At 67.4% G+C, this 54,963-nt stretch carries 51 protein-coding genes (1 of these 51 only partly in view); 23 read left to right on the top strand and 28 right to left on the bottom strand.

Annotation, left to right across the window (positions count from 1 at the left end; translation table 11 throughout):
- On the top strand, positions 1-133 hold the 3' end of the coding sequence (locus tag RQP53_RS16600; RefSeq protein ID WP_315651789.1) for a CAP domain-containing protein. It extends 449 nt beyond the left edge of the window; the window shows 133 of its 582 coding nt (coding positions 450-582); its start codon lies off the left edge, out of view; its stop codon occupies positions 131-133.
- Here the strand turns inward: RQP53_RS16600 and RQP53_RS16595 are convergent.
- From RQP53_RS16595 to RQP53_RS16580, 4 genes are all read right to left on the bottom strand, one after another.
- Entirely contained in the window at positions 130-783 is a 654-nt protein-coding gene (locus RQP53_RS16595; RefSeq protein WP_315651788.1) for a response regulator transcription factor, read from the bottom strand. The genes RQP53_RS16600 and RQP53_RS16595 overlap by 4 nt on opposite strands.
- Before the next feature lie 27 nt (positions 784-810).
- Entirely contained in the window at positions 811-2,061 is a 1,251-nt protein-coding gene (locus tag RQP53_RS16590) for a sensor histidine kinase (RefSeq protein ID WP_315651787.1), read from the bottom strand.
- Positions 2,062-2,154: 93 nt separating this feature from the next.
- Complete coding sequence (mnmA, locus tag RQP53_RS16585; protein ID WP_315651786.1) at positions 2,155-3,315, bottom strand: tRNA 2-thiouridine(34) synthase MnmA; 1,161 nt, start codon at positions 3,313-3,315, stop codon at positions 2,155-2,157.
- A gap of 782 nt (positions 3,316-4,097) precedes the next feature.
- Complete coding sequence (locus tag RQP53_RS16580) at positions 4,098-4,607, bottom strand: NUDIX hydrolase (RefSeq protein WP_315651785.1); 510 nt, start codon at positions 4,605-4,607, stop codon at positions 4,098-4,100.
- A 132-nt stretch (positions 4,608-4,739) separates the two neighbouring features.
- On the opposite strand from RQP53_RS16580, the gene RQP53_RS16575 reads away from it, so the two are divergent.
- The 7 genes from RQP53_RS16575 (at position 4,740) to RQP53_RS16545 (ending at position 12,794) form a co-directional block, all read left to right on the top strand.
- Positions 4,740-5,870: a Re/Si-specific NAD(P)(+) transhydrogenase subunit alpha gene (locus RQP53_RS16575; protein WP_315651784.1), complete on the top strand. Its 1,131-nt coding sequence runs from the start codon at positions 4,740-4,742 to the stop codon at positions 5,868-5,870.
- Between the two features lie 2 nt (positions 5,871-5,872).
- Positions 5,873-6,193, top strand: coding sequence for an NAD(P) transhydrogenase subunit alpha part 2 (locus tag RQP53_RS16570; protein ID WP_315651783.1), 321 nt, complete (start codon positions 5,873-5,875; stop codon positions 6,191-6,193).
- Complete coding sequence (locus RQP53_RS16565; protein ID WP_315651782.1) at positions 6,190-7,614, top strand: NAD(P)(+) transhydrogenase (Re/Si-specific) subunit beta; 1,425 nt, start codon at positions 6,190-6,192, stop codon at positions 7,612-7,614. Before RQP53_RS16570 ends, RQP53_RS16565 begins: the two co-directional genes overlap by 4 nt.
- 16 nt (positions 7,615-7,630) lie before the next feature.
- On the top strand, positions 7,631-9,574 hold the full coding sequence (locus RQP53_RS16560; RefSeq protein WP_315651781.1) for a sensor histidine kinase: 1,944 nt from the start codon (positions 7,631-7,633) through the stop codon (positions 9,572-9,574).
- Between the two features lie 83 nt (positions 9,575-9,657).
- Positions 9,658-11,331 carry a long-chain-fatty-acid--CoA ligase gene (locus RQP53_RS16555; protein ID WP_315651780.1) on the top strand — a complete coding sequence of 558 codons (1,674 nt, stop codon included), beginning with the start codon at positions 9,658-9,660 and terminating at the stop codon, positions 11,329-11,331.
- Positions 11,332-11,453: 122 nt separating this feature from the next.
- Complete coding sequence (locus tag RQP53_RS16550) at positions 11,454-12,011, top strand: hypothetical protein (protein WP_315651779.1); 558 nt, start codon at positions 11,454-11,456, stop codon at positions 12,009-12,011.
- A gap of 57 nt (positions 12,012-12,068) precedes the next feature.
- The gene (locus RQP53_RS16545; RefSeq protein WP_315651778.1) at positions 12,069-12,794 is read left to right on the top strand and encodes a 16S rRNA (uracil(1498)-N(3))-methyltransferase; all 726 of its coding nucleotides are present in this window, start codon (positions 12,069-12,071) and stop codon (positions 12,792-12,794) included.
- Between the two features lie 44 nt (positions 12,795-12,838).
- Here the strand turns inward: RQP53_RS16545 and RQP53_RS16540 are convergent, their stop codons facing one another.
- The 3 genes from RQP53_RS16540 to RQP53_RS16530 are packed head-to-tail and all read right to left on the bottom strand — an operon-like array spanning position 12,839 to position 17,670.
- Positions 12,839-13,564 carry a GNAT family N-acetyltransferase gene (locus tag RQP53_RS16540; protein WP_315651777.1) on the bottom strand — a complete coding sequence of 242 codons (726 nt, stop codon included), beginning with the start codon at positions 13,562-13,564 and terminating at the stop codon, positions 12,839-12,841.
- A 51-nt stretch (positions 13,565-13,615) separates the two neighbouring features.
- Positions 13,616-14,896, bottom strand: coding sequence for a THUMP domain-containing class I SAM-dependent RNA methyltransferase (locus RQP53_RS16535; protein ID WP_315651776.1), 1,281 nt, complete (start codon positions 14,894-14,896; stop codon positions 13,616-13,618).
- A gap of 32 nt (positions 14,897-14,928) precedes the next feature.
- On the bottom strand, positions 14,929-17,670 hold the full coding sequence (locus RQP53_RS16530; protein ID WP_315651775.1) for a bifunctional diguanylate cyclase/phosphodiesterase: 2,742 nt from the start codon (positions 17,668-17,670) through the stop codon (positions 14,929-14,931).
- A 230-nt stretch (positions 17,671-17,900) separates the two neighbouring features.
- On the opposite strand from RQP53_RS16530, the gene RQP53_RS16525 reads away from it, so the two are divergent.
- From RQP53_RS16525 to RQP53_RS16510, 4 genes are read left to right on the top strand one after another with little or no spacing between them, the layout of a single operon-like run.
- Positions 17,901-18,137 (top strand): acyl carrier protein, encoded by a 237-nt coding sequence (locus RQP53_RS16525; protein ID WP_315651774.1) that lies wholly within the window; start codon positions 17,901-17,903, stop codon positions 18,135-18,137.
- Between the two features lie 58 nt (positions 18,138-18,195).
- Positions 18,196-20,094, top strand: coding sequence for an HAD-IIIC family phosphatase (locus RQP53_RS16520; RefSeq protein ID WP_315651773.1), 1,899 nt, complete (start codon positions 18,196-18,198; stop codon positions 20,092-20,094).
- 21 nt (positions 20,095-20,115) lie between these two features.
- Positions 20,116-21,807: an MBOAT family O-acyltransferase gene (locus RQP53_RS16515; RefSeq protein ID WP_315651772.1), complete on the top strand. Its 1,692-nt coding sequence runs from the start codon at positions 20,116-20,118 to the stop codon at positions 21,805-21,807.
- Between the two features lie 2 nt (positions 21,808-21,809).
- Complete coding sequence (locus tag RQP53_RS16510) at positions 21,810-23,084, top strand: hypothetical protein (RefSeq protein WP_315651771.1); 1,275 nt, start codon at positions 21,810-21,812, stop codon at positions 23,082-23,084.
- 51 nt (positions 23,085-23,135) lie between these two features.
- On the opposite strand, the gene RQP53_RS16505 is transcribed toward RQP53_RS16510, so the two are convergent.
- Positions 23,136-24,611: a M20 family metallopeptidase gene (locus tag RQP53_RS16505; protein ID WP_315651770.1), complete on the bottom strand. Its 1,476-nt coding sequence runs from the start codon at positions 24,609-24,611 to the stop codon at positions 23,136-23,138.
- Between the two features lie 75 nt (positions 24,612-24,686).
- Positions 24,687-25,547, bottom strand: coding sequence for an alpha/beta hydrolase (locus RQP53_RS16500; protein ID WP_315651769.1), 861 nt, complete (start codon positions 25,545-25,547; stop codon positions 24,687-24,689).
- A 167-nt stretch (positions 25,548-25,714) separates the two neighbouring features.
- Between RQP53_RS16500 and RQP53_RS16495 the strand changes: the two genes are divergently transcribed.
- A complete protein-coding gene (locus RQP53_RS16495; protein ID WP_315651768.1) occupies positions 25,715-26,557 on the top strand; it encodes an enoyl-CoA hydratase-related protein in 843 nt (280 codons plus the stop codon).
- A 5-nt stretch (positions 26,558-26,562) separates the two neighbouring features.
- On the opposite strand, the gene RQP53_RS16490 is transcribed toward RQP53_RS16495, so the two are convergent.
- Complete coding sequence (locus RQP53_RS16490) at positions 26,563-26,970, bottom strand: hypothetical protein (RefSeq protein ID WP_315651767.1); 408 nt, start codon at positions 26,968-26,970, stop codon at positions 26,563-26,565.
- A gap of 73 nt (positions 26,971-27,043) precedes the next feature.
- Between RQP53_RS16490 and RQP53_RS16485 the strand changes: the two genes are divergently transcribed.
- On the top strand, positions 27,044-28,006 hold the full coding sequence (locus RQP53_RS16485; protein WP_315651766.1) for a M14 family metallopeptidase: 963 nt from the start codon (positions 27,044-27,046) through the stop codon (positions 28,004-28,006).
- 21 nt (positions 28,007-28,027) lie between these two features.
- Here the strand turns inward: RQP53_RS16485 and RQP53_RS16480 are convergent, their stop codons facing one another.
- From RQP53_RS16480 to RQP53_RS16470, 3 genes are all read right to left on the bottom strand, one after another.
- The gene (locus RQP53_RS16480; RefSeq protein ID WP_315651765.1) at positions 28,028-28,792 is read right to left on the bottom strand and encodes a hypothetical protein; all 765 of its coding nucleotides are present in this window, start codon (positions 28,790-28,792) and stop codon (positions 28,028-28,030) included.
- An 81-nt stretch (positions 28,793-28,873) separates the two neighbouring features.
- A complete protein-coding gene (locus RQP53_RS16475) occupies positions 28,874-29,680 on the bottom strand; it encodes a substrate-binding periplasmic protein (protein WP_315651764.1) in 807 nt (268 codons plus the stop codon).
- A gap of 126 nt (positions 29,681-29,806) precedes the next feature.
- Entirely contained in the window at positions 29,807-30,175 is a 369-nt protein-coding gene (locus tag RQP53_RS16470) for a VOC family protein (RefSeq protein WP_315651763.1), read from the bottom strand.
- Between the two features lie 193 nt (positions 30,176-30,368).
- On the opposite strand from RQP53_RS16470, the gene RQP53_RS16465 reads away from it, so the two are divergent.
- Entirely contained in the window at positions 30,369-31,760 is a 1,392-nt protein-coding gene (locus RQP53_RS16465; protein WP_315651762.1) for an acyl-CoA thioesterase/bile acid-CoA:amino acid N-acyltransferase family protein, read from the top strand.
- A 32-nt stretch (positions 31,761-31,792) separates the two neighbouring features.
- Here RQP53_RS16465 and metW read toward each other — a convergent pair whose 3' ends face one another.
- The 9 genes from metW to sppA form a co-directional block, all read right to left on the bottom strand.
- Complete coding sequence (gene metW, locus RQP53_RS16460; RefSeq protein ID WP_315651761.1) at positions 31,793-32,380, bottom strand: methionine biosynthesis protein MetW; 588 nt, start codon at positions 32,378-32,380, stop codon at positions 31,793-31,795.
- Positions 32,377-33,552 carry a homoserine O-succinyltransferase MetX gene (gene metX, locus RQP53_RS16455; RefSeq protein WP_315651760.1) on the bottom strand — a complete coding sequence of 392 codons (1,176 nt, stop codon included), beginning with the start codon at positions 33,550-33,552 and terminating at the stop codon, positions 32,377-32,379. The genes metW and metX overlap by 4 nt, the downstream gene beginning before the upstream one ends.
- Positions 33,553-33,709: 157 nt before the next feature.
- Complete coding sequence (locus RQP53_RS16450) at positions 33,710-34,459, bottom strand: substrate-binding periplasmic protein (protein ID WP_315651759.1); 750 nt, start codon at positions 34,457-34,459, stop codon at positions 33,710-33,712.
- Between the two features lie 97 nt (positions 34,460-34,556).
- A complete protein-coding gene (locus tag RQP53_RS16445; RefSeq protein ID WP_315651758.1) occupies positions 34,557-35,759 on the bottom strand; it encodes a serine hydrolase domain-containing protein in 1,203 nt (400 codons plus the stop codon).
- A gap of 43 nt (positions 35,760-35,802) precedes the next feature.
- Entirely contained in the window at positions 35,803-37,206 is a 1,404-nt protein-coding gene (locus RQP53_RS16440; RefSeq protein WP_315651757.1) for a sensor histidine kinase, read from the bottom strand.
- A complete protein-coding gene (locus RQP53_RS16435) occupies positions 37,203-37,862 on the bottom strand; it encodes a response regulator transcription factor (protein ID WP_315651756.1) in 660 nt (219 codons plus the stop codon). The genes RQP53_RS16440 and RQP53_RS16435 overlap by 4 nt, the downstream gene beginning before the upstream one ends.
- Positions 37,862-38,212 (bottom strand): DUF3147 family protein, encoded by a 351-nt coding sequence (locus RQP53_RS16430; protein ID WP_315651755.1) that lies wholly within the window; start codon positions 38,210-38,212, stop codon positions 37,862-37,864. Before RQP53_RS16430 ends, RQP53_RS16435 begins: the two co-directional genes overlap by 1 nt.
- Before the next feature lie 36 nt (positions 38,213-38,248).
- Complete coding sequence (locus tag RQP53_RS16425; protein WP_315651754.1) at positions 38,249-38,812, bottom strand: GNAT family N-acetyltransferase; 564 nt, start codon at positions 38,810-38,812, stop codon at positions 38,249-38,251.
- Positions 38,809-40,668, bottom strand: a complete 1,860-nt coding sequence (gene sppA, locus RQP53_RS16420; RefSeq protein WP_315651753.1) for a signal peptide peptidase SppA — start codon at positions 40,666-40,668, stop codon at positions 38,809-38,811. The genes RQP53_RS16425 and sppA overlap by 4 nt, the downstream gene beginning before the upstream one ends.
- A gap of 185 nt (positions 40,669-40,853) precedes the next feature.
- Between sppA and RQP53_RS16415 the strand changes: the two genes are divergently transcribed.
- Positions 40,854-42,500, top strand: a complete 1,647-nt coding sequence (locus RQP53_RS16415) for an FMN-binding glutamate synthase family protein (protein ID WP_315651752.1) — start codon at positions 40,854-40,856, stop codon at positions 42,498-42,500.
- 5 nt (positions 42,501-42,505) lie between these two features.
- On the opposite strand, the gene RQP53_RS16410 is transcribed toward RQP53_RS16415, so the two are convergent.
- A complete protein-coding gene (locus RQP53_RS16410; protein ID WP_315651751.1) occupies positions 42,506-43,117 on the bottom strand; it encodes a glutathione S-transferase in 612 nt (203 codons plus the stop codon).
- A 178-nt stretch (positions 43,118-43,295) separates the two neighbouring features.
- On the opposite strand from RQP53_RS16410, the gene RQP53_RS16405 reads away from it, so the two are divergent.
- Positions 43,296-44,003 carry a hypothetical protein gene (locus RQP53_RS16405; RefSeq protein ID WP_315651750.1) on the top strand — a complete coding sequence of 236 codons (708 nt, stop codon included), beginning with the start codon at positions 43,296-43,298 and terminating at the stop codon, positions 44,001-44,003.
- 68 nt (positions 44,004-44,071) lie between these two features.
- Here the strand turns inward: RQP53_RS16405 and RQP53_RS16400 are convergent, their stop codons facing one another.
- Positions 44,072-44,701, bottom strand: coding sequence for a glutathione S-transferase family protein (locus tag RQP53_RS16400; RefSeq protein WP_315651749.1), 630 nt, complete (start codon positions 44,699-44,701; stop codon positions 44,072-44,074).
- Between the two features lie 189 nt (positions 44,702-44,890).
- Between RQP53_RS16400 and RQP53_RS16395 the strand changes: the two genes are divergently transcribed.
- Positions 44,891-46,105 carry a YjgN family protein gene (locus RQP53_RS16395; RefSeq protein WP_315651748.1) on the top strand — a complete coding sequence of 405 codons (1,215 nt, stop codon included), beginning with the start codon at positions 44,891-44,893 and terminating at the stop codon, positions 46,103-46,105.
- Positions 46,106-47,137 carry a M48 family metallopeptidase gene (locus RQP53_RS16390; RefSeq protein WP_315651747.1) on the top strand — a complete coding sequence of 344 codons (1,032 nt, stop codon included), beginning with the start codon at positions 46,106-46,108 and terminating at the stop codon, positions 47,135-47,137.
- A gap of 156 nt (positions 47,138-47,293) precedes the next feature.
- Here the strand turns inward: RQP53_RS16390 and RQP53_RS16385 are convergent, their stop codons facing one another.
- Both RQP53_RS16385 and RQP53_RS16380 read right to left on the bottom strand, forming a co-directional pair.
- Positions 47,294-48,559, bottom strand: a complete 1,266-nt coding sequence (locus tag RQP53_RS16385; RefSeq protein WP_434064108.1) for an amidohydrolase family protein — start codon at positions 48,557-48,559, stop codon at positions 47,294-47,296.
- Entirely contained in the window at positions 48,553-49,698 is a 1,146-nt protein-coding gene (locus RQP53_RS16380) for a diguanylate cyclase domain-containing protein (RefSeq protein WP_315651745.1), read from the bottom strand. Before RQP53_RS16380 ends, RQP53_RS16385 begins: the two co-directional genes overlap by 7 nt.
- 143 nt (positions 49,699-49,841) lie before the next feature.
- Here RQP53_RS16380 and RQP53_RS16375 point away from each other — a divergent pair, with 143 nt between their 5' ends.
- The 4 genes from RQP53_RS16375 (at position 49,842) to RQP53_RS16360 (ending at position 53,819) form a co-directional block, all read left to right on the top strand.
- Complete coding sequence (locus RQP53_RS16375) at positions 49,842-50,252, top strand: BlaI/MecI/CopY family transcriptional regulator (protein ID WP_315651744.1); 411 nt, start codon at positions 49,842-49,844, stop codon at positions 50,250-50,252.
- Positions 50,249-52,114 carry a M56 family metallopeptidase gene (locus RQP53_RS16370; RefSeq protein ID WP_315651743.1) on the top strand — a complete coding sequence of 622 codons (1,866 nt, stop codon included), beginning with the start codon at positions 50,249-50,251 and terminating at the stop codon, positions 52,112-52,114. The genes RQP53_RS16375 and RQP53_RS16370 overlap by 4 nt, the downstream gene beginning before the upstream one ends.
- A gap of 172 nt (positions 52,115-52,286) precedes the next feature.
- Positions 52,287-53,186 carry an alpha/beta hydrolase gene (locus tag RQP53_RS16365; protein WP_315651742.1) on the top strand — a complete coding sequence of 300 codons (900 nt, stop codon included), beginning with the start codon at positions 52,287-52,289 and terminating at the stop codon, positions 53,184-53,186.
- An 81-nt stretch (positions 53,187-53,267) separates the two neighbouring features.
- Entirely contained in the window at positions 53,268-53,819 is a 552-nt protein-coding gene (locus tag RQP53_RS16360; protein ID WP_315651741.1) for a GNAT family N-acetyltransferase, read from the top strand.
- Positions 53,820-53,865: 46 nt separating this feature from the next.
- On the opposite strand, the gene RQP53_RS16355 is transcribed toward RQP53_RS16360, so the two are convergent.
- On the bottom strand, positions 53,866-54,252 hold the full coding sequence (locus RQP53_RS16355; RefSeq protein WP_315651740.1) for a hypothetical protein: 387 nt from the start codon (positions 54,250-54,252) through the stop codon (positions 53,866-53,868).
- A gap of 72 nt (positions 54,253-54,324) precedes the next feature.
- Positions 54,325-54,642, bottom strand: coding sequence for a hypothetical protein (locus RQP53_RS16350; RefSeq protein ID WP_315651739.1), 318 nt, complete (start codon positions 54,640-54,642; stop codon positions 54,325-54,327).
- Between the last annotated feature and the right edge of the window lie 321 nt (positions 54,643-54,963).

The raw sequence follows: 54,963 nt of genomic DNA, 5'->3' as shown, positions 1-54,963 counted from the left end.
CAGCCCCGAGCACTGCGCCAATCTGATGGCGCCCGCCTATGAGGAAGCGGCGCTGGCCTGCGCCGCCAACAACGGCGAATACGGCCGCTTCTGGGTGCTGCACCTGGGCGCGGCGCTGCCGGCGCTGCCTTAGATCCAGCCCAGATCGATGGCGCGCAGCACGGCCTGGGTGCGGTCGCGAACGCCCATCTTGGAGAACACCGCCGAACAGTGGTTCTTGATCACGCCCTCGCTATTGCCCAGCAGGGCGGCGATCTCGGTGTTGCTGCGGCCGCTGGCCACCAGGCGCAGCACCTGCAGCTCCTTGGGCGAGAGCGGGTCGGGCTGCGGCGTGGCGCTGAAGGCGCGTTCGACATTGCTGCTCTGGCGCTCCATCCGCTCGGTCAGCGAGGGGCGCAGCGCGGTGCCGCCGGCGGCCACATCCTTCAGGGCCTGCACCAGGGTCTCGGGGCTGATGGCCTTGAGCAGAAAACCCTTGGCACCGGCACGCGCGGCCTCGTCGAAGGCGGCGGCGTCGTCAAAGGTGGTCAGCAGCACGACCGGGATCTTCAGCGCCCGCGCGGCCAGTGCGCGGATCAGGCCCAGGCCGTCCAGGCGCGGCATGCGCATGTCGGAGAGGATCACATCGGGCTGCTCGGCGGCGATCAGCTCCAGCGCCTCGGCGCCGTCGGACGCTTCGCCGATGATGCGCAATTCCTCGTGCAGCGAGAGCAGGCCCTTGAGACCTTCACGCACCAGTTGCTGGTCTTCCACCAGCAGCACCTTGATAGCCTCGTTGCTCATCTTCGTTCCTCCAGTGATGCCTGCCGCTCAGGCGTGCCGCGGCAAGCGCAATTCGATCATGAATCCGGGGCTGTAGCGCAGCACCTTCATGCTGCCGCCCAGTTCGGCCATGCGCTCCTGCATGCCCTTCAGGCCATTGCCCTCGCGCAGCCGGGGGGCGCCGAGGCCATCGTCGTCGACCCGGACGCAGACTTCGCGCGCCTCGGCCTCGCCCTCGACGCTCAGCTGCACCCGCACATTCATCGCGCGGGCGTGGCGCACGCTGTTGGTCACCGCCTCCTGCACGCAGCGCAGCAGCGCATGGGCGGCGCGGGGCGAGAGGTCGCGGGCGGCTTCGTCCAGGTCCAGCGTGATCTGCGTGCTGGCAATGCCCTCGGCCAGCGCCTTCAGCGCGGCCGACAGGTCGATTCTTTGCGACGCGCGCTCGGCCGACACGGCGGCGCGCACATCGGCCAGCAGCCGCGCGGCGCCCTCGCGGGCCTTCTCGACCGCCTGGCGCGCCCCCTCGGTATCGGCGCGTTGCAGCAGCGCGCCACTGAGCTGCAGATGCAGGTTCAGCGCCGTCAGGTGGTGGCCCATCACATCGTGCAGCTCGCGCGCCATCACCATCCGCTCGGCGTAGCGCAGCTGCTCGGCCTGCAGGCGCTCGCCGCTGGTCTTCTCGGCCAGGATGGCCTGCAGCCAGCGGCGCTTCTCGGCCTCGGCGGCGGCCATGCGACCAAGGCCGAAGGCCATGCCATGCAGGGCCAGCATGGACATTGCCAGGCTCAGGAGCCCCGACCACAGCGCCGACTCGTTGCGCGTCTGCTCCAGCAGCTGGCTTTCGCTGGGCAGCAGCCAGTAGAGCAGCAGGCCCAGGCCGATCTGCGCCAGTGCGAAGAAGAAGGCCACGCGCAGGCGCAGCACCAGCGAGCTGATCAGCGTGACCAGAAAGGCCAGGCCCGGCGTCACCGCGATGGCGATCAGGTCCAAGAGCAGCAGGCGGCGCAGCGCGTCGGTGGGCGGCTGGTCCATGCTGTTCTCGCGGGCCAACTGCCAGAAGCGCCAGGCGAACAGGCAGATCAGCGCGAAGCAGGACAGCACCAGCAGCGGGTCGGTCGGCGCGCCGCCCATGCGGCTGTACAGCGCGGCCAGCACGCCGTCGTAAGCATCGGATTTCTCACCACGCAGCGCGGCAAAGACCGACCAGGTTTCCAGCAGGCAGACCGCCAGTGCCGCGACGCGCAGCACCACACCGGGCTGGGCGATGCGGGCGAGGATGCGGTCGAGCAGGTTCAAACGGGTGGTCTCAGCAAAGTCGGCAGGGTGCCACAGTGCGGCCCTGCGCTGACGTGCCCGAGGTCATGCCACCCCTCAGCCGCGGGGCCAGCATCATGTCGGCACCTCGGCCATCGCCGCGGCGATCACGCCACCGCCCAGGCAGACCTCGCCGTCGTAGAGCACGGCGCTCTGGCCCGGCGTCACCGCCCACTGCGGCTGGGCAAAGTCGAGCCGGATCTGGCCGGCGGCCGGCGTGTCGGGATGGCAGGCGCAGGCGGCATCGGCCTGGCGGTAGCGGGTCTTGGCGCCAAAGCCGCCGAAGCTGGGCGTGCTGCCGGTCCAGGACAGATCGTCGGCAATCAGGCTGTGGCTTTGCAGCCAGGGGTGATCGTGGCCCTGCACGACGTAGAGCGTGTTGGCCTGCATGTCTTTTCTGGCGACGAACCAGGGCGCGTGATAGCCACCGCCCGGCGACGCGCGGTCGCGTGTCGCCTCCTTGGATGGTGAGCCTTTCTCCTTGACCCCGCCGATGCCCAGGCCCTGGCGCTGCCCCAGCGTGTAGAAGGACAGGCCGACATGCTCGCCCAGCTTGCGGCCGCGCTCGTCCTTGATCGGCCCGGGCTGGTGGGCCAGGTAGCGGTTCAGGAACTCGCGGAAGGGCCGCTCGCCGATGAAGCAGATGCCGGTCGAATCCTTTTTCTTCGCATTGGGCAGGCCGATTTCCTCGGCCAGGCGGCGCACCTCGGTCTTGGGCAGATCGCCAACCGGGAACAGCGTCTTGGCCAGCTGGGCCTGGTTGAGACGGTGCAGGAAGTAGCTCTGGTCCTTCAGCGGGTCCAGCCCCTTGAGCAGCTGGAACTGCCCATCGAGTTCACGGACTCTGGCGTAATGCCCGGTGGCGATCTTTTCGGCGCCCAGGCGCATCGCATGGTCGAGAAAGGCCTTGAACTTGATCTCGGCATTGCACAGCACATCGGGGTTGGGCGTGCGGCCGGCCTGGTATTCCTTCAGGAAGGCGGCGAAGACGCGGTCTTTGTAGTCGGCCGCGAAGTTGACGTGTTCGATCTCGATGCCGATGACATCGGCGACCGCCGCGGCGTCGACAAAGTCGATGTTGGACGAGCAGTACTCGCTGTCGTCATCGTCTTCCCAGTTCTTCATGAAGATGCCGACGACCTCATGCCCTTGCTGCTTGAGCAGCCACGCGGTCACAGCAGAATCGACGCCGCCGGACAGGCCGACGACGACACGGTGTTTCTTCTCGGGGTTCATGGGGTGGGATTGTCTCGCAGGGCGGGATGGCTTGTTTTTGGGCTGGCTTTGGGTGGGTTTTGGCTGGTTGTGGGTGCCGCTACTCGCTGGTGGTCTTGTGGTTTGCGTGAGAGCCCGCCGGGTTGTCGCCCCGGCAGGGCGAGTAACTTTCTTCTGCTGGCTCAGAAGAAAGTCACCAAAGAAGAGAGCCCAAATGCAAACGTGCGACTTAACCGAGCGGCACGCTCGCTAGCGCTCGAGGCAAGCACAGGCACGAAGGGGCAGCTGATCACCGCTAGACGGCTCAACGGTCGGTTCGGCATGCTGGTCTCTGGCAGAACAGCCAACAGCCAACAGCCAACAGCCAACAGCCAACAGCCAACAGCCAACAGCCAACAGCCAACAGCCAACAGCCCTGGCGTCGGGCCATCAGATGTCTTCGGCTGTTTGGTATTCGGTCTTTTTCCAGAGCCCAGCATGCCGAACCAGCGGTGTAGCCGTTTGGCGGTGATCAGCTGCCCCCTGTGTCGCTACCTCGGTTCGAGCGCGAGCGAGCAACATGCTCAGTAAAGTCGCACGTTCAGGCGTTCTTCTTTGGTGACTTTCTTCTGTCGCCGGACAGAAGAAAGTTACTCGCCCTGCCGGGGCGACTACCCGGCGGGCTCTCATCACAGAAACACCCCCGCCAGCGAGTAGCGGCACAAGCGATGGCAGCGGCGGAATCCCGGCGGGCTCTCACGCAAACCGCAAGACCACCAGCGGATAGCTGCTCAATCAACAATGCGACGAAGCCAGCAGACGACTCAAGCCCCCTTGACCCAAGGCTCATACAAAGAGCCATCGATCACCAGCGCTTCCAATGGCAGCCGCCGCCCCGCCAGATAGTCCTCCACACAACGCATCACCAAAGGACTGCGATGCCGATCAGCGCAAGCGCGCAGCTCCTCAACCGACATCCACAACGTGCGCACAATGCCCTGGTCCAACGCCAGCCCCGGCACCGGCTCACCGACCGAGCCGCAAAAAGCAAGGCGCAGATAGGTGACATCCTCTAGATCGCGACCCTGCCGCGCTGGCCGCTGAAAGCGTGCCATGTACAGGCCCAGCAGCGCCTCGGGCACGAAATGCCGGGCGGTTTCTTCCAGCGCTTCGCGGACGACACCCTGCTGCGGCGACTCGCCCGGGTCCAGATGGCCGGCGGGCTGGTTGAACATCAGGCCCTCGCTGGTCTCCTCCTCGACCATCAGAAAGCGGCCCTCGTGCTCGATCACCGCGGCCACCGTGACGCTAGGCTTCCACCGTTCTTGCTTCATCAATTGTCTCTTTCGCGCTTGTACGGGTGTCGATTGACACATCTATTGTGTAAGCTGGGCTTCAGCTTTGTCATACAAGCCTTTTCACACAAGCCTTATTCATTCCATCGCCCGACGGGCCAGGAGGGATTCATGCTGATAGGTGTCCCGCGCGAAAGCGCGGCCGGAGAAACGCGGGTGGCCATGACCCCCGAGACGGCCAAGAAGCTGAAAAGCCAGGGCCATGTCTTGCGCGTCGAGCAGGGGGCAGGTCTTGCCGCCAGCGTCACCGACGCGGCCTACGAGGCCGCCGGCGCCGAGATCGTCAACCGCGCCGCGGCCTTTGCGGCCGAGCTGGTGCTCAAGGTGCGCAGCCCCGATGCCGGCGAACTGGCGCTGATGAAGCCGGGCACGGTGCTGGTCGGCATGCTCAACCCCTTTGATCGCGACGGCCTGCAGGCGCTGGCCAGCGCCGGGCTGCTCAGCTTCGCGCTGGAGGCGGCGCCGCGCACGACGCGGGCGCAAAGCATGGACGTGCTGTCCTCGCAGGCCAATATCGCCGGCTACAAGGCGGTGATGATCGCGGCGGACCGCTATCAGCGCTTCTTCCCGATGCTGATGACCGCCGCCGGTACCGTGAAGGCGGCCCGGGTCGTCGTGCTGGGTGTGGGTGTGGCGGGCCTGCAGGCCATCGCCACGGCCAAGCGCCTCGGCGCGGTGATCGAGGCCTCGGATGTGCGGCCTTCGGTCAAGGAACAGGTCGAATCGCTGGGCGCCAAGTTCATCGATGTGCCCTACGAGACCGCGGAAGAGAAGGAGGCCGCCGAGGGCGTGGGCGGCTATGCGCGGCCGATGCCGCAGAGCTGGCTGGACCGCCAGAAGGCCGAGGTGGCCAAGCGCGTGGCGCAGGCCGATGTGGTGATCACCACCGCGCTGATCCCCGGCCGTGCGGCGCCGGTGCTGGTGACCGAGGAGATGGTCAAGAGCATGAAGCCGGGCTCGGTGATCGTCGACATCGCTGCCGGCAAGGGCGCGGATGGGGTTGGCGGCAACTGCCCGCTGACCGAGGCCGGCCGCACCGTCGTCAAACATGGCGTCACCCTGGTCGGCGAGACCAATCTGGCCGCGCTGGTGGCGGCCGATGCCTCGGCCCTCTATGCACGCAATGTGCTGGACTTTCTCAAGCTGGTCACGACCAAGGAAGGCGGCTTCACGCTGCCCGCCGATGACGACATCGTCACGGCCTGCCGCGTGACCCAAGACGGCGCGATCACCAGGAGCTAACGATGGAAGTCGTTGACCATACCCTCATCAATCTGATCATCTTCGTGCTGGCCATCTATGTCGGCTACCACGTGGTCTGGAACGTGACGCCGGCGCTGCACACGCCGCTGATGGCCGTCACCAACGCGATCTCGGCCATCGTCATCGTCGGCGCCATGCTGGCCGCGGCGCTGACCGAAACCGACCTCGGCAAGTTCATGGGCACGCTGGCGGTGGCGCTGGCGGCGGTGAATGTGTTCGGCGGCTTCCTGGTGACGCGGCGGATGCTGGAGATGTTCCGCAAAAAGGAAAAGAAGCAGTCGACCGGGGAGGCCGCGAAATGAGTTTGAACCTCGTTACCTTCCTCTACCTCGTTGCGAGCATCTGCTTCATCCAGGCCTTGAAGGGCCTGTCGCACCCGACCACCTCGATACGCGGCAATCTCTTTGGCATGGCCGGCATGACGATTGCCGTGCTGACGACGGCGGCGCTGATCGTCAAGCTGGCCCATGGCAACGCCTTTGGCCTGAGCTATGTGCTGGCCGGCCTGGTGCTGGGCGGCGGCATGGGCACCTATATGGCCAAGAAGGTCGAGATGACCAAGATGCCGGAGCTGGTCGCCTTCATGCACAGCATGATCGGCCTGGCGGCGGTGTTCATCGCGATTGCCGCCGTGGCCGAGCCCTATGCCTTTGGCATCACGGCCAAGGGCGCGCCGATTCCGGTTGGCAACCGCATCGAGCTCTTCCTCGGCGCGGCCATCGGCGCCATCACCTTCAGCGGGTCAGTGATCGCCTTTGGCAAGCTCAGTGGCAAGTACAAGTTCCGCCTGTTCCAAGGCGCACCGGTCAGCTTTGCCGGCCAGCATGTGCTGAACCTGGCGCTGGGCGTGATGACGCTGGGCCTGGGCGGCTTCTTTGCCGCCACCGAGAGCTGGGGCGCGTTCCTGATCCTGCTGGCGCTGGCCTTTGTGCTGGGGGTGCTGATCATCATCCCGATCGGCGGCGCCGACATGCCGGTGGTCGTGTCCATGCTGAACAGCTATTCCGGCTGGGCGGCGGCCGGCATCGGCTTTTCGCTGAACAACTCGATGCTGATCATCGCCGGCTCGCTGGTCGGCAGCTCGGGCGCCATCCTCTCGTACATCATGTGCAAGGCGATGAACCGCTCCTTCTTCAACGTCATCCTCGGCGGCTTTGGTGGCGACGCCGGCACGGCTGCGCAAGGTGCGCAGCAGCAGCGCAACGTCAAGAGTGGCAGCGCCGACGATGCGGCCTTCATCATGGGCAATGCCGAGAGTGTGATCATCGTGCCGGGCTATGGCCTGGCAGTGGCGCGGGCGCAGCATGCGGTCAAGGAACTGGCGGCCAAGCTCACCGAGAAGGGCGTCAACGTCAAGTACGCCATCCATCCGGTGGCCGGCCGCATGCCGGGGCATATGAACGTCTTGCTGGCCGAGGCCGAGGTGCCTTACGACCAGGTCTTCGAGATGGAAGACATCAACAACGAGTTCGGCCAGGCCGATGTGGCCATCATTCTGGGCGCCAATGACGTGGTCAATCCGGCCGCCCATGTGAAGGGCAGCGCGATCTACGGCATGCCCATCCTGGAGGCCTACAAGGCCAAGACCATCATCGTCAACAAGCGCTCGATGGCCGCCGGCTATGCTGGCCTGGACAATGAGCTGTTCTATATGGACAAGACGATGATGGTGTTCGGCGACGCCAAGAAGGTCGTCGAGGACATGCTCAAGGCGATCGAATAGTTCGCCCGGTCTCGCGATGAGCGCTGCCGCCGCCAGTCCCGTGCTGCCACGCTGGCTGCGCTGGCGGCAGTTTCTGCTGGCGCTGCTGGGGCCGTGGCTGCTGCTGCTTGCGGTGCATGGGCTGTCGCAGCGCTTCAGCACGGCGGCGCCGGCCGATGTGCTGCGTCTGGCCAGTGCGCGGCAGGTGCTCGGTGCGATGAGCCTGCCGCCTGACGGTGCCGCCGCCAGCGCGGTGGCGCTGCCCCTGGGCCTGGATGCCGATGAGCTCAGCGGCCCGAGCTGGTACCTGCTCGATTTCAGCCTCAAGGCGGCGGCCAGCGAGCCCTTTCTGATCAGCCTGCAGCACCGGCCCAGCGTCAGCATCTTTCTCGATGGCCAGCTGCTGGCCCAGGCCAGTACCGGCGACGACACCGACATGCTGCAACGCGGCCTCTTGCTGGGCAGCAGCGATGTGCTGGTCAATGTGCCGCCGGCCCTGCTCGGTGCCGGGCCGCACCGCCTGGCGCTGCGGCTGGCGCCGCCGAGCTTCGAGGGCGCCACGCTGTCGGCGGTGCTCATGGGGCCGGGCAGCAGCATGCGCAAGCTGCACGACGGCCGCCGGCTCTGGCAGGCGGCGCGGGCGCTGACGGCGATCAGCGGCGCGGTGCTGGGCATCTTCATGCTGCTGCTGTGGCTGGCGCTGCGCCAGGAATGGCTGAACGGCGTGACCGGCATCTACTGCCTCCTGGCCGCACTGCTGCTCTCGCCCTATCTGTTTGGCACGGCGCCGCTGCCGGCCCCCTGGTGGCGCATGCTGCTCGACGCCGCCGATGTGATCGCCAAGGCGCTGATGCTCTTTCTGGTCGCCAAGTTGCTGGGCTGGCGCCATCTGTGGCCGCAGCGGCTGGCGCTGGGCTTTGCCGTGTTGGCCTTGCCCATCGATCTGATTGCCGCCCAGCGCGGCCTGGCCTGGACCGATTTTGACCAGCCCTGGCCCTGGTGGGCCTTGGGCAGCCGCGCCATCGTGCTGCTGACGGCCTGGGGCCTGGCCATCTACGCGGCCTGGCGGCGGGCGCGCTGTGTCAATGGCGTCGGTGCCTGCGCGGTCGGTCTGGCCGTGCTGGCCTGGTGCTACGTCAGCTACTTTGTGCTGGTCGACGCCAAGCGGGTTGCGGTGATGGACGTGAATGTGGCGGGTTATGCCGCGCTGATCGTGATGGCCGCCTGGGTGTTGCAGCGGCGCTTTGTGTTTTCGCTGCGCGCACAGGCGCAGGCCCGCGAGCAGCTGGAGCTGGCGCTGGCACAACGCACGGCCGAGCTGGAGCGGCGCTTTGCCGAGCTGCAGCGCAGCGAGCAGCTGCGCAATGCGGCCGAGGCGCGCGAGCGTCTGCTGCAGGAAATGCATGATGGCCTGGGATCGCAGCTCTTGATGGCACGGCTGAGCGTGGCCCAGGGCCTGGACGCCGTGGCCATGGCCACGGTGCTGGACGACTGCATCGACGAGATGCGGCTCAGTGTCGATGCACTCTCGGTAGATGATGGCGATCTGAGCTTGTTGCTGGCCAATATCCGCCATCGCATCGGCCCGCGCCTGGTGGCGGCTGGCCTGCAACTGGACTGGCAGGTGGGCGACACGCCGCTGCTGCCCTGCTTGCTCGGCGCGCAGGGCCGCGAACTGGTGCGCATCGTGCAGGAAGCGCTGAGCAATGTGCTGCGCCACGCCAAGGCCAGCCGGGTGCGTGTGGCGACCCGCTGCGAAGCCGACGGCCGTGCCGTGCGCTTGACGATTGCCGATAACGGCCAGGGCCTGCCCGCATCCGGCAGCGAGGGTCAGGGCTTGCGCAATATGCGCAAACGCGCCGAGCGCCTGGGCGCGAGCATCAGCTGGTGCCGCGGCGAGGATGGTGGCACCGAGCTGCATTTGCTGCTGCCGCTGCAGGCGCAGGCCGTAGCACCGGAGGGCCTGGAGAGCCCTCTCTAGAAGCGCTTGTCGATCGCTATCGAATCCCCTGATGCTGGCCCCGTCGGCGTCGGGGAGAATGGGAGCAGCGCATTGGAGACATCATGGAGAAAATCTGGCTGAAGAACTATCCCGCCGGCGTGCCCGCCGAGATCAACGCGGATCAATATCCGTCGCTGGTCGATCTGATGGATTCAGCGTTCAAGAAGTTTCCTCAGCGTCCGGCCTACAAGATCATGGGCCGCTCGATCAGCTTCGCGCAGATCGATGAAGCGTCGCGGGCCCTGGCCGCCTACTTCCAGAGCCTGGGCCTGGACAAGGGCGATCGCATCGCGCTGATGATGCCCAATGTGCCGCAGTACCCGGTCGCCGTGGCGGCGGTGCTGCGTGCCGGCTATGTGGTCGTCAACGTCAATCCGCTCTATACCCCGCGTGAGCTGGAGCATCAGCTGAAGGACGCTGGCGCACGCGCCATCGTCATCATCGAGAACTTCGCGGCCACGCTGCAGCAGGTCATTGGCCAGGTGCCGACCAAGCATGTGGTGCTGGCCTCGATGGGCGATATGTTGGGCTTCCCCAAGGGCCTGCTGGTCAACTATGTGGTGCGCAAGGTCAAGAAGCTGGTGCCGGCCTTCGAGCTGCCTGGTGCTGTGCGCTTCAACGAGGCACTGAGCCGCGGCCGCGGCATGAGCTACAAGGCGCCCAAGGTTGCGCCTAGCGATATCGCCGTGCTGCAGTACACCGGCGGCACGACGGGCGTCAGCAAGGGCGCGGTGCTATTGCATCGCAATCTGGTCGCCAATGTGATGCAGGCCGAGGCCTGGTACCAGCCGGCCCTGAAGAAGGTGCCGGCCGGCGAGCAGGTGGTGTCGATCTGCGCGCTGCCGCTCTATCACATCTTCGGCTTCACCACGAACATGATGCTGTCCATGCACATGGGCGGCTGCAATGTGCTGATTCCCAATCCGCGCGATCTGCCCGGCGTGTTCAAGGAGCTGGCCCAGCACCGCTTCCACAGCCTGCCGGCGGTCAACACCTTGTTCATGGCCATGGCCAATCACAAGGAGTTCAGCAGCGTCGACTGGAGTCATCTGGTCATCTCGGTGGGCGGAGGCATGGCGGTGCAGCAGGCCACGGCCAAGCTCTGGCTGGAGAAGACCGGCTGCCCCATCGTCGAGGGCTATGGCCTGTCGGAAACTTCGCCGGTGGCCACCTGCAACCCGACCGACAGCACCGCCTACAGCGGCACCATCGGTCTGCCGATGTCCAGCACCGAGCTGAAGCTGCTGGATGATGAAGGCCAGGAAGTGCCCATGGGCGTGGCCGGCGAGATTGCCATCAAGGGCCCGCAGGTGATGGCCGGCTACTGGCAGCGGCCCGACGAAACTGCCAAGGTGATGACGGCCGATGGCTTCTTCCGCACCGGCGATGTCGGCATCGTCGATGAGCGCGGCTACTTCAAGATCGTCGACCGCAAGAAGGACATGATTCTGGTCAGCGGCTTCAACGTCTATCCGAACGAGGTCGAGGATGTGCTCACGCAGATGGACGGCGTGCTCGAAGCGGCGGCCGTCGGTGTGCCCGACGACAAGGCCGGCGAGGCCGTCAAGGTCGTCATCGTCAAGAAGAACCCGGCGCTGACCGAAGCCGATGTGCGCGCCTATTGCGAGGCCAATCTGACCGGCTACAAGCGGCCCAAGATCGTCGAGTTCCGCGACGAGCTGCCCAAGACCCCGGTCGGAAAAATCCTGCGCCGTGAATTGCGCGACAAGAAATAACAAAGCTGCAACAACTTGCTCAAGCGCGCCGGCACAGAGCAGCGTAAATTGAGCCCCGGTGCACGGCCGCGCCGCAGCTGCGCTGCGCCCTGCCGTCCTGTGGGCAAGAGGGATTTTTTGCAGTGTTGGATCAGCGATATCAAAAGACCGATGCCGGGCGCGCCGAAATCAAGTCGCGCGCGCTGGTGTCCTCGCGCGTGGCGCGCAACCTCTTGCTGGTGATCGATGCCGGCAAGACCGCGCGTGAATGGCTGGGTCTGGTGCAAGGCGCCAGCGAGGCTGATTTCGCGCTGCTGTTCCAGCATGGGCTGATCTCGCTGCATGGTGGCATTGCTGCCGTGCCGGTGCCGGCGCCTGCCGCGGTGGCAGCATCGTCGTCGGTTTTCACGACCGTCGCTGCAGCGGCCGCGCCTACCCCTGTCACGAGCACGGAAGGCGCTGGCGCTGGCGCCGGCTCGGCGCCGCAGCTCGACTATGCCGAGCTCTATGCCTACCTGACCCGCCACGCCAAGCAGTACCTGGGCCTGATCAAGGGCTACAAGGTGGTGCTGGAGGTCGAGCGCTGCGGCAGTCTGGCCGAGCTGCAGGCCTATGCGCTGCGCTTCGTCGAGATGGTTCGCGAGGCCCAGGGCGACGAGCTGGCGCGCCAGGTGCAGCGCGCGATGGGCATCAAGGCTTGACGAGGACTGTCTGAGCGCTGGGACTGCTGGCACACTGTTGCCCCAGGAGTTCTTGCCATGCCCCCGCGTTTCTTTGTTGATTGCCCGCTGCATGCCAGCGGTGAACTGAGCCTGCCGCCGGCGGCGGCCCGCCATGTCCAGGTCTTGCGCCTGCAGCCAGGCAGCGCCATCACGCTGTTCGACGGCAGCGGCGCCGACTGGCAGGCCGAGGTGCTGGCCATGGGCCGCAGCGAGGTGCGCGTGCAGCTGCATGCGCGCCAGATCGTCCAACGTGAGCTGGCTCAGCAGGTGACCCTGGCCCTGGCCATGCCGGCCAATGACCGCATGGACGGGCTGGTCGAGAAGGCCACCGAGCTGGGCGTGGCGGCCATCCAGCCCTTGATGAGCGAGCGCTCGGTGCTGCGCCTGGCCGGCGAGCGGGCCGAGAAAAAACAGGCGCACTGGCAGGGCGTGGCGGTGGCCGCCTGCGAGCAAAGCGGTCGCAGCGTCGTGCCAACCATTGCCCCGGTGCAGACGCTGGCTGCTTGGTTGGCCGCGTTGCCACCGCTGGGCGCCGGCCAGCGCCGCTGGCTGCTCAGCCCCACGGCCGCCCAGCCGCTGCAGCAGCTGGCTGCGGTTGAAGCCACACAAACCCTGGTGCTCAGCGGCCCCGAGGGGGGCTTGAGCCCGGCCGAGGAACAGGCGGCGCGTGGACAGGGCTTTCTGGCCGCGCAGCTCGGCCCGCGCATCCTGCGTGCCGATACGGCGCCGCTGGCTGTGCTGGCTTGCTTGGCCTTGAGCTGAGGCTCAAGGCGGCGGCAGGCGCAGCCTGGCCGCTGCGCGCGGTTTCACTCCGCCTCGAGCACGTCCCATTGCCCGTAGGCCTGCAGGCCGGCAGCCCGGGCCAGGGCCAGCGAGGCGGCGTTGTCCAGCTGGCAGCGGTATTGCGGCACCAGGCCTTGTTCCCAGGCATGGGCGGCCAGGGCGCGCAGCACGCTGCGGGCCAGGCCACGGCCGCGCGCGGCGGGCAGGCTGAGCACGCCGAGGTCGGCCAACGGCGCATCGTCCCAGCTGTAGGCGCTGGCGGCGCAGCGCAGCCGGCCTTGATCGTCGAAGGCGCCAAACACGGCCCTGTGATCAAGCTCGACAAAGGCGGCATCGAGGTCCTCGTCCGAGGCTTCTGCCTGGAAATCGGCAAAGGCGTCGCTGTCGGCCTCGCTGAGCTGGCGAATGCCGGACTGCGCCGCGCTGGCGGCGCTCAGGCGCAATGCCTCGCGGGCCGCTTCGGGCCAGTAGAAGAGCTGGTCGGCGCCATGCAGCTGCAGCCCCAAGGCCTGGAGTCGGGCGCGCAGGTCCGCTTCGCTGCGGCAGCTGGCGAGGTCGTCGCCCAGCGCGCTGGCCAGGGCCTGATCGAGCACCACGCGGCAGCGGCCGTCGATGCCACTCAGCAGGATCAGCCGGCGGTTCTCGGGCAGCGTGTGGCTGAGGGCCAGGCGCAGCGTGGCGGAGTCGGCCAACAGCTTGTCGCCGCTCAGCTGGCTGTCCCAATAGCGTTGAACGACGGACGGCAACATCGAGGGTCCTTCAGGCCACGTCTTGGCGTGTTATTGATGCTGGGTCGCTTTTTACTCAGCGCTGGGCTTGTCGTCGCGCGGCGTACGCGCCGAGCCCTTGATCAGGTCGAAGCGGAACAGCCGGCATTCGATCGGGCCGTTCCACATCGGCACGCGGCGTGATTCCTTCAGCCGCATCTTGGTCGGCAGCTTCATCTCGGGGCAGAGCAGCCAGGCGGTCCAGCCGGCCGGGTTCTCGGTGTAGGCGCGCTTCCAGTGCGCGGCCAGGCGCGGGAAGAAGTCGTCCGCGGCGTCGCGCTGTTCCGAGCCGCTGGCGTCGCGGCTCATGAACTGGCTGGCGCCGGCCTTGCCGCGCACCTCGATCCGTTCGCCATAGGGCGGGTTCATCATGATGGTGCCGGGCAGGCCCTCGGCCAGCTTGGGCGCCGGGCGCTCCAGCGCATCGCCGCCGTTGAACTGGATGTACTGCGCGACGCCGGCGCGCTCGGCATTGCGGCGGGCGAAGTCGACCATGCGGAAGGCCACATCGCTGGCGTAGATGGGCACGGCGGGCGGATGGACGCGGGCCTGGGCCTCGCGCTTCATCTCCGCCCAGCGGCTTTGCAGCGTCTGGAAGGGGCGCTGGCGCTCGAAGGCGAAGCGCCGCAGGATGCCGGGCGCGGCGCCGCAGGCGATCAAGGCGGCCTCGATGGGAATCGTGCCGGAGCCGCAGCAGGGGTCGTGCAGCGCACCGCCGGTCTCCGGCGTGCCGCGCCAGCCGGCGGCGGCCAGCATGGCGGCGGCCAGGGTTTCCTTCAGCGGCGCGTCGCCCTTGTCGACCCGCCAACCGCGCTTGAACAGCGGCTCGCCCGAGGTGTCGACGTAGAGCGCCGCGCGTTCCTCGCCGACATGCAGCACCACCGGCAGATCGGGCTCGCGGGTGTCGACGCTGGGGCGTTCGCCGGTCGACTCGCGCAGCACGTCGCAGATCGCGTCCTTGATGCGCAGCGTGGCGAAGTTCAGGCTCTTCAGCGGCGAGCGATTGGCCGTGGTGTCGACGCGTATCGTGTGGCGCGGCGTGATCCAGGCTTCCCAGTCGACCCGGCGGGCCAGCGCGTAGAGGTCGTCCTCATGGCGGTAGGGGCCTTCGATCAGCTCGACCAGCACGCGCTGCGCCAGGCGGCTCTCCAGGTTGATCGTCATCACGTCTTCGGCCGCGCCCTGCAGCGCGCAGCCGCCGCGCAGCGCCTCGATCTTGCGCTTGGGGCAGATGCGGCGCAGCTCCTCGTCCAGCAGCGGCTCGACGCCGCCGGGGCAGGAGACAAACAGGTACAGCAGTTCTTGACGCGACATCGGTGGGCAGGGCAAAAGCGAGGGGAAGGGGGCTATTGTCCCAGCTTGTCCGCCGCCCGGGTGGGCCACTGTCGCGCCAGCTCGGCAAAGGCCGCGGCCGGCATCGGCCGGGCATGGAAATAGCCCTGGAAGGCATGGCAACCCAGGCCGATCAGCAGCTCGCGTTGTTCGGCGGTCTCGACGCCCTCGGCGATGACCGCCAGGCCCAAGCTCTCGCCCAGTTGGATGACCGCATGGGCAATCGCGCGGGCATTGGGCTCGCTGACCAGATCGCGGACAAAGCTCTGGTCGATCTTCAGCTGGTCGAGCGGCAGGCGCTTCAGATAGGCCAGCGAGGAATAGCCGGTGCCGAAGTCATCGAGCGAGAAGCGCAGGCCCAGCCGGCGCAGCTCGCCCATCAGACCGATTACCGATTCAACATCGTCGACCAGCGCGCTTTCGGTCAGCTCCAGCTTGAGCAGCTCGGTGGGCACGCCGGTGCGTGCCAGCAGCTGCTGCATCAGGCTGAGAAAGCCCTTCTGGCGGAACTGGTGGGCGCTCAGATTGACGGCCAGGCTCAGGCCCGCGGTGGCCGGTTCATGGGCCCAGGCATTGAGCTGGGCGCAGGCCTGCTGCAGCACCCATTCGCCGATCTGGTTGATGGTGCCGGTCTGTTCGGCCAGCGGGATGAACTGGGCCGGCGAGACGAAGCCGCGGCTGGGATGCGGCCAGCGCAGCAGTGCCTCGGCGCCGAGCAGACGGCCATCGGCGCTGACCTGGGCCTGGTAGTAGAGCTCGAACTGCTGGTAGTTGACCGCCTGGCGCAGATCGGCTTCCAGCGAGATCAGCTCGGCCATCGCCGCCTGGCTGATCGGATCGAAGAAGGCCAGCCGGTTGCGGCCGGCCGACTTGGCCTCGTACATCGCGTGATCGGCGTGCTTGAGCAGTTCCTCGCTGCCGCCGCTGGCGTCGTTCCACACGACGATGCCGATGCTGGGCGTGCTGTGGTGGTTGTGCTGGTCGATCAGATAGGGCTGGCCGAGCACGCGCAGCAGCTTCTCGGCGGCGGCCTCGGCATGCAGATGGGCGCGCTGGCGCTCCTGGCCGAGGTCTTGCAGCAGCACGACGAACTCGTCGCCGCCCCAGCGCGCCACCGTGTCCTCGCTGCGCAGCGCGGCGCGCAGGCGCTGGGCGACGGCCTGCAGCATGCGGTCACCCATGCCATGGCCCATGGTGTCGTTGAGCGACTTGAAGTTGTCCAGATCGATGAACAGCAGTGCACCATGGCGGCCGTTGCGGCGGCTGCTGGCCAGCGCCTGGTTGAGCCGGTCCAGCAGCAGGCGGCGGTTGGGCAGGCCGGTCAGCGGGTCGTAGAAGGCCAGCTGCTCGATGGCTGCCTCGGCGCGCTTGCGCTCGGTGATGTCGCGGGTCAAGCCGATGAACAGCGGTTCGCCCTCGCGATCGATGCGCGACACGGCCAGACTCATCGGGAAGATCTGACCGTCCTTGCGCCGGCCGTCGACATCGCGGCCGACGCCGATGATGCGTGCCGCGCCGCTGCGCAGGTAGTCGCTGACGTACTGGTCATGCCGGGCGGCGTCGCCCTGTGGCATCAGCAGGCTGACGTCCTGGTTCAGCAGCTCGGCGGCGGCGTAGCCGAACATCCGGCAGGCAGCCGGGTTGATCGAATCGATGCGACCGCGGGCGTCGATGGTGATCACGCCATCGACCATGTGGTCAAGGATCGCCTGGGTGTGCTGCGCCTGCGCCTTCAGCTGCGCCGCGGCCTGGCGTTCGCTGCGCAGCTGCTGCCGGCGCAGCCGCTCGATCAGCCGCTGGCGGCGCTGCCACAAGGTCAGCGCCACCGCAGCGAACAGGCTCAGCGCCACGCCGACCAGCCCCACGCTCAGGCGCTGGCGCTGCCAGGGGCCTTCGACGCTGGGCAGCGAACGGCCGACGGCGACGATCAGCTGGCGGTCCGCCTGCAAGCCGGCCGGCTGCACGGTGCGCGCGGCCACCAGGCGCAGGTCCTGGCTCAGCTTGGCCGGCATCAGCTGCAGGCTGGCGGGCTGGCCAGAGGCCAGATGGTGTTCGAGGATGGAGCCCGGCGTGGCCAGCAGATTGCGCGACATCCAGTCGGCGTCATGCGGCAGCAGCGCAAACAGCATGCCGTCCTGGTGGGCCAGTGCGCTCCAGGTCTGCGCCGAGGGCTGGGCCGTCTCCAGCATCAGGCTGAAATAGGCCGGGTTCAAAGCGGCCACGACGATGCCGGCGAAATGATGCTCGGCATCGAAGAGCGCGCGCGAGAGCGTCACCGTGCGCTCGTCCAGCAGGCTGCGAAACGGCGGCGACACGTAGAGCAGGCCCGGCTGCGGCCGCCGCCGGGGCGTGGTGTAGTAGGGCCGCTCGCTCATGTCCAGGCCGACGAGCCGGGGTTCGGAGCTGGCCAGCACCTGGCCCTGGGTGTCCAGCACCAGCAGGGCGCGCACGCCGGGTAGGGCGCGCGCCAGCGTCCGCAGCATCGCCTCGCCCTGCTGCTGCGGCTGGCGCCAGCCGGGGCGCTGGGCCTCCACCGTCTGCAGCGCGCCCTGGATCGCAATCATCTGCTGGCCGACGATGGCGTCCAGCGTCTGCACCAGCGCGGCCAGCTTTTCGCCTTCGTGCCGGCGCAGGGCCTCGCGCTCGCTGCTCAGCCAGGTCCAGGCGGCCGCCCAGCCGACGGCCAGCGCCAGCAGCAGCCAGAGCCAGGGCCGGGACCGGCGGTGAGCGGAAGAATCGTGATCGGGCGGGGACATGCGCATGCCCGTGGCAGGCAAGGACGCCACGATAGCAAGCGGGGGCGTTGTGGCGGTTGATTTGCGTCAAGCCGTCTTCGGCGTCAAGCCGGTCCGCCGACTTGAGGGGGGCGCTCGCCAGCGCAGTCAGCACCGCCGCACAAAGGCGCTATCCTCGCGCCTTTGTGTGCCCCGCATCCGCCGCATCACTCGCGGAACGCGCTGTTTGGCCCCCATTTGAGGAGTTTGTAATGACTGCTGTTGCGTCGCGTCTGACCGACCTGCTGCGTGATGTGTTCGACAACGACGAAATTGAGCTGTCTGACGAGATGACGGCGGCCGACGTCGAAGGCTGGGACAGCATGGGCAATGTGCGCCTGTTCCTGGCGATCGAGCAGGAGTTCGGCCTGCGCTTTGGGGCCAGCGAGATTGGCGCCATCAAGAACATCGGCGAGCTGATCGCCGCGATCGAGCGCAAGAGCCGCTGAAACTGAGCGCGGCCTGTCTGCCGGTGCCGCCGCCGTGGTGGCGCGTAACGAGAAAACAATGAATCTGCAAGACCTGTTCTGGTTGCCGGAAGCAGCCCCCGAGTTTCGTGCCGAGCTGCGCGAGCTGCGTGCGTCGGCGCAGTGGCCAATGGCCAAGCTGCGCCAGCTGGCCCGGGCGCGGCTGAATCTGACCCAGTTGCACTCGCTGTCGCGCCTGCTGGGCGAGTCCGAGCGCGTCAGCGGCGCCAAGCCGATCGCCATCAGCCTGCTGTCCAACGCCAGCACCGAGCTGATCGCCTCGGCGCTGCCGGCCACGGCGCTGCGCCATGACCTGCTGTTGAATCTGCATGTGCCGGCCTTTGGCCAGTTCACCCAGGAGTCGCTCGATCCTGTCTCGCAGACCCGACAGCGTGGCAACGAGTTCGTCGTGCTCGCGCTGGACCACCGAGCCTTCCAGTGGCAGTCCTGCCCGGGCAATGCCGAGCTGGCCGAGCAGCAGGTCGAGCAAGCGCTGCAGACCTTGCTGGGCCTGGTCGCGGGCTTGCGGGCCACGCAGGCCTGCAGCGTCGTGTTGCAGACGCTGGCGGCGCCGCCCGACAGCCTGTTTGGCAGCCTGGACGGCCAGTTGCCGGGCAGCCAGCGCTGGATGATCGAGGCCTTCAACCAGCGTCTGCGCGCCCGGCGCATCGCCGGGGAGCTGCTTTTCGATGTGGCGGCGCTGGCCGCCCAGGTCGGGTTGGCGCAGTGGCACGACCCAACCCAATGGGCGGTGGGCAAGTTCGCCTTTGCCCATGCGATGGTGCCTCTGTATGCCGAGCATCTGGCGCGGCTGCTGATGGCGGCCAAGGGCAAGGCCAAGAAATGCCTGGTGCTGGACCTGGACAACACGCTGTGGGGGGGCGTGATTGGCGACGACGGCCTGGCCGGCATCGTGCTGGGCCAGGGGCATCCCGTCGGCGAGGCCCATCTGCAGGTGCAGGCAACGGCGCTGGCGCTGCGCGAGCGTGGCATCGTGCTGGCGGTATCGTCGAAGAACGATGAGGCGGTGGCTCGCCAGGTCTTTCGCGAGCACCCGGACATGCTGCTGCGCGAATCGCATATCGCCGTCTTCCAGGCCAACTGGAAGGACAAGGCGAGCAATCTGCGCGCCATTGCGCAGACGCTGAACATCGGCGTCGATGCGCTGGTCTTTCTTGACGACAACCCGGCCGAGCGCCAGCAGGTGCGCCTGGAGCTGCCCGATGTTGGCGTGCCCGAGCTGCCCAGCGCGCCGGAATTCTTCGCCAGCACCTTGCTGGCCGCCGGCTATTTCGAGGCGCTGCAATTCACCGCCGAGGACAGCCAGCGTGCCGAGCAGTACCAGGCGAATGCGGCACGCACAGCCGAACTCGGGGCCAGCAGCGATCTGGCGGGCTATCTGAAGTCGCTGCAGATGCGCGCCCATGTCGCCGAGTTCGATGCCGTCGGCCGCGCCCGTATCAGCCAGCTGATCAACAAGACCAATCAATTCAATCTGACCACGCGGCGCTACAGCGAGGCCGAGGTCGAGGCCTTTGAACAGGACCCGCAGGTGCTGGGCCTGCAGATCCGCCTGCTCGACCGCTTTGGCGATAACGGCATGATCAGTGTCGTGATCTGCAAGCCGCAGGACGCGCAGACCTGGCTGATCGACAGCTGGCTGATGAGCTGCCGCGTGCTCAACCGCGGCGTGGAGCGCCAGGTGCTGAACGTGCTGGTGCAATGCGCAGCCCAACGCGGCATCCGGCAGCTGATCGGCCAGTACATCCCGACCGAGAAGAACAGCATGGTCGCCGAGCACTACCCGCGGCTTGGCTTCACGCCGCTGGAGGCCGAGGGCGAGGTGCAGCGCTGGCAGCTGGACGTCGAGGCTTATGTGCCGGTCGAGCAGCCGATCGAGGTGCTCTGGCCGGCCAGCGCATCGAAGGCCGCGGACTGAGGCCGCCGCGCCCGAGACGACATGCTTTTCAACTCCTACAGCTTCATCTTCCTGTTCCTGCCGGCGATCTGCCTGGGCTATCTGCTGCTGGGCCGGCTGCAGTCGCGCCCGGTCAGCCTGGGCTGGATCGTGCTGTGCTCGATCCTGTTCTACGGCATCTGGAATCCCTACAACCTGGCGGTCATCCTGCCCTCGATCGCCATCAACTACGGGCTGGCGCTGCTGATCCGGCGCAGCAATGCCCGTGGCGAAGCGGGCCAGCGAACGGCCAGCACGCTGCTGACGCTGGGGGTGCTTTTCAACCTCGGCTTCCTGGGCTACTTCAAGTACAAGAATTTCTTCCTGGACAGCCTGAACCTGGCGCTGGGCACGCAGTTCGAACTGGTGGCGGTGATACTGCCGCTGGGCATTTCCTTCATCACCTTCCAGAAGATCGCCTTCCTGCTCGATGTGCGCTCGGAGACGGTCAAGGACTTCGATCTTTACGACTTCCTGGTCTTCGTCTTCTTCTTCCCGCAGCTGATCGCCGGCCCCATCGTGCACTACCGCGAGATGATGCCGCAGTTCGATCAGCTGAACTACCGCTTCAGCGGGCGCGATGTGGCGGTCGGGCTGTCGCTGTTTGCGATCGGTCTGTTCAAGAAGGTCGTGCTGGCCGATGGCGTGGCCGTGCACGTCGGCCCGGCCTTCAGTGCCGCCGAGCAGGGGCAGCAACTGGACTTCTTCGCCGCCTGGATGGGTGCGCTGGCCTACACCTTCCAGATTTATTTCGACTTTTCCGGCTACTCCGACATGGCCATCGGCCTGGCCCGCTTGTTCGGCATCCGGCTGCCGGTGAACTTCAACTCACCGCTGAAGGCCTCCAGCATCATCGACTTCTGGGCCCGCTGGCACATCACGCTGACCCGCTTCCTGACCGCCTACATCTACACCCCGGTGGTGATGGCGCTGACGCGGCGACGCATGCAGGCCGGCAAACCGGTGCTGGGCCGTGGTCCGGCCCATCCCGCTGCCTTCCTCGCGCTGACGGTGTTCCCCACGGTGCTGACGATGTTTGTCTCCGGTTTCTGGCACGGCGCCGGCTTCACCTTCCTGATCTGGGGCCTGCTGCATGGCGTCTACCTGTGCATCAACCATGGCTGGCGACAGTGGCGACCCAAATGGGACAAGCAGCACTATGAGCGGGTGATGAAGCCGCTCGGTTTTGTGCTGACCCTGCTGGCCGTGGTGCTGGGCATGGTCTGGTTCCGCGCTCGCAATGTTGGCGGAGCACTGGAGATGATGCGTGCCATGTCCGGCGCCGGTGGTGCCACGCTGCCCGACGCCATCATGACCCGGCTGGGCAGCCTGGCCGATCTGCTGCAACACATCGGCATCCATGGCAGCCTGAGCTCAGGCACCGAGTTCGCGGCCTGCAGCGCCTGGCTGCTGCTGCTGTTCTTGATCGCCACGCTGGCCCCCAACTCTCTGGAGTTGCTGCGTCATTTCGAACCGGCGCTGCACTATGTGCCGCCGAAGCCACCCAAAGCACCTAAGGCCGCCGGGGCAGGCAGTGTCGATGCGGCCGCGCCTGCTGCACCTGCCGCCGCGCCGGCACGCCCACTACCGGCGCTGCAGTTCACCCTGCCCTGGGCGCTGCTGATCGCCGCCTTCTTCGTGCTCGGCGCCTTCGGCCTCAATCGCGTCAGCGAGTTCCTTTACTGGCAGTTCTGAGCATGAGCCCTCGTCACTTTGTCCTGGCCTTTGTCGGCCTGAGCGCCTTGCTTGCTGCCACGGCGGCAGGCTTCAATGCCTGGGTCAATCCTTATCTGCTGTTCGACACGCCACGCGTCGCCGGCTTCAATGCGAAGAAGCCGGCCGTCGAGACCCGCGAGCGGCTGATGAAGAGCTATGAGGCGCTGCGCCGTCCGGCTCGCACGCTGATCATTGGCAGCTCACGCACCGACCTGGGCTTGGACCCGGCCTCGGCAGCCTGGCCCGAGCGGCTGCGCCCGGTCTACAACCTCAGCCTGGTTGGCTCCGGCCCGGAGACCGGCGTGCGCTTTGCCCAGCATCTGCTGGCTGGCGAACCGGCCAAGGCGGCAGCGGCCGATACCCTGATTGTGGGCCTGGACTTCGAGAGCTTCCTGTTCGGCGCCACCGCGCCGGCAGCGCCCTCGGCTGCGGCCCAGGAGGTTGAGGCGCGGCTGCTGGTGCTGGCCGATGGGCGCGCCAATCCGCAGCGACGCCAGCAGTTGCTGCTCGACCATGTGGCCGGTCTGCTGTCGCTGGACGCGCTGATCGACAGTGTGCAAACCGTGCGAGCCAACCGGGGGGGGGCGCAGCCTGACATCGAGCCCAACGGTCATCTGTCCGAAGGCCGCTTCGAGCAGTGGGTGCAGGCCGATGGTTTTGCCAGGCTGTTCGAGCAGAAGAATGTCCAGGCGGTGCAAGCACTGGCCAAGCCGCACCGGCAGCTGGGCGGTGTCGTTGGCGCGCCGCTTTCCATGCCGTTCAAGCTGCAGACCTTGATCAACTTTGCTGCACAGCGCCAGATGAAGCTGCTGCTGGCGATCCAGCCCTCGCATGCGAGTCGGCTCGATCTGCTCGACCACCTGGGCTACTGGTCTGCCTATGAACAGTGGAAGCGCGCGGTCACACAGGAAGTGGCGGTGGCGCGCCAAGGCGGGCAGGACGTCAGCGTCTGGGATTTCGGCGGCTACGAGGCGCCGATGCTCGAAAAGGTGCCGGCACCGGGCGACCGGCGTGCGCGGATGCGTTGGTTCTGGGATCCGGTGCACTACAGCGCGGCGCTGGGGGAGCAGATGGTCGCGGCGATGCTGGGTGAGGGCGCCCTGGCTACCGAGCCCGTCGGCGTGTTGCTGACGCCGCAAAACCTCGAGGCCAGGCTGGCTCAGGTGCGCGCTGACCGGCAGCGCTATCGTGTTGAGCAGGCGGCGGCCAGCGCGGCAACGCGCCAGCTCTACTGCCGCTTCAGCCGCGCCTGCTGAGCGGCGCGGCGTCCGGGCCGCCGGTGGCCGCCCTGGAACCGAGGTACTCGCTCAGGGATGCGCCGCCATCACCTGCGCCACCGCAGCGGTCAGGCGCTTGCCGTAGGGCACATGCAGGAACTCGTTCGGCCCGTGCGCATTGCTCTTCGGGCCCAGCACGCCGCAGACCATCATCTGTGCCTTGGGGAAGCCCTTTTGCAGCATGCCCATCAGCGGGATGGTGCCGCCCTGGCCGATGTAGCCGACCTCGGTATCGAAATGCGTCAGGCTGGCTTCGGCGACGGCCTTGGACAGCCAGGGCTGGAGGTCCGGCGTGTTCCAGCCGGTGGCACCGTAGGCGCCGGCACGGCCGTCGGGCACAAAGCTGACCTTTGCGTTGTAGGGCGCGTTGTCTTCCAGCAGTGCCTTGAGCTTGAGCGCCGCCTCATTGCCGTCGATCAGCGGCGGCAAACGCAACGACAGCTTGAAGGCGGTGAAGGGGCGCAGCACATTGCCGGCATTGCTGATCGGCGGCATGCCGTCGACGCCGGTGACCGACAGCGTCGGCCGCCAGGTGCGGTTCAGCAGCACTTCCAGCGGTTCGGTTGTCACCGGCAGCACCGGGCCGCCGTCGGCGCCGCAGGCCCAGGGCATGCGCTTGTAGACCTCGGCGCCGAGGATGTCGGCGGTGGTCTGGGCTTGCACGATGCGGTCGGCCGGGATGTCGCAGTGGAACACCTCGGGCAGCAGGCGGCCGGTCTTGGCGTCTTCCAGCCGGTCCAGCAGCTGGCGCATGATGCGGAAGCTGCTCGGCGCGACGCCGGAGTTGTCGCCGCTGTGGATGCCTTCGGTCAGCACCTCCACCTTCAGCGTGCCGGTGACGTTGCCGCGCAGGCTGGTGGTCAGCCACAGACGGTCGTAGTCGCCGGCGCCGCTGTCCAGGCAGACGACCAGGCTGACATTGCCCAGCCGTTCCTTCAGCACATCGATATAGGCCGGCAGATCGTAGGAGCCGGACTCTTCGCAGGTTTCGATCAGGCCGACGCAGCGCGGCCGCGGGATGCCCTGGCGGTCCAGCGCCATGATGGCGGTCAGCGAGGCGTAGATCGCATAGCCGTCGTCGGCGCCGCCGCGGCCGTAGAGCTTGTCGTTCTCGTACTTGGGCGTCCAGGGGCCCAGGTCCGAACGCCAGCCGCTGAACTCGGGTTGCTTGTCCAGGTGGCCGTAGAGCAGCACGGTGTCCTGGCAATCGGCCTTGGTGGCGGGTACCTCGAAGAAGATCACCGGCGTGCGGTCGGGGATGCGGATCACCTCCAGCTTCAGCCCGGCGACCTTTTGCTTCTCGACCCAGCCGGCCGCATTGCGCAACACGGTCTCGATATGGCCATTGGCGGCCCAGTCGGCATCGAACATCGGGCTCTTGGCCGGGATGGCGATGTAGTCGGTCAGCGCCGGGACGATTTCCTCGTCCCAGATCTGTGCGGCGTACTGACCCAGGCTGCTGGCTTCGTCGGCCTGCAGGGGCAGGTTCGGATCACGTGCGTTCATGGCTGTCTCCTGGCGGGCGGTGACCCGCGAAGCGACGATTCTAGAACTCCGGCCTGGGCCTGGCTCAGGCTGACATCAGCGCGCCGCCAGCCAGGCCTGCAGCCGGTCAAACACCTGCTCCTGCTCGGGTTCGTTGAAGATTTCGTGGAACAGCGGCTCGAAGCAATGCGTTTGCACCACCGCCTTGGGCGCGGCCTGGGCAAAGGCGGCGGAGCCGGCGGGTACCACGCAACGGTCGGCGCCGGCCCAGAGCAGCAGGGTGGGCACCACCCACTCATGGGCATGCTCCAGCACCTGCGGACCGCCGTCGGCGATCATGCGGGCCAGCGTCGGCGTGATGCGGTTGTGCACCAGCGGGTCGCGCTGGTAGGCCTGCACGACGGCCTGGCTGCGCGAGATCCAGGCCGGCTTCAAGCCGTTGCCAACGGCCAGATGCGGCAGCAGCGGCAGCGTCAGGCTCAGCAAGCCCTTTTGGAAGGCCGACATGCCGACATCGAGCGCCGGCGAGCTCAGCACCAGCGCGTCGACCGGCCGGAACCAGGACGGCAGTGCGCCGCCGCTGCTGGACAGCAATCCACCGGCGACAAAGCTGGCCGCCACCAGGCCGCCCATGCTGTGGCCCAGCAGCACCAGCGGGCCTTGGCCGAGCAGCGGGTCGGCGCGCACCTCGTCGATCACCAGGGCCAGGTCTTGCGCGAAGCGCTGGCCATGCGGCAGATCGCCGCGGGCGCCACCGGAGGCGCCATGGCCACGCTGGTCATAACCGAGCACATGCCAGCCCCAGTTGTTCAGCTTGGCCGCCACATGCTCGTAGCGGCCAATGTGTTCGCCCAGGCCGTGGACGATCAGCACCGTGCCGCGGGCCGGGTCAAGGCCGGGTTTGCTCCACTGTCGCCAGTGCAGGGGGATGCCGTCGTCGGTTTTCAGGGTTCGCATAGAGGTCAGTGTAGGCAGGGGCTGCGCCGCCCCGCCCCGGGGCTTCCCCCGAGGCCGGTGCCCTTGGACACCCCGGAATTGCCCGGGGGCTGTCGCGCAGGCGATGGACGCTGGGCCGCCCTCGGTTAGGCTGCTTTCATTGCCCCGCTTTGTTGTCAGGACCTGATATGAGCCAGCCCGAGATCTTTTACAGCCTGGAACAGCGTGACGATGGCATTGCCCATCTGCAGCTGAACCGCCCCGAGCGCATGAACACCATGAGCCCGGCCTTCTTCCCGCAGCTGCGCGACACCGTTCGTGCGCTCGACGAGGCCGGCCAGACCCGCGTGCTGGTGATCTCCTCGACCGGCAAGCATTTCAGCGCCGGCATGGCGCTGGACACCTTTGCCGGTGACAGCCCGCTGCTGGACACCGGCAGCGCGCGCAGCCGCCTGGCGTTTCAGGCCTCGCTGCGCAAGCTGATGGACTGCTTCAGCGCCATCGACCAGGCACGCTTCCCGGTGCTGTGTGCGGTGCAGGGCGGCTGCATTGGCGGCGCGCTGGATCTGGCGGCGGCCTGCGATATGCGCTACTGCACGGCCGAGGCCTTTTTCAGCCTGCAGGAGATCAATATCGGCATGGCCGCCGACCTCGGCGTGCTGCAGCGCCTGCAGGGCCTGCTGCCGCAGGGCGTGGCGCGCGAGCTGGCCTATCTGGGCGAGCGCTTTGGCGCCGAACGGGCGCTGCAGCAGGGCCTGGTCAATGCCGTGCTGCCCGATCACGAGGCGCTGCTGGCCCATGTGCTGGGCGTGGCCGCCAAGATCGCGGCCAAGTCGCCGCTGGCCATGGCCGGCTCCAAGCTGGCGCTGAACCATGCGCGCGACCATGGTGTCGACGCCTCGCTGGCCCAGATGAGCCTGCTGCAAAGCGCGATCTTCGATACCGAAGAGATGGGCCGCGCCATCCTGGCCTGGAAGACCCAGGCCGCCGACGCCGGCTTCGCGCCGCTGGCGCCGGTGGCCAAGCTCTGAGCGTTTTAGAAATAGCGCTGCAGAAACTCAGCGGCCTCGGCCGAGATGCCGATCAGCTTGTCGGTGGCCTGGCGGTAGAGCTTGAAGTTGAGCTCGGTCTCGGGGCGGCCATCGTCCCACTGAGCAAAGGGCTTCAACTCGGCGCGACCGAGGCGCCGCATCGCGCTGGCATTGCGTTCGAGCTGCAGGCTGAGTCGCGGCGTTTGCCGCGCGATGCCGGGCAGTCGTGGTGTGGGCGCGATGGCGCTGGCCGTTGCGCGGGCAATCAGCCCCGGGCCGCCGCTGTTCTCGCTGGCGAAGATGAAGACGGTGTCGCCAGCTTGTATCAGCTTGCCGCCGTACATCGTTTTCTGTCGCGCAAAGTGGTAGGCCTTGGCATTGAGATCCGCGATCTCTGTCTTGAGCACGAACATATACAGCCTCTCGGCACACTTGCGGCATGATGATTCAGCCATTGTCCAGAAGTCGTGTTGACGTCGAAAGCCCATGATCGAATTCCCCGTTGAACTGAGCCCGCCCGATATCCGGCCCTACCGCGACAGCAGCAGCGGTGTCGATTACGTTCATGTGTTTGACTCTGGCCAGCCCGGGCCTTGCGTGATGGTGCAGGCGCTGACACATGGCAATGAGCTGTGCGGCGCGCTGGCGCTGGACTGGCTGTTTCGCCAGGGCCTGGGGCGCAGCCTGCAGCCCTTGCGCGGCCAGCTGATCGTCAGCTTTGCCAATGTCGCGGCCTTCGAGCGCTTCGACCCCGATGAGCCCAGCGCCTCACGCTGTGTCGATGAAGACCTGAATCGGGTCTGGGCCGACGAGGTCCTGTTCGGCAGCGGCGACTCGCTGGAGCTGCGCCGGGCACGCCAGCTGCAGCCCTTTGTCGACCGCGCCGATCTGCTCTTCGACATTCATTCGATGCAGGACGACTGCCGGCCGCTGATGGTCTGCGGCCTGCTCGACAAGGGCGCTGACTTGGCGCGTCAGCTCGGCATGCCCGGCGATCTGCTGATCGACACCGGCCACCCTTCCGGCCTGCGCATGCGCGATCGCGGCGGCTTTGGCGATCCGGCCAGCAGCAAGAATGCCTTGCTGATCGAATGCGGGCAGCACTGGGAGCGCCGCGCGGCCGATGTCGCGATCGATGGCCTGGTACGTTTTCTGCGCCTGGCCGGCCTGGTTGACGAGGCCTGGGCGGCGCCGCGATTGCGTTTACCGCTGCCAGCGGTGCAGCAGCTGATCCGGGTCGACCGGGCGGTGACGGCGCTGAGCGAGAACTTCCGCTTCCTGATGCCGGTCCAGGGCCTGGACGTGATCGCCGCCGCCGGCACCGCGTATGCGCAGGATGGCGAGACGCTGTTTCGCACCGAGCATCCGCACACCGTGCTGGTGATGCCCTCGCGCCGCCCCGGCAAACCGGGGCAGACGATGGTGCGGCTGGGGACCTTTCAGCGCTGATCCGACCGATGCAGACCTTGCTTAGCGCCGCTGTTCGGCAATCCGCTGCAGCGCGGCCTCGGCGCCATCGATGGCGCGGCGGTTCTGCTCGCGCGCATGGGCGTGGCTGAGCCGCGCATCCTTCAGCACCTGCTCCAGAATCGGCTCGGCCTCGGCCGCACGGCCCTGAGCCAGCAAGAACTGACCCCAGGCGCTGTGGGTGGCAATGCCGCCATGGCTGCGCAGCGCGATCTGGAAGGCGGCCTCGGCGCGGCCCGGATCGGCCGGGAAGGCGTGGGCCAGCAGTTCGGCGTGCAAGAGTGCCAGTTCACCGCTCTGGCGTTGCGGCTGGGCGGCGAACAGCTTGTCCAGTGTGGCGCAGGCCTCGGGCACGCGCTCGACGGCAGCCAGCGCGCGCGCCAGGCCGGCCAGTGCCTCCGGATCGCTGGCGAACACGCCCTGGGCGCAGGCCTCGAAATGCGGCAAGGCCTCGGCGGCGCGGTCGGCGGCCAGCAGGGCCTGGGCCAGCTTCAGGCGGTTGCCCATGCTGGGCGTCTGTTCCAAGGCCTGTTCAGCCAGGCGCAGCTCGCGGCGAGGGTCGAGCACCTTAGTCAGCGCCGCACCAGCCTTGCGTGCGACGCGGCCGTTGCGTTGCTCGGGCAGGTACTCGGCAAACAGATAGACCAGGCTGCCCAGCAGCGGAAAGGCCAAGAGCACGAACAGCCAGACGGTGTTGCGCCCGGTGCGCACCGCATGGACGGCGAAGAAGATCGCGACGGCGATATGCAGGAAAGCCAGAATCGGCATGCGCCCCTCCCAGGGAATCAATACTGGCGCGGAACTATAGCGGCGTGAAATGGCTTGTAGCAGCAGATAGCGATGTGTGGCTCAGTTGATCGGCCCCAGCACGACGTCATGACGCAGCACCTCGGCCGGGTAGTAGCGCTCCAGCGCCTGCTGCAGGCGGCCGTCGCTGGCGGCATGGGCAAGCTGGGTCTTGAGCTGGGCCAGGTCGACGGCCGAGAGCGAGCGCGGTGAGAGATAGGCGCCGACCTCGGAGCGCGGCAAGCCTTCCAGGGCCGTAAAGCGAAAAGGGGACGCGGCCTCGGCGCTGCCGGCGCTGGTTTGCAAGGCGGAGTACAGCAGCGTGGGCGGCAGGATGGTGAAGTCGACCCGTCCCGTGCGCAGCAGCTCGCCGACCTTGGCCAGATCGCTGACGTAGGTGACGCGGCGGTCGGCCTCCAGCTGGCGCAGGAGCGCATCGTATTCATCGCCCCAGGAGTAGGAGCGCACCACCGCAGCCAGCCAGCGGCTGCGTGCCAGCAGCTGACCGACATCGCTGATCAGGTCGACCTTGCTGCGCAGCGTGATCAGCGCCGGTGTCAGCTTCAGCATCGGCACGAAGACGGCTTTCTGATCGCGTTCGGCGGTGCGCGAGGCGGGGATGAAGAGATCGGCCTGGGTGGTTTCGAAGAACGTCATCGCCAGACGGGCGCGCGGCACGATGGGGAACTGGAATTCGCAGCCGCTGCTCGCGCCCAGCTGGCGCAAGAGCTCGGGGTAAACCCCGCTGACGGCCTCGCCCTGCACCAGCACATTGAAGCCGGTAGGCGCCACCGGCACGACGATGGGGCGGCTGCAGTCGGCCCAGGCCGGGCGGCTCAGGGCGAGGCACAGCGCCAGGCAAGGCGCCATGGCCCTCAGACCTGGCTGGCCCGGCTGACTTGCATGCTGGCCCATGGACGCGCTCCCGCAGTCGCTGCCTTGGCAGCTTACGCCGCCGGCGTGCTTTGCAACAGTCCGCTGGTCTAGGGGGATCGCTCAGCCCATGCAGAAGGCATTCAGCTTGTTGCCGTCCAGATCGCGGAAATAGGCCGCGTAGAAGCCGCCGCCGCGCAGGCCGGGCGCGCCTTCGTCCTTGCCACCCAGGGCCAGCGCCTTGGCATGCAGGGCCTGGACCTTGTCCTGGCTGTCGACGACCAGGGCGATCATCACGCCGTTGCCGACGCTGGCCGGCTGACCGTCAAAGGGCAGCATGACGCCGAAGCCGGGCTTGTCCATGGCTACGCCCCAGGCGATGCCGCGCTCGAACTCCATCAGCCGCTTGGCGCCGATGACGGCGAACAGCGCGTCGTAGAAGGCAGAGGCGCGTGGCAGGTCATTGGTGCCGAGGGTGGTGTAGCCAATCATGGGGTGCTCCTGAGCGAGTGGGGTCGGCAGAGTATGGCCGAGCCGGCGGAGTGGTGAGCATGGTCATGGTGCACCGCCCGTCCTCGCTGCTGTCGATCCGGCGCCGCCGCTGTCGAACCGGCGACCGGTGGCGGCCGGGCGGGGCAGCGCTCGCCACACTGAAGGCATCAATCACCGAGCGATGGAGATCACGATGCAATCACCGATGAACCGACTGATGATGGCCTTGCTGCTCAGCCTGGCCGGCCCGCTGGCCGCGGCGCCGCGGCTGGAGGTGGCGCCTGCCGCCGAGGTGCTGCAGGGCGAGCCGCAGACGCTGGCCTTGAGCGGCGCCACGCCGGGCGAGCGCCTTACGCTGCGGCTGAGCCGCCGCGCCACCTTGCCCGGCATCGGGCCGGCGCTGCTGCGCGCCGAGGCGCTGTTCGAAGCCGATGCGCAGGGGCGCATCGACCCCGAGCGGCAGGCGCCGCTGTCGGGCAGCTATGCCGGCGTCGACGGCCGCGGCCTGTTTTGGTCGGCCCTGCCGGTGCGGGGCGAGCCGCAGGGCGTGCCGGCCGCCGATGCGCCTGCCGGCCAGCTCTTGCTGGAAGCCTTGGGCCGTGACGCCGAGGGCGCACCGCATCGTGTGGCCGAATTGAACTTGCGCTGGCTGCCAGCCGAGCCGCTCGTGCAGGGGCGCAATGTCGCGTCGCTGCCCGGCGCCCGCCTGGTCTGGCCCAAGAACGCGGCGGCGGCGCTGCCCGTGGTGATCGTGCTGGGCGGCTCCGAAGGCGGCTCGTCAACAGCCGTTCACATGGCCGAGGCCTTGGCGGCGCGTGGCTTGGCCGCGCTGGCCCTGCCCTACTACTCGCCGCCGCGCTGGGGCGCCCAGGGCCCGATGGCGCCGGAGTTGCCGGCCCTGCCGACCAGCTTTGCCCATATTGAGCTGGGCCTGCTGGAAACGGCGCGCAACTGGCTGCGCGAGCAGCCCGAGGTCGATGCCAGCCGCATCGCGCTGTGGGGCGCATCCAAGGGCGGCGAGTTTGTGCTGGCCGGCGCCAGCCGCATCGCCGGCTTCAAGGGGGTGGTCGCCGTCGTGCCCAGCGATGTGATCTGGGAGGGCTTTGACATGCAGCGCGGCGCGATGGGCCAGCCCTCGTTCAGCTGGCAGGGCAAGCCGCTGCACTTCGTGCCCTACCAGGGCTATGCCGAGGAAGTGGCCGGTTTCATGAGCGGCCAGCCGGTGCTGCTGCGCCGGCCGCACGATGCCGGCCGTGCCAGCCATGCGGAGGCCGCGGCAGCCGCGCGGATCGAGGTCGAGAAGATCGCCGCGCCGGTGCTGCTGATCGCCGGCTCCGACGATCAGGTCTGGGACTCCGGCGGCATGGCGCGCTCGGTCGCCGCCCGCCGCGCCAGCGCCGGCCTGAAGACCGAGCTGATGGTGTTCGAGGGCGCCGGCCACGGCATCACCAGCCTGGGCGGCACGCCCACCGCCCTCAACAACGCCGGCCCGATGAAGCTCGGTGGCCAGCCGGCGGCCGATGCCCGCGCCCAGCAGCAGGGCTGGGCACGGACGATCAGCTTTCTGCGCGAGGTGCTGCGCTAAGGAAGGTCTGCATCAGTCGGCGTGGGCCCTGATCAGCCGCGGTCGAACTTGAACACGGCCATGCTGGCCAGCAGGTTCGGCGCCGTACGCACCGGCTGGCCGTTCTGGATGCCAAAGCTGTCCAGGATGCGCAGCCGGTTCTTGCGCGCCAGCACCTCGAAATCGGCAAAGGTGCCAACGCGAATGTTCGGCGTGTCGTACCACTCATAAGGCAGCACCCGGGTCACCGGCATGCGCCCAAGCAGCACCTGCAGCCGGTTCGGCCAGTGGGCGAAGTTGGGGAAGCTGACGATGCCGGTGCGGCCCACCCGCGCGGTCTCGCGCAGCATGGCCTCGGTATTGCGCAGATGCTGCAGCGTTTCCAGCTGCAGCACGACGTCAAAGCTCTGGTCCTCGAAGATGGACAGGCCTTCCTCCAGGTTCAGCTGGATGACGTTGACGCCGCGCTGCGCACAGGCGAGCAGATTGGCGTCATCGAGCTCGACGCCATAGCCGCTGCAGCCCTTGTGCGCCTGCAGCCAGGCCAGCAGCTCGCCGGTGCCGCAGCCGAGGTCCAGCACGCGCGAGCCGGCCGGCACCAGCTCGGCGATGGTCTTCATCACGGGGCTGATGCTGTTCATGCGCTGAACTCCTTGGCGATGCGTTGGAAATAGGCGCGCAGCAGGCCGTGGTAGCGCGGGTCTTCGAGCAGGAAGGCGTCGTGGCCGTGCGGCGCATCGATCTCCGCGTAGGAGACGTCGCGCTTGTTATCCAGCAGCGCCTTGACGATCTCGCGCGAGCGCGCCGGCGAGAAGCGCCAGTCGGTGGTGAAGCTGGCTAACAGGTATTTGCAGCGGCTGCTGGCAAAGGTGCGCGAGAGATCACCGCCGTGCTCGCGGGCCGGGTCGAAATAGTCCAGCGCCCGGGTGATCAGCAGATAGGTGTTGGCGTCGAAGTACTCGCTGAACTTGTCGCCCTGGTGGCGCAGATAGCTCTCGATCTGGAACTCGATGTCCTGGGTCGAGTAGGCATAGTCGTCTGACGGCGTGCCGCTCAAGGGGAGGGCCCCTTGAGCCTCTCGCATCTTGCGGCCGAACTTCGTCTCCATCACATCGTCGCTGAGATAGGTGATGTGGCCGATCATCCGTGCCACGCGCAGGCCGCGCTTGGGCACCACGCCGTGCTCGTAGAAGAAGCCGCCGTGAAAGTCGGGGTCGGTGACGATGGCGCGCCGCGCCACCTCGTTGAAGGCGATGTTCTGTGCCGACAGGCTGGGTGCGGTGGCGATGGCGATGCAATGGCGCATGCGTTCCGGGTAGCGCAGCGACCAGTCCAGCGCCTGCATGCCACCGAGCGAGCCGCCCAGCACGGCGGCCAGCTGCGTGATGCCCAGCCGATCGAGCACGCGCGCCTGGGCATCGACCCAGTCGTGCACGGTGACGACCGGGAAATCGGCGCCATAGATGCGGCCGGTGTCCGGGTTCTGGTGCATGGGCCCGGTCGAGCCGAAGCAGGAGCCGAGGTTGTTGATGCCGATGACGAAGAACTTGTCGGTGTCCAACGGTTTGCCGGGGCCGATCAGGTTGTCCCACCAGCCCTCGCTCTTGTCCTGGCCTGCGTAAGTGCCGGCGAGGTGGTGGCTGGCGTTCAGCGCATGGCAGACCAGCACCGCGTTGGATTTGTCGGCATTGAGCCGGCCGTAGGTCTCGTAGACCAGTTCGTAGTCGCGGATCTGCGCGCCGCTGCGCAGCGGCAGCGCTGATTCGAAGCGCAGGCGCTGGGGCGAGACGTCGCCCACCGAGCTTGAGGCCATAAAGGTGACTCTCCAAAAGCAAAAACCGGCTCCGCCAGAAGATGCGGACGCCGGTTGCTGGAGCGCCCCTCTTTAGCGGAATTTATTGAGCGCCCGCAATTCGGAACAAATCGGCGCTGTGGCGGCGATTATATCGAGCTCTTCTTGCTGCCTTTGATCAGCGCGCCAGGCCGATCTTGTTCAAGAACTGCTGCAGGCTGCCATCGGCACGCAAGCGCTCCATCGCCGCCTGCAGCGCCTGGGCCTGGACATCGCTGACATCGGGCGAGCCGACCAGCCAGACCTCGGTGCTGTCGAAGGACTGGCCGAGCTGATAGTCGCCCTCATGCCTGCCGCTGCTGTGCAGCGCGCCATGGATGACGATCTGGCTGCCATAGGCCAGATCGGCGCTGCCCTCGTCGAGGCGGCGCAGAATCGTTTCGTAATTGCTTTCTTCGCGGATGTTCTGAAAGCCCTGTCGCCGCAGGCTTTGCGTGCTGATCGAGCCGCGCAGCACCAGCACCTTGCGGTAGCGCAGCTCGGCCAGGGGCGGTGGGCTGGGCCAGCGGTCATGCCGGCTGAGCAGGTGGTAGCGCTGGGTATAGAGCGGCAAGAGCCAGCGGTACTGTGTCTCGCGATCCGGTGTTCGACCAACCGGTGCCATCAGCACGCCGGGCCCGTTGCGCGCCAGCAGCAGCGCGCGGGCGAAGGGGTAGAACTCCGGCTTGAGGTTGAAGCCGGCCTGCTCACCGAGCTTTTGCAGCAGTTCGCCCAACGGGCCGCCTTGCTTGTCGCTGGCGCTGAGCAGCGGTGGGAAGTCGGCGCTGACCAGGCGCAGCCCGGCGTCCTCGGCGCGCAGCGGGCCGGCCAGCTGCGCCAGTGCAGCGAGCAGCAGCGCACGACGGGCGGCCGGGCGCTGCGGGGTCATGTCTTGCCGCTGCGGTTCAACATGCCGGCGAGTGTGCCTGAATCGTGGCAGTGGCGAAAGCCTTGCCGCGGCGCTCGGCAAACAATGCCTGCCTTATTCAGAGCAGGCCCAGCAAGCCCTGGTTCAGCGCCTCCAACACCCAGCTGCTGCCATCGGCACGCCAGCCGAAGGTATTGCTCATCGTGAAGGCGGCCTGGCTGCCGTCCTGGCGCAAGGTCACGGCGGCCATGAAGCCGGCCTCGGCACCGTTGTGACCGAGCTGGGCCTGGCCGTTGGCCGTCGCCGCGGCCCAGCCGAGCGCGTAGTCGCCGGTCGTCAGCGTCTTCAGGCGCTGCAGATAGCTCGCAGCCAGTGGCGTGCTGCGGCCCTGCAGGGCCTGCATATGCCAGCGCAGCCAGCGGCCGTACTCGGCACCGGCCAGGCGCACGCCGCCGGCCGGCCGCAGCACATCGAACCAAAGCTGTTGCTCGGCCGGCAGGGCCTCGTAGAGCTGCAGCTGCTGCGCGCTATCGCCGACATGGCCTTGCGGCTCCTTGGCCGGGTCGGGTTCGGCCCAGGCGACCGCGAGGCCCAGCGGCTGACACAGCTGCTGTTCGAACAGGGTGGTGAAGCGCTGACCGGTGGCCGCTTCCAGCATCGCGCCGGCCATCGCGAAGCCGGCGTTGGAGTAGAGGAAATCGCGCCCCGGCCGCACGCCTTGCGGGGCCGGCTGGGCCAGCAGCCAGCGGCAGAAGAACAGCCGGCGACCACCTTCGTCGCTTGGCAGTGGGCCGGCATGGCTCTGCAGATAGGCCAGAAAGACCGGCGGATCGACCTCGGTGTTGAAGGGCAGGATGGCACCCTTGTGGTCAAGCAGCTGAGCCAGGGTCAGGTCTTGATGGTCGGGGTGCAGCAGCTCGGGCTTGAGCAGCTCGGCGGCGCGGCTGTCCCAGCGCAGCTTGCCTTGCTCGACCAGCCTGGCGGCCAGCGCCGCCGTCATCGCCTTGGCGTTGGAGCCGATGCCGAAGCGCTCGCTGCCGTCGAGCGGGCGACCCTGCTGCAGGGCGCTGCGGCCGGCCGCGGCCAGGGGCAAGGTGTCGTCGGGCTGGCTGAGGAGCTGGCCGAAGACGGCGCCGACGAGGCCGGCGGCCACGGCACGGTCGGCGGCCTGCTGGCAGCGTTGCCTGGCCTGCTGCACGGCCAGGTCCAGCCTGGGATCGGCGTGGCCGCCCCCGCAGGCGGCCAGGCCGCCGACAGCGAGCAGGGCACTGCTGTTGATCAGCCAACGGCGCCGGCTGAGGGTGTAGTTGTGATGAGTCAATTCCGTCCTCCTGTATCGTGGACGGATTGTGGAAAACCCTAGCTTAAGACTCGCCAAAGGCCGTGGCGGCTGGCGGCACTTGCAGCACTTGCGGCGGCAGGCGAAGCACGAAGCCGACGCCACGACCAGCCAGGCCATCGCTGAGGTGCAGCTGGGCGCCCAGGCGCAGCGCGGCCTGGCGGACGATGGCCAGGCCCAGGCCGCTGCCCGGCTGCTGCTGGCCGGCGCCGCGGTGGAAGCGCTCGAAGACGCGCTCGCGCTCCTCGGCGGCAATGCCGGGGCCGTCGTCGGCCACCCGCAGCTCGACACCATCGCCCCGGACGGCCAGCGTCAGCTCGATATGGCCGCCAGCGGGCACATAGGCCAGGGCGTTGTCGATCAGGTTCTGCACGATCGATTGCAGCGCCGCGCTCTCCAGCGTGACGCTGAGCTGATCGGGCGCCTGCAGGCTGAGTTCCAGCCCGCGCGCCTTGGCCCGCGGCAAGGCCTCGATCAGATGGCGACCCAGCAGCTCGACCAGGTCCAGCGTCTCGCGCCGGCCGCCGGCCTGCTGGTCCAGCGCGGCCAGGTCGAGCAGCTGCTGTGACAGATGGGCGGTACGTTTGAGTGTGAGCTGAAGCGCCTGCGCGGCGGCGCTGCGCGCCTCGGGGCTGTCGGCCTGTTCGAGCAGATGGGCCTGGGCGGCCAGCGTGGCCAGCGGTGTGCGCAGCTCATGGGCGGCATCGTGGACAAATGCGCGCTCACGTGCCAGCAAGCGGCGCAGCCGCTGCTGCAGCGATTCGAAGGCCCGGCCCAGCGGTTGCAGCTCGGTGTAGCGCAGATCCAGGCCCAGCGGTTGCAGCGCGGCTTCGCCATCGAGGCGGGCAATGCGCCTAACCAGCTGGCGCAGCGGTGCCAGGCCACGATGCACGGCCAGCCACATCGGCAGCAGGATCAGCGGAAAGGCGATCAGCAGCGACTCGCTCAACTCGCGCGCCAGCCAGCTCAAGACATCTTGATCGGGCAGCCGCGGCTCGGCCAGCACCAGCGACCAGCGTTTCCCGTCCAACCGTGCCGCCCAATAGCGCTGCTGGCCCAGCTGGGGCTCGCTGATGCCGGCCTGCGTGACTGCGGGCGCCGGTGCCGAGGTCCAGAGCAGGTGGCCTTGGCTGTCGAACAGCTGCAGCAGCAAATCGCCGGGCAGCAGCTTGGCCTCGCGGCGCATCTGGTTGACCTCGCCGAGCTGGCCCTGCAGCCCAACGATGGCCTGTGCCGGCTGCTCCAGCGTCTCGACGCCGGCCAGCAAGATGCGGCCCAGCTGCTGCACGCCGGGTGCCGATTGCATGGACTGCCGGTAGCCGATGTATTGCTGCGTCAGCAGCGCCAGCGTGACCAGGCCGGTGGCGATCAACAAGGCCAGCAGCAGCCGCCGGCCGAGGCTGGGGCGCATCCAGCGCGGCCAGTTCATAGCGACTGCAGCCAATAGCCAACGCCGCGCAGCGTGCCGATGCGCTCAGACCCGATCTTGCGGCGCAGATTGGACAGATGCACCTCCAGCGCGCCGAAGTCCAGCGCCTCGCCCAGCGGCACCATGCGCTGCGCCAGCTGGGCCTTGGGCACCACGCCGCCGTTCTCGCGCGCCAGCGCCAGCAGCAGCTGGAACTCGCGCGGCGACAGCGCCAGCTCCTGGTCGTTCAGCAGCGCGCGGTGGCGCTGCGCCTCGATGCGCAAGGCACCGAACTGCCAGACGTCGCTGCTCTGTTGGGCGGCGCGGCGCACTGCCACGCGCAGCCGGGCCAGCAGTTCGGGGATCTCGAAGGGCTTGATCAGGTAGTCGTCGGCGCCGGCATCGAAGCCGTCGAGCCGGTCCTGCAGCGCTGCCCGCGCGGTGATCAGCAGGATGGGCACGCTGCTGCCCTGGGCGCGCCAGCGTGCCAGCAGCTGCTGGCCGCTGCCGTCGGGCAGGCCGAGGTCGAGCAGCACCGCATCCAGCGGCTCATCATCGAGGCGCAGCGGCGCATCGGCGGCGCGTCGCCACCAGTGGCTGCTGTGCCCCTCGGCGCGCAGGGCGGCCTGCAGGCTCTGGCCGAGCGCGAGGTCGTCTTCGATCAGCAGGACGTGCATCAGAGCAACTCGATGCCGAAGCGGCGCAGCAGCAAGGCCAGCGCGGCAAAGGCGAGCACGGTGATCAGCAGGCAAGCCACCAGCGCCGGCCAGAAGCCCAGGCGGTTCAGCAGCCAGGGGAAGAGCAGGAACATCGGCAGCGTGGGCAGCACGTACCAGAAGGTGTACCAGGCGTGGTTGGCGATCTTCTCGCTGGGCTGGCGCTCCAGCTGCAGCCAGATCAGCGTCAGCACCGTCACCAGCGGCAGCGCGGCGATCAGGCCACCCAGGCGATCACTGCGCTTGGCCAGCTCGGAGATGCCGACGACCAGGGCGGCGGTGATCAGGTACTTGGTGATGATCCAGGGCATGGCGTGATTGTCGCCAGTTCGCGGGTCTGCCGTGCCTCAAGCGCGCAGCTGCAGCGCGTCCCAGTCGGCCTTGAGCAGGCCGAACTGCAGCAGGTCCTGGTACTGGCCGCGCCAGAAGCCGACCTGGCGCAGCCGCCCCTCTTCGACAAAGCCCAGCGCGCGCACCTGCTTCAGCGAGGCCGCATTGTCGGGGTGAACCTGGGCCTCGATGCGGTTCAGGCTCATCGCGGCAAAGCCCCAGTCCAGCAGTGTGAGCAGGGCCTCGCGCATCAGGCCCTGGCCCTGCGCCTCGCGGGCCAGCTCATAGCCCAGCGTGCATTTTCGCCAGCCGGGGTTCCAGCCGAACAGGCCGGCCGTGCCGATCAAGTGCTGCGGCCGCTCGCGCCGCGCCAGCCCAAAGCGGGTGCCCGGGGCGGGCAGCTGACGCCAGCTGGCAAAGCGCGCGACCAGCGCCTCGGCCGCCGCCTGATCGGGCAAGGGATCGCTGCCGAACCAGCGCATCAGCTCGGCATCGCCATGGATGGCCAACAGCGCCGGCGCATCGGCCGGCACGATCTCGCGCAGCAGCAGGCGGTTGGTCTGCAGGATGGGGAAGCTCAAGGCACGGTACAGAGGCAGTGAACGACAGCGCTGTAGGGCTTGCGGCCCTCGGCCAGCTCAGCAGCAAAGGCCAGATCGGCCTGTGCCTCGCGCAGCGCCGGCGGCACGCTGATGCCCAGTTCGGCGCGCACGGCGCTGGCGATGCTGGGGGCCAGCGCATCGCCAAAGCTGTCCAGCAGCCGTTCGAGCTTGCCCTTGTCGCGCTCGACATAGCTGACGCGCGGCTGCCCTTCCAGCTTGGCCAGCTTGGCGGCCGACTTGATCGCATCGTCCAGGCTGCCCAGGCGGTCGACCAGGCCGCGATCCAGCGCCTGCTTGCCGGTCCAGACGCGACCCTGGGCCACGGCGTCGATCTCCTCGACCTTTTTCTTGCGCGCGACGGCGGCCTTGCCGGTGAATTCGTCGTAGATGTGCTGGATGCCGGCCTGCACACTGGCAGCCAGACGCGGATCGAGTGCCCGGCGCGGGTCATAGCCGCCAGCCAGCCAGGTGGTGGTGGTGCCGCCGGTGTGGATGGACAGCTTGTCGAGCAGCTTCTCGCCGGTGGGCAGCATGCCGAACACGCCGATCGAGCCGGTGATGGTGCCGGGGTCGGCAATCACCTCGTTCGAGGCCATCGAGATCCAGTAGCCGCCCGAGGCGGCGACATCGCCCATCGAGATCACCACCGGCTTGCCGGCGGACTTGGTCAGTTCCAGCTCGCGGCGCACGATCTCCGAGGCGAAGGCACTGCCGCCGGGGGAGTTGACGCGCAGCACCACGGCCTTGACGCTGTCGTCCTCGCGGGCCTGGCGCACCAGCTTGGCGGTCGAGTCACCGCCGATGCGGCCGGGTTCGGCCTCGCCGTCAACGATCTCCCCTTCGGCCACGACCACGGCCACGGCGTTGCCAAAGGCCGGCTGCGGCTTCAGATAGGCCTGGTACTCGCCAAAGCTGACGCGGCGGTAGCTCTGGCCCTTGTCGTCCTTGGCACCCTTGGCCATCAGCAGCTCACGCATCTCATCGCGGGTCTTGACGCCGTCGATCAGCTTCTGCTGCAAGGCCAGCTTGGCCGTGTCGCCGCGCAGGGCCTGCAGCTGCTGCGGCAGCGTTTCGATGCCGCTGGCGATGCTGCCGGCGGGCAGCTTGCGGGCGGCTTCTACCTCGCCGGTGTAGCGGCTCCAGAGCTCGCCATACAGATAGCCATCGGCTTCCTGCGAAGCCGGCGAGGGGCCGTTGGCGATATAGGGCTCGCCGAAGCTCTTGAAGGTGCCGACGCGCAGCAGATTGACGGAGATGCCCAGGCGGTCCAGCGCGTCCTTGTAGTAGGTGCGGTAGCGCCCGAAGCCCTCGATCATCACCAGGCCCATCGGGTGCAGGTAGACCTCGTCGGCATGGGCGGCCAGGTAGTAGTCGCGCTGGCCGAAACGGTCGCCGTAGGCGTAGATCTTCTTGCCGCTGGCCTTGAAGCGATCCAGCGCGGCGGCCACCTCATGCAAGCCGGCCATGCCGGCGCCGCCGAAGTTGTCCAGTTCCAGCAGCAGCTGGCTGATCTTGTCATCCTTGGCCGCGGCGTCCAGCGTGGCCAGCACATCGCGCAGCCGGGTCTGGTGGGCCTGCGACTCGCCACGCAGCTGGGCCATGGCCTGGTCGCGGGCCGAGCCCGAGTACTGCTCGACCAGATTGCCGCGCAGGTTCAGTACCAGCGTGCTTTTCTCCTGCAGCGCTTTGGGGCCATGGCTGATCAGGCCCCAGATGAAGGCGATCAGCAGCAGCAGCAGCAGCAGGTTCAGCAGCGCGCGCCGGCTGGCGTCGATCAGCCACCAGGTCTTTTTGATCAGCCAGCCCACCGGGGCCAGCGCGGTCTTGATGCTCATATGCGGTCCTCGCTGTATCGTTTCGCGCGCCGATTGTGATGCAAGCCGGTCGGCCCTGAACAAAGCCACGGTCCGTGCGGCCGGTGTGACTTTGTGGCGTTTGCGCCGCGCCCGGGGGTCTTTTCCGGCACACAAAGCCGTGCAAACGGCGCAGCATTGCCGCAAACACAAGCAAGGATGGGTCCATGCCAGGCTGGTTGCTCAAGCTGAATGACTACTTTCCGATCCGCTACATGATCTGGCTGTTTGCCCTTTTGGGCACGGCGGCTGGTATCGGCGCCTGGCTGGACCATGGCGGCAGCGGCTGGATCTGGGCGCTGATCTGCGGCAGCCTGGCCATCGCCGGCATCCGCGATGTGCTGCAGACCAAACGCTCCATCCTGCGCAACTATCCCGTGATCGGTCATCTGCGCTTTCTGCTGGAATTCATCCGGCCGGAGATGCGCCAGTACTTCATCGAAAGCGATAACGAGGCCGCGCCGTTTTCGCGCCAGCAGCGCTCCCTGGTCTACCAGCGCGCCAAGGGCGATCCGGACAAGCGCCCCTTTGGCACGCAAAAGGATGTCGGCGAGGCCGGCTATGAGTGGATCAATCACTCGATGTCGCCCACCGCGCTGGCCGGCCATGACTTTCGCGTCCCCATCGGCGCCGAGCGCGCCCAGCCCTATTCGGCCAGCGTCTTCAATATCTCGGCGATGAGCTTTGGCGCGCTCAGCGCCAATGCGATTCTGGCCCTCAATGCCGGCGCCCAGCGCGGCGGCTTCGCCCACGATACCGGCGAGGGTTCGATCAGCATCCACCATCGCCAGCATGGCGGCGACCTGATCTGGGAGATCGGCTCCGGCTACTTCGGCTGCCGCAACGACGATGGCACGTTCAACGCCGAGAAGTTCGCGCAGAACGCCCGCGATCCGCAGGTCAAGTTGATCGAAATCAAGCTCAGCCAGGGCGCCAAGCCCGGCCATGGCGGCGTGCTGCCGGGCGCCAAGGTGACGCCCGAAATCGCCGCCGCGCGCGGTGTGCCGGTGGGGCAGGATTGCGTCTCGCCCGCCGCCCACAGTGCCTTCTCGACGCCGCTGGAACTGCTGGACTTCATCGTCCGGCTGCGCGAGCTGTCCGGTGACAAACCGGTAGGCATCAAGTTCTGCGTCGGCCATCCCTGGGAATGGTTTGCGTTGGCCAAGGCCATGCAGCAGACCGGCATCCTGCCTGACTTCATCGTTGTTGACGGCGCCGAGGGCGGCACCGGCGCCGCGCCGCTGGAGTTCACCGATCATGTCGGCGCGCCGCTGCAGGAGGGCCTGCTGCTGGTGCACAACACGCTGGTGGGCTTGGGCCTGCGCGAGCGGGTCAAGATCGGTTGCGCCGGCAAGGTGGTCAGCGCCTTTGATATCGCGCGGATGATGGCCCTGGGCGCCGACTGGTGCAATGCCGCGCGTGGTTTCATGTTTGCGCTGGGCTGCATCCAGGCGCAGACCTGCCACAGCGGCCATTGCCCGACCGGCGTGACGACGCAAGACCCGCTGCGCCAACGCGCGCTGGTGGTGCCCGACAAGGCCGAGCGCGTCTACCGCTTCCACCAGAACACCTTGCATGCGCTGCAGGAGCTGGTGCAGGCGGCCGGCCTGCACCACCCGGGCGAGATCAGCGCCTCGCACATCGTCCATCGGATCAGCAAGCATGAGGTGCGCCTGCTCGCCAATCTCGTGCCCTTTGTGCACCCCGGCGCCATCCTCGAAGGCGATCTGCCCGGGGCCGTGTTCAAGGTCTATTGGCCGATGGCCCGGGCCGACAGCTTCGATCCGGCCCGGCCGGTGCGTCGCTTTGGCTGAAGCGCTCAAGCAGTGGCGGGCTTGGCCATCACCGCTTCAAAAAGCGCGCCAGCGCACAGGCGCAGCAGCCAGTCGCGCAGCCGCGGGTAGGGCGCGGTGTCGAACCAGGTGCGGTCAACAGCGGCGAACTGGCGGATGAAGGGCAGCAGGGCCATATCGACCAACGTGGCGCGCTCGGCGAGCAGGTGGGGGCGCCCAGCCAGCAAGGCTTCCAGCGGCGCCAGCATCAGGGCCTCGGCCTGGGCGCGATGGCTGGCCTGTGACTGATCGGGGTGGCGCTCGGGGTATTTGTAGCGATCCAGCAGCAGCTTGAAGTCGGTGTCGTTCACGGTGATCAGCTGCTCGGCGGCCTCGGCCAGGCTGGCATCCAGCCACTGCTCGGGGTCGCGCTGGGCCAGCGCCCAGCGCATGATGTCCAGGCTTTGCTCCAGCACGCGCCCGTCCGGCAGCAGCAGCACCGGCACCGTGCCCTTGGGCGAGGCGGCCAGCAGCGCGGCCGGCTTGGCGCGCAACTGCACTTCTTCGATCTGCACCGCGATGCCGGCCACGCGCAGCGCCAGGCGGGCGCGGATGGCGTAGGGGCAGCGGCGGAAGCTGTAGAGCAGGGGCAAGGTCATCAGCGGATTGTCGCGGCCCGTCCTACACCGATACGCGGCGCTGTAAGGCCTGGCTTGTGCGCTCTGCGTTTCAATGCCCCGCAAATCCCCGTGAATCCCCGCGAATGCGGGGCGCATGCTCGCGGGGTTGTTGCTCGCTGGGTGGCAGTGACAATCGAGCGTCCTTCCATTGCCACCCATGTCCACAGTCTTCCTGTTACGCCACAGCCTGCAAACGCTTGCCAAAACCGGGCAGGCGCTCGCGCAAGAGGGCAGCTGGCGGCTGTGTGGCGAGGCCCATCTGATCGAGGATGCCTGGCCGCTGCTGCGCCTGCTGCAGCCGGAGCTGCTGGTTTGTGATCTGCGCCTGATTGACGGCCACAGCCTGCGTCTGCTGCGCCGTATGCGTGCCCAGACGCTGCGCTGCCGCGTGCTGCTGCTGAGCGCCTGTGCCGATGATCTGCTGCTGTTCGAGACGCTGGCCAGCGGCGCCCATGGCTATCACATCGAATGTGCGCGTGGCCCGACGCTCGGCGACAGCCTGTTGGCGCTGCAGCAGGGCCGTGCCGTGATGTCGCCGGCGCTTGCGCGGCAGTTGCTGGCCCGTTTCGGACTCAAGCGCAGCAGCATCGAGCTGGCGCAAAGCCCGCTGGCCGGGCGCGACCGTGAGCCGGCCGGCGATACCTTGATGCGCCAGTGCGAGCGCCATCTGCTCAGCCTGGTCGCCCATGGTCTGCTGGTTGGCGAAGTCGCACAACGCTGGCAGCTGGGGCGCGAACAGGTGGAACTGCGCCTGGGCAAGCTGTACGAGCGCTTGCATGGGCTGCTGGCCGTGCCGGGCACGGAGGAATCGGGCGATCAGGGCCTGAAGTCGACGATCAGCGAGCTGGCCGAATTGCTGCCCTGAGGGGTGCCCGACTGCCGCACACTTGGCATGGCAGCGGCTTGAAGCCGCTGCAGCAAGCTGCGTTTGGATCAGGCCGTTGGCGGCTGCGTGTCGATGAAGCTCTGGCGGGCGCTCAGCTTTTCGTGGTGGCGGGCCAGATTGGGATGGTCGTCGCGCCAGTTGATGGCGGGGAAGCGGAAGTCCAGATAGCCCAGTGCGCAACCGACGGCGATATCAGCCAGCGTGAAATGATTGCCCGAGCACCAGGGCTTCTCGCCCAGGCCCTGGCTCATCGCCTTCAGCGCCGCCATCACCTTGCCCATCTGGCGGGCACGCCAGGCGGCGCTGCGCTCGGCGGCGCTGCGGCCCGACCAGGTTTCTTCCAGGCGCACGAGGGTGGAGGCGTCAAGCAGCCCATCGGCCAGTGCCTCCCAGGTGCGGACCTCGGTGCGCTCGCGACCGCGCTCGGGGATCAGCTTGCCGACCGGCGACAGGGTGTCCACATACTCGACGATGACGCGCGAATCGAACACCGCACCGGTGATCGAGTCCTGGCCTTCCATGACCAGGCATGGCACCTTGCCCAAGGGGTTGACCTTCATGATGGCGTCACTGGTCCAGACATCCTCCAGCAGCAACTGGTAGTCGAGCTTTTTCTCCGCCATCACGATGCGGACCTTGCGGACATAGGGACTGGTGAGCGAGCCGATGAGTTTCATGCGTCTGATGAGGTCGGGACAGCTGTCCTCGTTGCGGCGCGATTCTAGCGAAGCGACTGTGGTGCGGCAGCCTGTACAAAACGGCTGATCTGGTGCAGGGAAATGCCGGAGGCGTGAGATTGTCCAGGGCCCGACACTTGGCATGCGCTGGAGGGCGCAATCAATAACAAGGCAAGAGGAGGGATTGTCATGAGTATTTCGGGAAGCGCGGCCGGCCATGATGCCGGTGACAGCCAGCACGCCAGCCAGCTCAGCGGCTGGCCGCATTCGCAGTTTTCGCGCCGCCGCCTGGCGCTGCAGTTCACCGGTTCGGGCAGCGAGTATTTCCGCATCTGGATCGTCAATCTGCTGCTCTGCCTGGTCACGGTGGGCCTGTACTGGCCCTTTGCCAAGGCGCGGCGCCTGCGCTATTTCTATGCCAACACGGTGATCGACGAACAGGCGCTGGCCTTTCATGGCGACCCCTGGCTGATGTTTCGCGGCTTTATCCTGATGGCCGTGCTGTCCTTGGCATACGGCCTGGCCGGCAAGGTGTCGCCAGCGCTGGCTCTGCTGGCCTTTGTGGTCTTGTGCGTCGTCTGGCCGGCCCTGTGGCAAACCAGCCTGAAGTTCCGCATGGCCAATACCAGCTGGCGCGGCCTGCGTTTCGGCTTTGTCGGCAGCCGCGCCGGGGCCTACAAGGCCTTGCTGCCTATCTATCTGCCCACGCTGCTGATGGTGGCCGTGCAGCTGTATTTCGCCGACCAGCTCCAGCCTGTCAGGGGCCAGCGTCATGAGCCTGGCCAGGCGGAGTTCTTTGTCGGTCTGGCCATGATTGTGTGGACCTTGCTGCTGCCGCTGGGCCTGGCCTCGATCAAGCGCTATCAGCATGGTGGCTATCTCTATGCCGGGCGGCGCAGCCAGATCGATCTGCCCACGGGGCGTGCCTACCTGATCGGCCTGAAGACGATCGGTGTGATGCTGCTGGCGCTGCTGCTGGTGTTGGGCTGCGTGATGCTGGGCGCTTGGCTGGGGGGGCGGCTGTTCGGTGCGAGCATCGTGCTGTTCGGCGCCGGCGTCGTGTTTGCGTATCTGTCCTTTTTCGCCGTGGTGGCGCCTTACTTTGCGGCGCGCAGCCAGGATCTGGTCTGGAACGCGACGAATGCCGACGGCCTGCAGTTCGAAAGCAATCTGAGCTATCGCGCGCTGGCCTGGTTGACGCTGAAGAACTGGCTTTTGACGCTGCTGACGCTGGGCCTGTACCGGCCCTTTGCCGCCGTCAATACCGCCAGAATGCGGCTGGAGGCGGTGTCGGTGATGGCCGACGGCGATCCCATGGACCTGGTGACCATGCACCGCGCCGAGTTCAAGGATGCCAGCGGCGAGGCCGCCGGCGATTTCTTCGGCATAGATCTGGGGCTTTGAGTGCAGCGCCTGCAGGTCGACTACTTCGACGGCAGCAGCGCCCGTGCCCAGCCGGTCGAGATCTGGCTGGACCAGGGCCAGCTGCATCTGCACAGCGCGCTGCTGCAGCGCCAGTACCGGCAGCGTGAGGTGCGCTGGGCCGAGCGGCTGCGCCACGGCCAGCGCCAGACCCAGCTGCCCGACGGCGGGCTGCTGATCAGTGCGGATGCCGGCGCCTGGGACGCCTGGGCGTCGGCCAGCGGCCTCGGCCAGCCGCTGGCAATGCGCTGGGCGCAGCACTGGGGCCATGTCTTGCTCGCGCTGCTGGCGCTGGTGTTGCTGCTCTTCGCGCTGTGGCGCTGGGGGCTGCCGGTGGGTTCACGTGTGCTCAGCCGGCATCTGCCGCCGGCGCTGGAACAGCAGATCGGGGCACAGACCCTGGCCTGGTTGGATGAGGACTGGCTGCGCCCCAGCCGCCTGCCGCTGGAGCGCCAGCAGGCCTTGAGCCAGCGGCTGCAGGCGATGCTGGCCGGCAATCCGGCCGCCGCCGGCCTGCCGCCCTGGCGCCTGCATTGCCGGCTGGGCCGCGAGCTGCTGGGCCCGAATGCGTTCGCGCTGCCGGGCGGCGACATCGTCGTTACCGATGCGCTGCTGGAGCTGTTCGAGCAGCAGCCCGATGTGGTGCTCGGGGTGCTGGGCCATGAGCTGGGCCATCTGCGCCATCGCCATGGCATGCGCTTGCTGCTGCAGACCGGTGCGATGACGGTGATTGCCGGCGCCATCTTTGGCGACTACTCGACCTTGCTGGCCGGTGCGCCGGTGCTGCTGGCTGGGCGTGGCTACTCGCGCGATTTCGAACGCGAGGCCGATGCCGAGGCCAAGGCCTTGCTGCTGGGCGCCGGCTTGTCGCCGCAGCTGATGATCGACTTCTTCAAGCGCCTGGCCGATTACCGCCGTGCCCATCCGGACGGCGGTGGCGTCCCGCCAGCGCTGGCCAGCCATCCGAGCGACGAGGAGCGGGTGCGTTTCTTCGCCGAGGGTGCCAGCAAGTAAGACGCTCGTTGTTGACGGGGCCAAAGCAAACAGAAGCACGCCACAGAGCCACGGAGACACAGAGAACGCAGCCTCAACGCCTGCTTGCTCCGTGTATTCCTCTGTGGCTCCGTGACTCTGTGGTTTGTTCAGGGCCTACCTTTGGCGCGCGCCCGTTCAGCGCGTCCAGTCAAGCCGGCTCGGCCGCCCGGGCAGCTGCAGCTCGGCCTGTGCGGGCGCCGAGCGGCTCAAGACCTGACCCCCGCGCACGACCAGCAGCCGGGTGGCGCGCAGGCGGATCGCCTCGACCGGGTCACGCGCCTGCAGCAGCTGGAAATCGGCCCGGCAACCGGGCTCCAGCCCATAGCCCTGCAGGCCGAGGATGCGGGCGTTGTTGACGGTCACCGCGTCGAAGCAGGCGCGCATGCCGGCCTGCGAGGTCAGCTGCGCCACATGCAGGCCCATGGCGGCAACCTCCAGCATGTCGGCGCTGCCGAGCGAGTACCAGGGGTCGAGCACGCAGTCGTGGCCAAAGCCGACGTTGACGCCGGCGGCCAGCAGCTCGGGCACGCGGGTCATGCCGCGCCGCTTCGGGTAGCTGTCGTGGCGGCCCTGCAGCGTGATGTTGATCAGCGGATTGGCCACCACATGCAGGCCGGCCTCGGCCATCAGCGGCATCAGCTTGGAGGCGTAGTAGTTGTCCATCGAGTGCATGGATGTCAGGTGCGAGCCGGTGACGCGGCCCTGCAGCCCGCAGCGCAGCGTCTCGGCGGCCAGCGTCTCGACATGGCGGGACAGCGGGTCGTCGCTCTCGTCGCAGTGCATGTCCACGGCCAAGCCGCGCTCGGCCGCCAGTTCGCAGAGCAGGCGCACGCTGGCCGCGCCCTCGGCCATGGTGCGCTCGAAATGCGGGATGCCGCCGACCACGTCCACGCCCATGTCCAGCGCCCGCTTCAGCTGGGCGAGGGCCCCCGGATCGCGCAGCAGGCCGTCCTGCGGGAAGGCCACCAGCTGCAGGTCCAGATAGGGGCGCACCTGCTCGCGCACCTGCAGCAAGGCCTCGACGGCCAGCAGCCGTGGATCGCAGATGTCGACATGGCTGCGGATGGCCAAGAGGCCGCGGGCCACGGCCCAGTCGCAGTAGCGCAGTGCGCGCTCGATCAAGGCGTCCTGCGTCAGCTGCGGCTTCAGCTCGCCCCACAGCGCAATGCCTTCGAGCAGGGTGCCGCTGGCGTTGACGCGCGGCAGCCCGTAGCTCAGCGTGGCGTCGAGATGAAAGTGCGCGTCGACAAAGGGCGGTGCCAGCAGCCAGTCCTCGGCATCGATGACGGTCACGCCCTCGGGCTGGGGCAGCTGTGGGCCGATGGCCGCGATGCGACCCTCACGCACCAGCAGGTCCTGGCCCTGGCGGCCATCGGGGAGTCGGCAGTTTCTGATCAGCATGGTTGGCAAGTGTGCCCCGGCGTCCTGGGTTCCTCATGCAAGGCGTATCCATTCTTTCCGCCGCGCTTGACGCTGTACATCGCCGAGTCGGCGCGGCGCAGCAGGTCCTCGGGAGTGTCGGAATGCTCGGGATAGAGCGCGATGCCGATGCTGGCGCCGATCTGCAGCGTGCAGCCCTGCCAGGGGATGGGGGCGGCCGCGGCGGCGACGATCTTCTGCGCCACCTCGGTGGCGGTACGCGCATCGGGCACGCCGCTGAGGATGACGATGAACTCGTCACCACCGAGCCGGGCCACGGTATCGACGCTGCGCACCGCCTCGACCATCCGGGCCGCCACCACCCGCAGCACCTCGTCGCCGGCCTCGTGACCCGCGCTGTCGTTGATCCGCTTGAAACCGTCCAGGTCGATGAACAGCAGCGCCGCCTTGCTGCGCTGGCGCTCGGCCTGGTGGCAGGCCATGCGCAGCCGGTCGCGAGCCAGGCGCAGCGAGGGCAGGCCGGTCAGCTCGTCGTGGTGGGCGAGCCGGGCAATTTCCTCACTCTGCACGCGCAGCCGTTCGTGCAGCGCCTCGACCCGCTGGCGGTAAAGGCTGACGAAATGCAGCACCAGAAAGGACATCAGCGTGCCACTGGAGATGGCCATCAGCCAGGCCAGCGGGCTGCTGCTGTAGTCGCTGCTGACGCGTGGCGGCAGGCGGCCGCTGGCATAGAGCCAGGCAGCCAGCAGCACGACGCCCATCGTGTAGAGAAAGGCGATCCAGACCACGCGACGCCCGAACAGCACGGCGACCAGCGTGTTGGCAAAGATCAGTGTCATCAAGCCAGAACCCAGCAGCCCATTGCCCAACAGGCCGGTGCTGCCGCCCAGCATCATCACGAGTACGGGCGGGCTGTCGCGCCACCAGCCGCCCAGCCGGCGGCGTTGACCAAAGGCCAGCAGGTAGCCGGCGATGAAGAGGAAGATGATGGAATCGCTCAGCCGCCAACTGCCGAGCAGCCAGGCGCGTGCCGGCAGCAAGGCACTGCTGATCAAGGCGTAGACCAGGGTCAGCCACCAGGACGCATCGACGAACTCCTGCCTCAGCCTCAGCATCTCGCTGTCGGGCATCGGCGATGTTGCCAGCGGTGTCGGCTGCACGGGCACTCCTCCTCGGCGACGTCGAGTTGTCGAGGCTATAGCGCCGGCCAGGGTTTGTCATGCTTTCCTTGCCGCTTCTGGGGTTGATTATTGATAGAAGAAAAGTTCTAGACAAATTTTGCTAGAACAATTATTCTGAAGCCATGAGTTCTTCCTCAGCCCCCTCGACCCCAGCACCGACCGCACCGCGCAAGCCCACCGCGGCCGAGCTGGATCTGCTGCGTACGCTGTGGCGCATCGGTCCGTCCGATGCCAAGGCGGTGCACGAGGCCTTGCTGGCCGAGCGGCCCGAGGCCAGCTACGCCACCGTGCTGCGCCAGCTGCAGATCATGCATGGCAAGGGGCTGCTGAGCCGTGATGAGTCGCAGCGCCCGCATGTCTACGCCTGTGTGCAGTCGCAGGAAGCGCAGCAGACCCATCTGCTCAAGGACCTGATTGCCAAGGCCTTTGCCGGCTCTGGCAAGGCGCTGGTGATGGCGGCGCTGAAGACGCACGTCAGCAAGAAGGAGCGCGAGGAAATCCAGCGCTTTCTGCACGGCGAGGGCAAGCCGTGAGCGCTGAGTTCCTGCTGCAATGGCAGGCCACGCTGCTGGAACGCTGGGTGCCGGCGCTGGGCCTGGCGCTGCTGCATTTCGTCTGGCAAGGCCTGCTGATCGCGCTCTTGGCCGGCCTGCTGCTGGCGCTCTTGCGCCGGGCCGGACCACGGCCGCGCTATGCGGTCTGCGCCGGCGCACTGCTTTTGAGCCTGCTGCTGCCGCTGGGTCAATTCGTCTGGCTCATCAATGCGGCGCCTGACGCCGGCTCGCTGCAGGCCGCTGCCGAGCTGCCGCTGGAAGCGCCGGACTGGTGGCAGACCCTGCTCGAGCAGCTGCCGCAGCTGGTGCTGGCCTGGAGCCTGGGCGTCACGCTGATGGGTGCGCGCCTGGCCCTGGGCCTGGCCTGGGTGGCACAGCTGCGCCGTCGCGCGGCCCTGCGGCTGCCGCAAGAACTGCAGGCCTGGCAAGCGCGGCTGGACGCGCTGGCGCGGCGCATGGGTCTGCGCCGGCATGTGCGCTTGCAGCTGTCGGCCCAGGTCGACAGCCCCCTGACGATGGGCTTCTGGCGCCCGCTGGTGCTGCTGCCGGCTGCGCTGCTCAGCGGCCTGCCGGCGCCGCTGCTGGAAGCGCTCTTGGCCCATGAGCTGGCCCATGTGCGCCGGCACGACTACCTGATCAATCTGCTGCAAAGCCTGGTCGAGGCGCTGCTGTTCTTCCATCCGGCGGTCTGGTGGTTGTCCGACCGCATGCGCCGCGAGCGCGAGCTGGTTGCCGATGAGCTGGCCGCCGCGGTGATTGGCGATGCCCGCCAGCTGGCGCTGGCCCTGCATGAACTGAGTCTGATCAACGACAAGAGCGCAACAGCGCCGAACTCCCTCTCCCCCTTGACCCTGTCCGCCCGAGGAGGCGATTTGCTACAACGTATCCATGCCCTGGTCATCCCCCGCCAGGCCACGCCGAGCTGGAAGCTCGCGCTGCCGGCGCTCACGCTGGCACTCAGCAGCCTGCTGGTGCAGGCCCAGGCCCGCACCCAGCCGCCCAAGGCCGCGGCCGCGAGCACTGCCGCCGCAACGCCAAGCACGCCGGCCGCGTCCGGCGTCGTCACCCCCGCCCCCGAGGCGCCCTTGGCCAGCGCCTTCAAGCTGCCGGTCAACGCCAAGCATGCGCTGGTGCTCGAGGAGGGCAGCGGCAAGGTGCTGATGGAAAAGAATGCCGACGCGGTGGTGCCCATCGCCTCGCTGACCAAGCTGATGACGGCGATGGTGGTGCTCGACGCCAAGCCGAACATGAACGAGAAGATCCAGATCGCGCAGGACGATGTCGACACGCTCAAGCACAGCGCCTCGCGGGTCAGGGTCGGCGCCGAGATGAGCCGCCTGGCGGCGCTGAAGCTCGCGTTGATGCAGTCGGAGAACCGCGCTGCCGCGGCGCTGGCGCGTACCTATCCGGGCGGCCTGGCGGCCTTCGAACTGGCCGTCAAGGCCAAGATCCGCGCGCTGGGCCTGACCCGCACCGCCATCAGCGAACCCACCGGCCTGTCGCCGGCCAATACCTCGACCGCGGCCGATGTGGCACGCATGGCCGCCGCCGCTGCCCGCTATCCAGAGATTGCCCAGATCACCAGCGAGAAGAAGGACATCGTGCCGGTCAATGGCAAGCCGCGCGAGGTGCGCAATACCAACCGCCTGGTTGGTGCCAAGGGCTGGGACATCCGCCTGTCCAAGACTGGCTATACCGAGGAAGCCGGCCGCTGCCTGACCATGCGCATGGTCAGCGGTGGCAAGCCGGTCACGGTGGTGCTGCTCGACGCCGATGGCTCGGCCCAGCGCCTGCGTGACGCTGCCAAGATCCGCCAGTCGCTGAACAAGCTGCACAGCTGATCGCCAGCCCGAACTCAGGTCTGAACGCAGGTCTGATTGTGTCTGCCGCGCGGCGCTGAGCCGCCGTGCGGCGCTCCCGCCTTTCCCTCTTTTTTGCCACCTCAGCACGCCGCTGCTCACAGCGGGTGACGCCGCCGCATGGCCGCTGCCATGGCGCCAACTCAGGATGACTATGAACTTTCGCAATCTGGCCAAGTCGCTGCTGATTCTGCTGACGCTGCTGGCCTTGCTCTATGCCAGCCGCAGCCTTGAAGCGGCTGCACTGCCCTCAGCCCCGGCCTACGAGCTGCCGCAGACGGAGGTGCATGCGTTGCATGCCGCGCGTCTGGGGCGTGACTACCAGCTCTTCGTCGGCCTGCCGGAAGGCTACGCCGAACACCCCGAGCGGCGCTATCCCTTGCTGCTGCTGGCCGACGGCCCCTATGCCTTCCCGCTGATGCGCAGCATCACGCGCCGCGTCAGCGATCATGGCCGGGCGTTGCAGGATCACATCGTCGTCGGCCTGTCCTACTCGCTGGGTGACAGCCCGGCCCTCAGCCGCAACCGCGACTACACGCCGGCGCCGCGTCGCGACGCGCGGGCCGGCGAGCTGTACGGCGAAGGCCCGGCCTATGCCCGCCATCTGCGTGAGGAGGTGCTGCCTTATCTGGCCAGCCACTTCCGCGTCGACATGAATCACAAGACCTTTATGGGCCACTCCTACGGTGCGCTGCTCGGCGCGCAGATGCTGCTCAACACGCCCAGTGCCTTTGAGCGTTATGTGCTGAGCAGCGCCTCGCTCTGGTATGGCGACGGCCTGCTGCTGCGGCGCGCCGAGCAGCTGGTGCGCGAACACGCCGCGCTGCCGGCCCAGGTGCTGCTCTTGGCCGGCGCCCTGGAGCGGCCGCGCCGCTCGGGCCAACGCGAACAGGGTGACGATATCGCCGGCGACACCTTGCGCTTCGAAGCCCTGCTCAAACGCGCGAAACTGCCCGGCCTGACGATCAGCGCGCAGATCCTGCCCGAGGAGGATCATCTGTCCGCCGCCCCCGTGGCCTATACCCGCGGCCTGCGCTGGGCCTTGCCGCGCTGAGCTTGCCGGAGGCTGGCCAGGCAGCGCGATGGGCGGAGCTGCTATCGTCTGCCTCCCGCACTTCAATCAGGAGCCCAGTCGATGACTGCCAGCATGTCCCGCCGCATCAGCCTGCGTCCGGTTTGCGAGGACGATCTGCCCTGGATCATTGCGGCCGGTGCCAACCAAAGCCTGCGCGGCGAGTTCGAGTCCATGCGCATGCAATCGCCGCAGTTCTTTCGCAAGCGCTTTGCCGAGGATGGCTTTTCCAGCGATGCGGCCGAACGCCTGGTGGTCTGCGACGAGGCCGGCGAGGCGATCGGCTCGGCCTCTCACTTCATCGCCCACCGCTACTCGACGGCGCGCGAGATCGGCTGGTCCATCACCGACCCCGCCCGCCGCGGCCAGGGCTACGGCTCGGCCATTGCCCGCACGCTGATCGACTACCTGTTCACCAACTTCGACATCCACCGCATCTGCTGCAACACCGCGCCCGACAACTGGGCCTCACGCCGCATCGCCGAGAAAGCCGGCATGCAATACGAAGGCCTGCTGCGCGGCGTGATCTTCATCCGTGGCAAGCATGTGGATGGCGTGGTCTACGGCATCACGCGGCCGGATTGGCAGGCGCTGCAGGCCACGCAAGGCGCGTAGGCCGGGTTAGCCGCAGGCGTAACCCGCCTTTCAACTGGTCGCACTCTCACATGATTGCCCGCGCATGGATGCCTGCGGCTCCGGCAAGCACCGGGACGACCCAATTTGCTCTTGCCAAATACTCTGGAGCCAGTGCCGCGATGGCGACGATGGTGACTCCAAGTGAGAGAAAGACCAAATAGACGACAGTTGCAAGTTGCCGCTCATCCTGCGTTGGAACCTCTCCCAGTGTCTTTCTTCGATCAAAATTTCCTTCACGGCTACGTTGGAAGTGGCAGAGGACGAACGTACCCGCGAACGCAAGTGGGGCAGAGAAAAGCAGCTCCCAAAGAAGTGGATTAGTGTTCTCATCCGCCCATGCAATCGCTCCAAGCGCGAGCAAAATCGCCGCGCAAAGCGAAATGAATCGAAGGTGATGGGCTCTGGCATTCATGCAGTTGCGGGTCCGGTTGCGCGACGGGTTAGCCAGCATTTGCGATGTTGAAGACAATGGACGCGACCGCAGCTAAAAGCGACCAACCAATTGCAGCGGAATAGAACAAGAAAGCTGAACAAAACCTCGCAGCAGCCCACGACTACGGATGAGGTAGACCGGCATTGCAATGAAGGAAAAGGCAATAACAAAGCCGTTAAAACGAGTGCTGGTGACAAGCCCCCTGCTTGCCACATCGGACTTGTACCAAAGGTAAAGCAAGACCCAGGCGATGATGGTTGGCGCCTGCCCTAGCAATACGGCGTACCTAGAAACCGGATGCGCAGGCATAAGAACGCCAGCCGCCACAGCAGTCCCACCAAACGCCACCAGCGCCACCCTGTTTTTCACGCTACGCTCCACTGTCGCTGGCTAACGCCAAAGTTAACCGGCGCCGGAGCTGAAGGCGGAGCGCACCAATACAGGCCATGAGAATGCCGAAGGCATTGCCTGTATTGGCGTCCGCGTTGAATGACCAGTCAGGCGCCCGAGCAGTAATTGTGCATAGGCACAGGCAAGTTCAGGCAGCATGCGTGGCCATTTTGAAGATCGCAGCTTGGCAAACTAAGTGCAACACCTTCTCCAAAAGAGGTGGGGAGTGGCGACACTGTTCACACCTCATCCGGCAAGAAGGGGTTGTGAACATGGAATATCGCCAACTCACCCAAGACG

The sequence above is a fragment of the Roseateles aquae genome, assembly GCF_032337115.1.
In the GTDB taxonomy this organism is placed as follows: Bacteria; Pseudomonadota; Gammaproteobacteria; order Burkholderiales; family Burkholderiaceae_C; genus Roseateles_C; species Roseateles_C aquae.
Note: the sequence above shows the minus strand (reverse complement) of the source record. Positions and strands in the feature narration are given on the sequence as shown.

What these genes read in the sequence shown, in the direction of transcription:
- RQP53_RS16595 (WP_315651788.1), bottom strand. Translation starts at nt 783, where the DNA reads ATGAGCAACGAGGCTATCAAGGTGCTGCTGGTGGAAGACCAGCAACTG.
- mnmA (WP_315651786.1), bottom strand. Translation starts at nt 3,315, where the DNA reads ATGAACCCCGAGAAGAAACACCGTGTCGTCGTCGGCCTGTCCGGCGGC.
- RQP53_RS16580 (WP_315651785.1), bottom strand. Translation starts at nt 4,607, where the DNA reads ATGAAGCAAGAACGGTGGAAGCCTAGCGTCACGGTGGCCGCGGTGATC.
- RQP53_RS16575 (WP_315651784.1), top strand. Translation starts at nt 4,740, where the DNA reads ATGCTGATAGGTGTCCCGCGCGAAAGCGCGGCCGGAGAAACGCGGGTG.
- RQP53_RS16570 (WP_315651783.1), top strand. Translation starts at nt 5,873, where the DNA reads ATGGAAGTCGTTGACCATACCCTCATCAATCTGATCATCTTCGTGCTG.
- RQP53_RS16565 (WP_315651782.1), top strand. Translation starts at nt 6,190, where the DNA reads ATGAGTTTGAACCTCGTTACCTTCCTCTACCTCGTTGCGAGCATCTGC.
- RQP53_RS16560 (WP_315651781.1), top strand. Translation starts at nt 7,631, where the DNA reads ATGAGCGCTGCCGCCGCCAGTCCCGTGCTGCCACGCTGGCTGCGCTGG.
- RQP53_RS16555 (WP_315651780.1), top strand. Translation starts at nt 9,658, where the DNA reads ATGGAGAAAATCTGGCTGAAGAACTATCCCGCCGGCGTGCCCGCCGAG.
- RQP53_RS16545 (WP_315651778.1), top strand. Translation starts at nt 12,069, where the DNA reads ATGCCCCCGCGTTTCTTTGTTGATTGCCCGCTGCATGCCAGCGGTGAA.
- RQP53_RS16540 (WP_315651777.1), bottom strand. Translation starts at nt 13,564, where the DNA reads ATGTTGCCGTCCGTCGTTCAACGCTATTGGGACAGCCAGCTGAGCGGC.
- RQP53_RS16535 (WP_315651776.1), bottom strand. Translation starts at nt 14,896, where the DNA reads ATGTCGCGTCAAGAACTGCTGTACCTGTTTGTCTCCTGCCCCGGCGGC.
- RQP53_RS16530 (WP_315651775.1), bottom strand. Translation starts at nt 17,670, where the DNA reads ATGTCCCCGCCCGATCACGATTCTTCCGCTCACCGCCGGTCCCGGCCC.
- RQP53_RS16525 (WP_315651774.1), top strand. Translation starts at nt 17,901, where the DNA reads ATGACTGCTGTTGCGTCGCGTCTGACCGACCTGCTGCGTGATGTGTTC.
- RQP53_RS16520 (WP_315651773.1), top strand. Translation starts at nt 18,196, where the DNA reads ATGAATCTGCAAGACCTGTTCTGGTTGCCGGAAGCAGCCCCCGAGTTT.
- RQP53_RS16515 (WP_315651772.1), top strand. Translation starts at nt 20,116, where the DNA reads ATGCTTTTCAACTCCTACAGCTTCATCTTCCTGTTCCTGCCGGCGATC.
- RQP53_RS16510 (WP_315651771.1), top strand. Translation starts at nt 21,810, where the DNA reads ATGAGCCCTCGTCACTTTGTCCTGGCCTTTGTCGGCCTGAGCGCCTTG.
- RQP53_RS16505 (WP_315651770.1), bottom strand. Translation starts at nt 24,611, where the DNA reads ATGAACGCACGTGATCCGAACCTGCCCCTGCAGGCCGACGAAGCCAGC.
- RQP53_RS16500 (WP_315651769.1), bottom strand. Translation starts at nt 25,547, where the DNA reads ATGCGAACCCTGAAAACCGACGACGGCATCCCCCTGCACTGGCGACAG.
- RQP53_RS16495 (WP_315651768.1), top strand. Translation starts at nt 25,715, where the DNA reads ATGAGCCAGCCCGAGATCTTTTACAGCCTGGAACAGCGTGACGATGGC.
- RQP53_RS16490 (WP_315651767.1), bottom strand. Translation starts at nt 26,970, where the DNA reads ATGTTCGTGCTCAAGACAGAGATCGCGGATCTCAATGCCAAGGCCTAC.
- RQP53_RS16485 (WP_315651766.1), top strand. Translation starts at nt 27,044, where the DNA reads ATGATCGAATTCCCCGTTGAACTGAGCCCGCCCGATATCCGGCCCTAC.
- RQP53_RS16480 (WP_315651765.1), bottom strand. Translation starts at nt 28,792, where the DNA reads ATGCCGATTCTGGCTTTCCTGCATATCGCCGTCGCGATCTTCTTCGCC.
- RQP53_RS16475 (WP_315651764.1), bottom strand. Translation starts at nt 29,680, where the DNA reads ATGGCGCCTTGCCTGGCGCTGTGCCTCGCCCTGAGCCGCCCGGCCTGG.
- RQP53_RS16470 (WP_315651763.1), bottom strand. Translation starts at nt 30,175, where the DNA reads ATGATTGGCTACACCACCCTCGGCACCAATGACCTGCCACGCGCCTCT.
- RQP53_RS16465 (WP_315651762.1), top strand. Translation starts at nt 30,369, where the DNA reads ATGCAATCACCGATGAACCGACTGATGATGGCCTTGCTGCTCAGCCTG.
- metW (WP_315651761.1), bottom strand. Translation starts at nt 32,380, where the DNA reads ATGAACAGCATCAGCCCCGTGATGAAGACCATCGCCGAGCTGGTGCCG.
- metX (WP_315651760.1), bottom strand. Translation starts at nt 33,552, where the DNA reads ATGGCCTCAAGCTCGGTGGGCGACGTCTCGCCCCAGCGCCTGCGCTTC.
- RQP53_RS16450 (WP_315651759.1), bottom strand. Translation starts at nt 34,459, where the DNA reads ATGACCCCGCAGCGCCCGGCCGCCCGTCGTGCGCTGCTGCTCGCTGCA.
- RQP53_RS16440 (WP_315651757.1), bottom strand. Translation starts at nt 37,206, where the DNA reads ATGAACTGGCCGCGCTGGATGCGCCCCAGCCTCGGCCGGCGGCTGCTG.
- RQP53_RS16435 (WP_315651756.1), bottom strand. Translation starts at nt 37,862, where the DNA reads ATGCACGTCCTGCTGATCGAAGACGACCTCGCGCTCGGCCAGAGCCTG.
- RQP53_RS16430 (WP_315651755.1), bottom strand. Translation starts at nt 38,212, where the DNA reads ATGCCCTGGATCATCACCAAGTACCTGATCACCGCCGCCCTGGTCGTC.
- sppA (WP_315651753.1), bottom strand. Translation starts at nt 40,668, where the DNA reads ATGAGCATCAAGACCGCGCTGGCCCCGGTGGGCTGGCTGATCAAAAAG.
- RQP53_RS16415 (WP_315651752.1), top strand. Translation starts at nt 40,854, where the DNA reads ATGCCAGGCTGGTTGCTCAAGCTGAATGACTACTTTCCGATCCGCTAC.
- RQP53_RS16410 (WP_315651751.1), bottom strand. Translation starts at nt 43,117, where the DNA reads ATGACCTTGCCCCTGCTCTACAGCTTCCGCCGCTGCCCCTACGCCATC.
- RQP53_RS16405 (WP_315651750.1), top strand. Translation starts at nt 43,296, where the DNA reads ATGTCCACAGTCTTCCTGTTACGCCACAGCCTGCAAACGCTTGCCAAA.
- RQP53_RS16400 (WP_315651749.1), bottom strand. Translation starts at nt 44,701, where the DNA reads ATGAAACTCATCGGCTCGCTCACCAGTCCCTATGTCCGCAAGGTCCGC.
- RQP53_RS16395 (WP_315651748.1), top strand. Translation starts at nt 44,891, where the DNA reads ATGAGTATTTCGGGAAGCGCGGCCGGCCATGATGCCGGTGACAGCCAG.
- RQP53_RS16385 (WP_434064108.1), bottom strand. Translation starts at nt 48,559, where the DNA reads ATGCTGATCAGAAACTGCCGACTCCCCGATGGCCGCCAGGGCCAGGAC.
- RQP53_RS16375 (WP_315651744.1), top strand. Translation starts at nt 49,842, where the DNA reads ATGAGTTCTTCCTCAGCCCCCTCGACCCCAGCACCGACCGCACCGCGC.
- RQP53_RS16365 (WP_315651742.1), top strand. Translation starts at nt 52,287, where the DNA reads ATGAACTTTCGCAATCTGGCCAAGTCGCTGCTGATTCTGCTGACGCTG.
- RQP53_RS16360 (WP_315651741.1), top strand. Translation starts at nt 53,268, where the DNA reads ATGACTGCCAGCATGTCCCGCCGCATCAGCCTGCGTCCGGTTTGCGAG.
- RQP53_RS16355 (WP_315651740.1), bottom strand. Translation starts at nt 54,252, where the DNA reads ATGAATGCCAGAGCCCATCACCTTCGATTCATTTCGCTTTGCGCGGCG.